This window comes from Paraburkholderia sp. (assembly GCF_049581445.1).
In the GTDB taxonomy this organism is placed as follows: Bacteria; Pseudomonadota; Gammaproteobacteria; order Burkholderiales; family Burkholderiaceae; genus Paraburkholderia.
Genome location: NZ_JBAURZ010000095.1, coordinates 1 through 41717 on the forward strand (window position 1 = coordinate 1; position 41717 = coordinate 41717).

Consider the following 41717-nt stretch of genomic DNA (forward strand, 5'->3'; position numbering starts at 1 on the left):
GTACGAGCACCGCTGTCGTCGCCGCGAGCGCCACCTTGCGCACGGTAATGCGGGCGCTGACGGCGCTCGCGAGAGAGGCCAGCCAGGCGCCGGCGGGAGAGATGGCAAACGAACGATTTTTCACGGTATGTCCTTCGCGGTTTCGGGCCACTTTGTACACTTCTGCGTGGCGACGAACGGAATATAGAAGGATCGTCGTTCTTAAACTATTGCAAAGATATGTCGCCCGGTTTCACCACGGAGGGGTACGCTGGAACGCCCGCTGGGCGCGCGTTATCCCGATCTGGCGGGATGCTCGTGACATCGCGCGACATATTTGCGCCATGTGCGCGACGAGGCCCGCAGTCCCTGGCAGGCCGAACGTATGCGACGGCAAAAATGGCGCCGGCACATGTGGCGTCGCGGTAGACAGCGACGCACTCACTCGTCTCGACGCAACCAGAATGCATAGCCCGGGGACGGCAGGTATGATGGCTAGCTCGCGCCCACGCAGCTTTGCTTTAGCGCGGGCGGGTCCAATCACGCGAATCCAACCACGGAGTCAACGATATATGGCATTGCACAAAGCAATTCTGGTAGCCGTAGCCCTCGCGTCATGTATCGACGCACACGCCCAGGTGGCCGGCACCCAGCCCCTCAGCGTCACCGTCGAGCAATCTCAGGCGCTGCTGGAAGGATGGAGCGTCAAGAAGAGCGTGCTCGGCAAGGCGGTCTACAACGACCAGAATGTGAAGGTCGGCACGATTCGCGACCTGATCGTGGCGCCGGATGGCTCGGTATCTGCCGCGATCCTCGCAGCGGGCGGCTTCCTCGGCGTGGCCACGCATGACGTGGCAGTGCCGATTGCAGCGCTGGATGTGCGCGGCGGCAATCTGTATCTCCCGGGTGCCACGAAGGAAGCCCTCAAGGCAACGCCGGAATTCCAGTATGCGAAGGTGCAGACGCCGCCGAAGCCGAAGAAAAACGAGTGATAGCGCAGGAGGCGCCGCTGCGGACGGCGCAGGGTACTGGCCGGTACCGTCTGTCCTGGCCAGTCCTCGCTGGTGTTAACCGGTAAGAGCCTGCGCGCCCTTCAGGCGGCCCCGGTCTGCGCAAGACGTTCGACGAACACCCGGCACAGCGCTTCCATGCCCTTCGCGTCTTCGTCGTCGAAACGCGCCACGTTGGGACTATCCACGTCCCACACACCGATCAGCGAACCATCGGCGGTAAAGAGCGGCACCACGATTTCGGACTGCGACGCGGAATCGCAGGCGATATGCCCCGGAAACTCGTGCACGTCACGCACCACCTGGGTGGTACCTGTCTGCGCCGCAGTGCCGCACACGCCCTTGCCGAGTGCAATGCGCACGCAGGCAGGCTTGCCCTGAAACGGCCCGACCACCAGTTCAACGCCGTCAAAAAAGTAGAAACCGGCCCAGTTGAGCCCGTCCAGCGAGTTGAACACCAGCGACGAAAAATTGGCCGCGTTCGCGATCAGGCTGGTTTCGTCTGCGATCAACGCGCGCGCCTGCGCGACCAGCTCCTCGTAGTGCTCCGTTTTGGAAAATGACGAAGAAGCGGGGGAAACCTGAAACATGATGCCGTCCGTAGCGGAAACGAAAAAAATGGAGTGAGTCCCGGCGCGTGACATGAAACGGCCCCAAGCTGCACGAAGCAGCCCGGTGCATTGCGACGCGAGACCCCGCGAAGACAAGATCGTACGCGAGATCCGCCTCGCCTGCCGGACCAGTCATTTCTTGCGTCATTCCCACGGCGAGTTCTGCGCCTTTTGCACCTTCTGCGTCGCGTGGGCAACGCGGGCCGCTTGCACCACCACCGCCGCCGCAATCGCCTTACTGCCCCGCAGCACACTCTCCGCAAGAACCACCCGCACTGCCCGCACCATCAACCGGCGCCGAACCGTACTCCAGCTTCGGATGCCAGTCCGCGCCGCGGCCGGCAGGTGTCATGTCGAGAATGTTCCAGATCGGCATGGGGTCCGGCGCGCCACGCGGGTCCTGGCCCGGGTCCGCGGTCTGCGGGCCCATTTCATCGCCCCAGAAGTGGTGCACTATCCCGCCGCTGCGCGTGAAGACGTTAAAGGCGGGCGTATCGTCACCCTCCGGGTCCTCACCCGCGTAATCGCGATTGAAGCTGTTGCCGCCCGACGAATACAGCCGCAGATAGCGCCAGCCCCGCTCCTTCTTGAACGCGACGAGCCGTCCGATCGGCGCCCTCGCGATCACCGCAAAGGCCACGCGTTGCAGGATGTCTACCATCTCGCCATCGTAGGCGCTGAGAAGCGAGGTACACATTGGACACGGTCGCTCACGCTGCGGCCCGAACATCCAGTTGTAGGTCACGAGGGTGTCGTGTTCGCCGAACATCTGCGCGAGCGTCACGGGTCCATGCTCACCTTCGAAGCGGTAGTCTTGCGGCACGACGCCACCCGGTGGGAGCGTGCGCCGCTGCGCAGCCACCCGCTCGATATGACGGCGCAGTTCGATCTCTTCGGCCAACAGCGCATTACGCGCCTTGCGGTATTGCGGACTTTCGCCCGGAAAACACCGGCTCGATTGCGCCAGTTTCTCCGCCGGTTGTAACGTCTGGCCTGATCTATCTGAGTCAATCATGCGTCGCTCCTCTTAGGTTGCGAAGAAGGGGGCTCAAATGCAGTTGCGTTCCAGAAGAACGCTTTGGCATGCTTGCTGGCTCGCCGCCCCCACTGACACGACGAACGACACGGCAAAGAATCGACCACGTCCCGACAAAAGCCGCCTATCCTCCGATGAATGCAGTGTAGTCGTACTGAATGTCGCATATCAACTGGCGGCGGTCCGCACTTTCAATCCGCTTTCACCTACCATCAAAGTACGCACGCAGTGTTTCGCATGCATCGTTTTCGGGTAACGCCAAACCGGCTCAGTCGTTGCGTCCCAAACTTCAAGTTTTTGGGCGGACTGCCGTAGATAAGGCAAGCGGATTGCCCGTCCGAGCAAGTCTCACCGACACTGAATCGGCGGATACGATTGCGATGGCATCACCGCCTTTCTCAACTCCAGGGTCAAATGGTGCGCCGCCCGCCAAAGCTGCTTTATCTCGTGCTGTTCGCCGTTGCCTTCGCGTCTTTGCACGCGATCTGCATGACGGCGTTTCAGCCAATGGCGTCGCTCGTCACCTATCCTTTTCTCCTGCTGGCTCCCGCGCTTGCGGTGGCGGCCTGCAGTTGGCGTGCCGCACGCGGCGAACGCGCGTTACGTTCGGCGTGGATGTTGCTCGCTGCCGGATTGATGCTGTGGACTGCCGGCATTTTCCTGAGCGCCTGGGAGGATCTGTTCCAGCACCTGCCACAGAGCGTCGCGTGGTTTTCCGACCTCGCGTTTTTCCTCTATGGCGTACCGGTTCTGCTGGCCGTTTCGTCTGTCTCGTCGGTTTCGAGCCGGCAGCGCATTCGCTTTTTCGTCTGGATGGACTCAGGCCAGGCGCTCATTACCGGCTATCTCGCTTACATCAGCATCTTTTCCGTGGTGCCGTTCGCGGGCGAGCCGCTTGCGCCGATCTCGGCTGCCACGCTGGTGCTCGTCTATAACGCGGAAAACCTCCTGCTTGCCGTAGCGGCGACCTTGCGACTGATCGTTCAGCCGCGCGGCGGCGAACGCCGTTTCTATGCGATCCTGACCGGCTTTCTGTGGGTGTACGGCATCGCAGCCCATGTGTATAACAACTGGGCAGCAACCTCCGACGGTCACGCGGTCTATGACGTGCTTGTGGACATCCCGTTCCTCGTCCTCGCCGTCGCGGCCCTCGCGCCCTGGCCGAAGCGGGTCGACATCGAAGCCGCGCAGCGCGAGCAGACGCTTGCGATGATCATCGAGAACGTCAGCCCGATTTTGTATACGGTGGCGCTTCTGGTGCTGAGCATCTCGCTGATGCATCACCACTTTCAGGTTGGCACGGTGGGGATATTTACCGCGCTGGTCGTCTACGCAACCCGCTCAACCATACTGCAAGGACGCTACATCCGGGTGCAAAACGAATTGCATGAGGCGCGCGATCGGCTCGAGCAGATGGCGCTCACGGATGCGCTGACTAACACCGCGAATCGTCGTCGCTTTGACCAGGCGCTCGCATTGGAATGCAATCGTGCGGTGCGTCACCAGTATCCGCTTGCGCTGCTACTGGTGGATATCGACTTCTTCAAGATGCTCAACGACCGCTATGGCCATCCAGCGGGCGACCGGTGTCTCGTATCCGTTGCGCTCGCGCTGCAATCCGCGTTGCCGGGCAGCGGCGATCTGCTGGCCCGTTACGGTGGCGAAGAGTTCGTAGCCATCCTGCCCGCCACAGATGAAGCCGGTGCACGCCAGGTAGCCCTAACCATGCAGCAAGCCGTGGCAACGCTGAAAATCCGCAATGAGACCACGACCGGCAGCTTCGTCACCGTCAGCATTGGCGTCGCCCTGTTCGAACCGGCGCAAGGCGGCGTGGCGGAGTTCATTGAGGTCGCTGACCAGGCGCTTTATCGCGCGAAACAGGGCGGCCGCAATTGCATCGCGGCGGTCGATCGAGGAGCATGTTCGCGGCACGTTGCACATTGATGCGATGGGGGCCCCGATGCAGGAATACGTGCGGAACTAGAGCGATTCCGCCCGCCCTTCCGCCTCTTCGAAGCGCTTCCAGCGGTAGATCGCTGCCGACAATAACCAGCTAACGATAAACACGCCAATGATCGCGTAGCCGATCACGCCGAAGTTGTCGTTCAGGCTGCCGACCAGGTCCCAGAACGCGCCGGCCAGATGCAGCTGGTCGGCGAGCAGTCCAAGCCCTTCGATGCTGCCAACCAGCAGCGCCACCAGCACTGAAATCGTCGTGATGGTGATGTTGTAGTAGAGCTTGCGGATCGGCTTGACGAACGCCCAGCCGTAGGCGCCCAGCATCAGGATGCTGTCAGTGGTATCGATCAGCGTCATGCCGGCAGTGAAGAGCGTCGGAAACACCAGGATCGACCAGATTGGCATGCCTTGCGCCGCGCTTGCCGCAGAAATGCCGAGCAACCCGATTTCCGTTGCGGTGTCGAAGCCGAGACCGAACAGGAAGCCCAGAAAATACATGTGCCAGCCTTTGGTGATCAGACTGAACAGCGGGCGGAAGATACGCGCGAGAAGGCCACGGTTGGCCAGCAACAGGTCGAGATCCTCTTCCTCGTAGGGCTCGCCGCGCCGCACACGGGCAAACGCGCGGATCACCGAACGCAGGATCACCAAATTCATCAGCGCGATCGCAAACAGGAAGAAGGTCGAGACCAAGGTGCCGATCAGGCCGCCGATTTCCTTCAAGCCATCCATCCGGCTTTGCAGCGCCAGCGCGGTCGCAGCAATGCCCGCCGAGGCCAGCACGACAATCGTGGAATGGCCGAGCGAAAACATCAGCCCGACTGTGATGGGCCGTTTGCCAGCCTGCATCAGCTTGCGGGTCACGTTGTCGATGGCGGCGATGTGGTCCGCGTCGACCGCGTGCCGCAGACCGAACGAGTAAGCCAGCAGGCTTGTGCCCATCAGCAGCGGATAGTGGTGAAACGCCACGAAGGCCCAGGCCCACGCGGCTACGTTAAACACCAGTAGCGCCGCATAAAGACTGCCGATCTTGTGCCGCATTGTTCCGCTACCACCGCCGAACAGCGCTTTCGCCAGATTTTTCATGTGTTTTTTTCTCCGCCCACGCATCACGCCAGAACCATAGCAGCCAGGGCATGCAGAACGCCACCCTCCGAGCCCGACATTCTGGCCAACTCTCCGCGCCAAGCATACGTTTTCAAAAAAGACCACTGACGGCGATGTGGCGGCATGCCACGAACCTCCGCATGCCTGAGCGTGCCTCGTGCGTACTCAATCTTGCCGTGACCGAGCATGACCGCTCCAAGTTGTATCAAAACGTAGGCCGCATTACGCGCCGGCTGCATGCCTTCGGTGGCAAACGGGCTGGCCGTCGCTTCCGGAAGCCCATCGCAGCCCGGACTTGTCAACGCCGCCATCCACAGCGCCACGGCGCGCCGCGTCATAGCGCGTAACACCTGTAAGTAAGGCCGAAACCCTTTGGCAGAAGCGCGAGCCCTACACTCCATTTGCCTTCTGGAGCGCACCGCCCGACGCCCTCAAGGGCGAGCAGTTACGCGCCGCAGAGGGCACGGGTTTCCTCTGTCTACACGATCATCCGCACTGCGAGAAAGAGCATGCTAAAACTTCTTATCACTGTGGCATTGGGCTTCGGCCTGACCGGCTGCATCGTCGCTCCGCCGTACGGTTATGCCCCCGCTCCGGCCTACGGCTACGCGCCAGCCTATTACGCCGCGCCGAGCGTCGCCGTCGGATTTGGCGGGTACTACGGGTGGCATGGCCGCTAATTGACTCTCTCCGGGCGCCTGAGTGCCATAATCTGGGCTGCAATTGCAGACTTAGCAGACTTAGGAGAGCACTTTGAGCGCTATTGACAATCCTTTACATGACCGGGAAGTGGGCATCGCCGACGCGACCCAGGACACGACCCGCATCGACGACACGCGGATCGGCGCGGTGCGTCCCCTCATCTCGCCCGCGCTGCTGCAGGACGAGCTACCCGTACCGCCCACTGTGCAGACGCTGGTGGAACAAAGCCGCACGGCTATCGCCAATATCCTGCACGGTCGCGACGACCGCCTCGTGATCGTCGTTGGACCCTGCTCGATCCACGACCACGATCAGGCGCTCGACTACGCGCAGCATCTGAAGCGCGCCGCCGATGCGCTGCAGGAAGACCTGCTGATCGTCATGCGCGTGTACTTCGAAAAGCCGCGCACCACCGTCGGCTGGAAGGGTTATATCAACGACCCGCGACTAGATGGCAGTTTCCGCATCAATGAAGGCTTGCGGCGCGCCCGCCAGTTGCTGCTGGAAATCAGCGAACTCGGTTTGCCCACCGCGACAGAATTCCTCGACCTGCTGAGCCCGCAATACATCGCGGACCTGGTGGCGTGGGGAGCGATCGGCGCGCGTACTACCGAGAGCCAGAGCCATCGTCAACTGGCTTCCGGCCTCAGTTGCCCGATCGGCTTCAAGAATGGCACTGACGGCGGCGTGCAGATCGCGGCGGACGCGATCGTCGCGGCCGCGGCCAGCCACGCGTTCATGGGCATGACCAAGATGGGCATGGCGGCAATCTTCGAAACGCGCGGCAACGACGATGCGCATGTGATTCTGCGCGGCGGCAAGACGGGGCCGAATTACGATAGCGCTTCGGTCGAGTCGAGTTGCGCTGTGTTGAGGGCCGCTGGGCTGCGCGAGCAGGTAATGGTGGACTGCTCGCACGCGAATTCGAACAAGTCACATCTGCGCCAGATCGATGTCGCGCAGAACCTGGCCCAGCAGCTTTCGCAGGGCGAGCGCCGCATCATGGGCGTGATGATCGAGAGTCATCTGGAGGAAGGGCGGCAGGATTTGAAGCCGGACGTGCCGCTGCGCCGGGGTGTGTCGATTACCGATGCGTGCATCAGTTGGGCGCAAACGGAGCCGGTGCTGGAGACGCTCGCGAAAGCCACGCGCGAGCGGCGTGCGCGTTGAGGCTGCGGCGTGGCTGTGTGTCTTGCGGCTGCATTGAGTCTTGGGAACGGCGCCTGCCTGAGTGGCGCCCACCCTTACATCGCTACTCGCCGCGCCTGCGACGGTTCGGCCGCTGAGTTGATCTCAGCCGGCACTGCGGGTGGCCGCGCTCCCAGTGCGTCGACCCGCGACGCATCCACTGAAAACGCAAACGTGTTGATCCCGTTCTCGCTTTCGACTGACACCGTGCCACGGTGCATCTCGGCAATCGCCTTGACGATTGCCAAACCAAGCCCGTGATTCTCACGACTGTTGGTACGCGACACCTCAGCGCGGTAAAAACGGTCGAACAGATGATCGAGCGTTGACGGGTCGATTGCCTCACCCGGGTTGGCCACCGCGATGCGCACCTGCTCCCCTTCACGCGAGATCGACACCATCACGGTGTCCCCATGCGCGCAGTGCTGGATCGCGTTCATCAGCAGATTGGTACACGCCCGGCCAAACAGCGAGCGGTTCACCAGCGCCGTCGCATCGCCACGCGAAACCGCACGCACGCGGGCCTCGTCAAACGGAATTTCGAGGAAATCCAGCGTCCGGGCCACTTCCGTTGCGAGCGACACTTCAACCAGGCCAGTTGCCCGCTCGCCCTGATCGGCACGCGCGAGGAATAGCATGTCGTTGATGATCGTACGCATGCGCTCGAATTCTTCCAGATTCGATTGCAGCGTATGACGCAGATCGTCGACCGAACGATTGCGCGTCAACGCCACCTCGGTCTGCCCAATCAGGATCGTTACCGGTGTACGCAGTTCGTGTGCAACGTCAGCGTTAAACGATTCCAGCCGGCCATACGCGCCGTCGAGCCGTTCAAGTGCACCGTTGAAGGAATGCGCAAGATCGTTCAGTTCAAGCGGCAACGACGCCGTATTCAGCCGTTGCGAGCGATTGTTCGGACTGACTTCGGACGCATCCTTGGTCAACCTGCGTAGCGGCGCCAGTCCAATACGCGTGACCGAATAGCTCAGCAGCAGCACGGCAAGACTGCCCAATGCCGACAGCGCGGCCAACGCCGCGCCAAAGGCCCGCATCGTACGCACGTTCGGCTGATAGCTGGCGGCCACCTGCAATTGCACGGGCGGGCGGGCACCGCTTGCCGGAATCGCCACGCTGCCAGTCAGCATGTCCGGGCCGCCGCCAGGCGGCTGAACACGGGTATAACCGCCCGGCCAGCTATCCTTGATCCTGCCCTGCACCGTCTGGCCGTAATGGAACGAAGGGTCGGTGCTCCACACCGAGTATGCGGTGGTGCCGTCGCGCGGCGTCATGTCGGTCAGCTTCTCGCGTGCCATGCGCCATTTTTCCGGCGTGACCGAGTGATACACGATGATCTTCGCGATCTCCATGCGGTCATCGAGCGACTCGCGCAAATGATGATCGAGTTGCGTGCGCAGGACAAAGAAAAGCCCCGAGCCGACCAGCGTAAATACCGACAACGCGACGAGCGCAAACATCATCGCGAGTCGGCGAGCAATTGAGGGGTTCATGACAGTTCCGCCTCCTCCCTGACTTCGAGCACATAGCCCATGCCGCGCACAGTGTGCAGCAGCTTGGTGCGAAACGGGCCGTCCAGCTTGGCGCGCAACCGCTTGATGGCGGTCTCGACCACGTTCGTATGGCTGTCGAAGTTGACGTCCCAGACCAGTTCGGTAATCGCCGTCTTCGACAGGATGTCGCCCTGGCGCCGCGCCAGCACGCTTAACAACTGGAATTCCTTGGCGGTCAGATCGAGACGTATGCCGTCGCGCGTCGCGCGCCGGCCGATCAGATCGACAAACAGATCACCAACCGAAATCAGCGTCGATTCCTGCGAACGCGTGCGGCGCGCCAGAGCATGCAAACGTTCAACCAGTTCGAGAAACGAAAACGGCTTGGTGAGGTAGTCGTCCGCGCCTTCGCGCAGGCCGCGCACGCGATCGTTCACGTGATCGCGCGCGGTGAGCATTATCACGGGCGTCGACTTGCGCATGCGCAACGCCTTCAGCACGCTGAAGCCATCGCGTTTGGGCAACATCACGTCGAGCACGATCACGTCATAGTCGAACTCCGTGGCCAGATGCATGCCCTCCTCGCCGTCGAGCGCGATGTCGACCACCCAGCCCTGCTCCGTGAGCCCCGAGCGCAGATAGTCTACGACCTTGTGTTCATCTTCGACGATGAGCAGTTTCATTCACGCCCCCTGATTCCTTACATTATACGAAACGCCCCATTTTTCAGCCGTCACGGCGGCACCCGGCAATGCACGTCGCTCCTCAGGATGAAGTCAGTTTGGGTGGTTCATTGCCTGCTGCCCAACTACAGCGGCTGCACCGCTTGCACCGCTTGCTGCGGCGGCTGGCGTGCTGACGTCCCAACCACCGCCCAGCGCCTTGACCAGCGACACTGACAAGGTCATCTGCTGCCCGTGAATCTGCACATCAGTGCGCTCGCTGGTCAGCAGCGACTGCTGTGCCGTGATCACATCGAGGTAAGCGACCAGACCACCGGAATAGCGATCGTTGGCGAGCGACAGCAGACGCTGCGCATCGTTGACGGCCTCATGCGACTGATTCGACGCACCATCCAGCACCGACAATCCGGTGACGCCGTCCTGGACCTGCTGGAAAGCGTTGAGCACGGTCTGCCGGTAGTTCGCCTCGGCCACCTGATAGCCTTCGCTCGCGAACTTGACGTTCGCCGAGCGGCGTCCGCCATCGAACACCACCTGACCCACCGCCGCACCAAGCGTCCACATCAGGCTCGGCGCGCTCAACAGATCCGCGAAATTCGTGCTCTGCCAGCCAATGCTCGGCGTGAGCGTGAGGGTCGGGAAGAACGCGGCTTTCGCCACACCAATCTGCGCATTCGCAGCGGCCATTGAGCGCTCGGCGGAGGCCACGTCGGGACGACGCTGCAGCACATCGCTCGGCACGCCAAGCGGAATAGTGGGCACCTTGGTGTCGATCACCTTCGGCTCAATCGAGAATTGCGGCGCCGGCACGCCAATCAGCGCGGCGATCGCATGCTCCTCGTTGGCCCGCTGCACCAGCAGAAGCTGCGCCTGGACCTTGGTCGAATCGAGTTCCGATTGCTGTTGCAGCACATCGAGCCCGGATACCGCACCCAGTTCGTGTTCCGAGTTTACGTAATCCAGCGCCTTCTTCTGCAGGATCACCGAGCGGTTCAACACGTCGATCTCGGCATCGAGTTCGCGCAGCGAATAATAGTCAGTGGCCAGATCCGTCGTCAGTACGAGACGGGCGTTGGCCAGATCGTCGCCGGACTGCTCCGCCGACGCCTTCGCCCCTTCCACTTCACGGCGAATCCTGCCGAACAGATCGGTGTCCCAGTTGATGCTAGGACCGACAATGATGCCGTTCTGCACCGTCGACGAGTTCGGCGTCGTATAGGTGGTGAGCGGCCGGTTCTTCGAAATTTTCAGACGCTCTGCAGTGCCACCCAGATCGACTTCAGGAATCTGTTGCGCCGACGTATTCGCCAGCGTCGCCCTGGCCTGCTCGTAGTGCGCGACCGCCGCAGCGAGCGTCTGGTTCTGGTCCAGCGCCTGCGTCTCTAGCGTATTGAGCGTCGGGTCTGTGAAGCTCGTCCACCAGTTCAGATCCATCGGCGCATGCGAAGGCTCGGCCACGTGCCAGTACGAATCGGTCTGCCACTCGGGCGGCGAATCGACATGAGGCTGCTGGTAATCCGGGCCCACCGTGCAGGCTGCGAGCAGCGCGGCGCCGACGGCCGCCGCCATGCAACCCGGCCTTGCAGCAAGAGGGCGCAAACGCTTCACGACGCCTCCTTGGTGTTCTTCGACGGCGGCGCAATCTTCACGTGATCGCCGTCCGCGACGGAATCGCTCGGGTTGATAATGATCTTGTCGTTCGGCTCGATACCGCTTTCGATTTCAAGCGTTTGACCCAGATCCTGCGCGATCACCACCTTGCGCAGATGCACCACGCCATTGGCATCGACCACCGCCATACGCGGTCCTTCCGCACGGAACAGCAGCGCGTTACCCGGCACCATGATGTCTGAATGCGCAGCGGCCGGCACGGCCACCTGCACATACGCGCCCGGACGCAGCACGCCATCTGGATTCGGCAGACGCACTTCAATCTGCAACGAACGCGTCGGCACATCGATCGCACCGGCGATATGCGTGATGGTGCCGTGGAACTGCTTGCCCGGCAGTTCAGCCTGGGTCACCACTACGTCCTTGCCGACCGAAACATTCTCCGCATACGCCTGCGGCAGTTGCACGTAAACGCGCAACGGATCGGCCTGCGCCAGCGCAAAGAGCGCGCGACTCGTCCCGCTGCCCGCGTCAATCAGATCGCCCACGTCGATGTTGCGCTGCGTAATCACACCCGTGAACGGCGCGACGATGCGTTTGAACGATTCGAGTTGACGCAGGCGCTGTACATTCGCATCGGCGGCGGCGAGATTTGCCACGTCCTGGTTGTACGTGCTCTGCCGTTCGTCGAGCTCCTGTTGCGAAACTGCATCACGTTGGCGCAATTGCTGCCAGCGTTCATACGAACTCTTTGCAAGCACGAGGCTCGATGTAGTCTGATCGCGTTGCGCGACGGCTTGCGCCAGTTCCTGATCGACTTCCGGCGTATCCAGATCGGCGAGCAATTGTCCCTGCTTCACCCGTGCGCCGATATCCACATACCAGTGCAGCAGATAACCGGTTGCACGCGCATAGACAGGCGATTCGACGTAGCCGCGCAACGTACCTGGCAGCAGCGTGTTGCCACTGCCGTCGGCCTGCTTGGGCGTCACGACGTTGACGTATTCCACTGCATTTTGCTGGGTGGTCTGCTCGACCGTGCGGTTTTGCAGAATGTTCGCCACCACCGTGCGTAAGGCACCGATCGCAAGGAGTGCCAGGACAATCCAGACGGCAATCTTGGCGCGTTTCCACTCGCGACCACGGGGTGGCAGCGCGTGTCCCTCCTCGGTTTGCCGTGCGGGAATCGCTAGCGAAGCATGAGTTTTTTCAGTCATTTCAGTCAGCCGTCATTTAACTTTACGCGTGCTTGCCATTACCATCACCGGCGCTGCCGCCGTGGTCCGGACCCTGATCTCCATGCGTGCCGTCGTGCGTGTTGCCGTTATGTCGGGCGAGGCGCGTATGGATCGCCGCAAATACCAGCGGCACAAAAAAGAGCGTTGAAACCGTTGCGAACAACAGGCCGCCGATCACCGCGCGGCCCAGTGGCGCGTTTTGCTCGGCGCCTTCGCCCAGACCCAGCGCCATCGGAACCATGCCGATAATCATCGCCAATGCGGTCATCAGCACCGGGCGAATCCGGCTTGCGCCCGCTTCGAGCGCTGCGGTCAGCGGCGGCATCCCGGCAGAGAGCCGCTGCCGCGCGAACGACACCATCAGAATACTGTTCGCCGTCGCCACACCCATCGTCATGATGGCGCCGGTCAGTGCCGGCACGCTCAGGTGAGTGCCCGTGAGGAACAGCATCCACACAATGCCCGCCAACGCCGCCGGCAACGCGCTAATGATGATGAGCGGATCAACCCATGACTGGAAATTGACCACGATGAGCAGATACACCAGCACGATGGCCATCGCCACGCCGACACCCAGACCGAAATAGGAACTCGCCATGGTTTGCACCTGGCCGCGCACCACGATCTGACTGCCGCGCGGTAACGACTTGCGCGCGTCATCCACCAACTTGTTCACCTGCCTCGCGACTGTCCCCAGATCGCTCCCCTCCACGCTCACAAACAGGTCGATCACGGGCCGGATGTTGTAGTGCGTCACGACGGCAAACTGGCTCGCGGGCGATACCTGCACGAGATTGCCCAGCAACTGCGTCGGCCCGTTGGCAGTGGCCGACACCGGCGTGCGCAACAGTTGATCCATCGACGATATTTCGTACTGCGGCGTTTGCACCGCCACGGTGTATTCAACCCCATTTTTATTGTTGAACCAGAAGCTTGGCGCCGTCTGAAAGCTGCCCGACAGCGATATGAGCACGTTCTGCGCCACATTGCTCGCCGTGAGGTTCAGTTGCTGCAAGCGGGTCCGATCCATCTGAAGATTGATCACGGGTTCGTCGAGCTTTTGCTGGATGTGGGTATCCACCGTGCCCGGGATGACCCGAATCTGCTTGTATAGCTTGCGCGCCACGTCGAAATTGCCTTGCTGATCGGCCCCGACAATCTGGACGTCGATGGCTGCGGGCAAGCCGAAGTTGAGAATCTGCGTGACGATGTCAGCCGGCTGGAAGAAAAACTCCACGCCCGGAAAGCGTTGCGGCAAGACCGCGCGCAGCTTGTCGATGTAACGTTGCGTGGGTTTGTGATCTTCGTTAAGCGCGACCTGAATTTCACCGTCCAGCGTGCCGATCGTGCCCGAGTTGCTATAGGAGAGGTTAATACCGCTATACGGCAAGCCAAGGTTGTCGAGGATCGTCTTTAGCTCCTTGGGCGGCACGACCTGTCGTATGACCTGTTCCACTTCGTCGGCAAGACGTGCGGTTTCTTCGATCCGTGTACCGGTGGGCGCGCGCATATGCAAGCGGATATCGCCCGCATCGACGGTCGGGAAAAAGTCTTCGCCAAGCACAAACACGAGGCCCATCGAGAGTACGCAGAAGCCAAGGAAGATGCCACCAAACCTGCCCCGGCGCACCAGCACGCTGCTCAGGATCACAATGTAAGCCGCCCGCATGCGCTCGAATCCCGCGTCGAAACGGTGATAGAGCCGCATGAACAGATTCGGCTTACTGCCGTCCTTCGGCTTGTGCGCGTGGCCCATCAGCAACATCGCGAGCGTCGGCACCAGCGTACGGGATAGCACATAAGACGCCAGCATCGCGAACACCACGGCCTCGGCGAGCGGCACGAACAGGAATTTCGCCACGCCGGTCAGGAAGAACATCGGCACGAACACAATACAGATACACAGCGTCGAAACGAGCGCCGGCACCGCGATTTCACCGGCACCCTCCAGAATCGCCTCGTGCAGATCGGTGCCCATATGCAAGTGTCGCTCGATGTTTTCGATCGTCACCGTTGCATCGTCCACCAGAATCCCCACCGCGAGCGCGAGGCCGCCCAGCGTCATGATGTTGATGGTCTGACCCAGGGCGTGCAACGCAATCAGCGAGGTCAGAATGGACAGCGGGATCGACACCGCGATAATGCAGGTGCTGCGCCAGTTGCCGAGAAACAGCAGGATCATCGCCGCCGTCAGCGCCGCCGCGATCAGTGCCTCGCGAATCACGCCCTGCACCGCCGCTTTCACGAAGATCGACTGATCGAAGAGCGCGGTTATGCTGATGTCCCGCGGCAACGATGCGCGCACCGTCGGCAACAGATCATGCAGCGCGGTGACGATTGCGAGCGTCGAGGAACTGCCGGTTTTGAGGACCGACATCAGCACGCCGCGGTGACCGTTCTCACGCACCACATTGGTCTGGGGCGAGAAGCCGTCGCGCACGTGCGCGACCTCCCGCAGGTAAGTGGTCGCCCCGTTAATTGTGCGCACCGGAATTTCATTGAGAGCCGCCACCGTCGCGGGCGAGCCATTCATGCTGACGGTGAATTCCTTCATGCCGATCTTGGCCGTGCCGGTCGGCAAAATCAGGTTCTGCGCGTCGAAGGCGTTAACCACGTCGCTTGGCGTAAGACCCTTGGCCAGCAAGGCGCGCGTGTCGAGGTCAACCGAGATCAGGCGCGTCTTGCCGCCGTATGGATAAGGCACAGCCGCACCCGGAATGGTCACCAGTTGCGGACGCAGGAAGTTGAGCGCCGTGTCGTTCAACTGCTGCTCGGACTCGCTGGCACTGGAGAGCCCCAACTGGATCACCGGAATACTGGAAGCGGAGTAGCTGATCACCAGCGGCGGTGTCGCACCGGGCGGCATCTGCTTGAGCTGCGCCTGTTCGATCGCGACAGTCTGCGCAATCGCAGTCTGGATGTTCGCGGTAGGCTGCAAAAACAGCTTGATGACCGTAATGCCAGGAAGCGACTGCGACTCGATATGCTCGATGTCGTTGACGGTGGTGGTCAGGCTGCGCTCATTGACCGAAGTGATCCGGTTGGCCATATCCTCGGCCGACAGACCCGTGTAACTCCAGATGATGCTGACCACCGGAATGTTGATTTCCGGCAACACGTCGACCGGCGTGGTGAGCAGTACAAACGGCGTCGCCAGCAGGATCAGGATGGCCATCACGATGAACGTGTATGGCCGCTTTAGCGCAACGTTGACAATCCACATTGAAACGCGCCCGAAAGAATGCAGGAAAGGAGAAGAAGCCGCCGTGGCTCAACATCAGCGCTACGTTCGCGCCCGATCCACGATGACGCGCCGGCGCCGGAAATAACGACGCGAGCCACGAAGCGGATAGTCGGCGTGCTGCGCAACGCTAGCGGACGCAATGCCAAAACCAGCGGCCGGGTGAATACGCCCGCTTGCGAAAGCGAAACGCGTCCCACGGTAATTCAGCGCCTATGCTAGAGCGTAGGCACCAACGGCTGCATGGCGCCAAAATGGCAAAGCTGTCAGGAAGCTCAATGTAAGCTCAGACGGGCCCACATGCAATGCTGGTGAGGCTTCCAGCCATCAAAACTGGTACCGAATCGGCCAGAAAAATGGCGGCGTAAGCATAGCCGGTTTGCCTCACAAAACGCACCGGGTTTCTACCCATTCCACAGCACAACGTATTACAACGGATGACACAAGGAACCGCCCGACATGAACGACAAGCCTACCGCTCCCTCCTCCGGCGACGCCCCTACCGGTTTGCGTAAGGGATTGACCCATTACGGCGACAGTGGCTTCTCACTGTTCCTGCGCAAGGCGTTCATCAAGGGCGCCGGCTACACGGACGCGGCGCTAGACCGCCCGGTGATCGGCATCGTCAATACTGGCAGCGCGTACAACCCGTGTCATGGCAACGCGCCGCAACTGATCGAGGCGCTACGGCGCGGCATCATGCTGGCGGGCGGATTGCCGATGGACTTCCCCACCATCTCGATCCACGAGTCGTTCTCGCAACCCACTAGCATGTATCTGCGCAATCTGATGTCGATCGACACCGAGGAGATGATTCGCGCCCAACCCATGGATGCGGTCGTGCTGATCGGCGGCTGCGACAAGACTGTGCCGGCCCAATTAATGGGCGCAGCGTCGGCCGGCATCCCGGCCATCCAGTTGATTACCGGCTCGATGCTGACCGGTTCGCATCGTGCGGAACGGGTGGGCGCATGCACCGATTGCCGCCGCTACTGGGCACGTTTTCGCGCGGATGACATCGACGAACACGAAGTCGCCGCCGTCAACGATCAACTGGTAGCGAGCGTCGGCACCTGCTCGGTGATGGGCACTGCGAGCACGATGGCGTGCATCGCCGAAGCACTCGGCATGACCGTGCCCGGCGGAGCGTCACCACCGGCCGTCACTGCGCAGCGCATGCGCATTGCCGAACTGACCGGCACGCAAGCCGTGCAGATGGCGCGCAGCCGTCTCACCATCGATCAGGTGCTCACCGCCAAGGCATTCGAGAATGCGATGCGTGTGCTGCTCGCGATTGGCGGCTCGACCAACGGCATCGTGCATTTGACTGCGATCGCGGGACGCCTTGGCTACGAAGTCGATTTGCAGGCGCTCGACCGCATGGGCCGCGAGACGCCTGTCCTGCTCGATCTGAAGCCATCGGGCCAGCACTACATGGAGGATTTCAACAAGGCAGGCGGCATGGCGACGCTGTTGCGTGAGTTGAAGCCATTGCTGCACCTCGATGCATTGACCGTCACCGGGCGCACGCTCGGCGAGGAACTCGAACAGGCGCCGCCGGCTTTTGATCAGGATGTCGTGCGCCCGTTTGCCAATCCGATCTATCCGCAAGGGGGTATCGCCGTGCTGCGCGGCAATCTCGCACCGCGAGGCGCGATTATCAAGCAGTCCGCAGCGGATGCAAAGCTGATGGAACATACTGGACGTGCCGTGGTGTTCGAGAACGCAGAAGACCTCGCGCGTCGCATCGATGCCGACGAACTGGACGTCAACGCCGACGACATACTCGTGCTGAAGAACATCGGCCCCAAGGGTGCCCCTGGCATGCCGGAAGCGGGCTATATCCCGATTCCGAAGAAGCTCGCCCGCAATGGCGTCAAGGACATGGTGCGCATTTCGGATGGCCGCATGAGCGGCACTGCATTCGGCACGATTGTGCTGCACGTTACCCCGGAATCTGCCATGGGTGGACCGCTTGCGCATGTGCGCAACGGCGATCAGATTCGCTTGAGCGTCTCGCAGCGTGAAATCACTTTGCTCGTGCCGGACGAAGTGCTGGCCCAGCGTGCCAAGGAAACGCCGGTCAGCGAACCGCACGCTGAACGGGGCTATCTGAAGCTGTTCCTGCAGAGCGTGACGCAAGCGGATCAGGGTGTCGATTTCGACTTCCTGCGTGCTGTGCAGATGCGTGGCACGACTCCGCAGGGCTAGACATTTGCAGGCACGACACGCGAAACGACGGGAGGCCAATTGTTCTGTTTCGTTCCGTGCCAACTGTATCTGTGAGAACGCTTTCTCGATCCGGCACAATGGATAAGCGGCCATCGTGCCAACGTGTCATTGACACCTCAGCCCCGAACCCCGAACGCCCTTTATCGAACCCACTGTCCTATGACTGCCAGCGCTTTTCTGTCGGCCAACGTCCTGCTTGCGTATACCGCCTATTTTGTCGGCAGCGCGAGCCCAGGTCCGAGCAATCTCGCCATCATGTCCCTCGCAATGGGTTCAGGCCGCAAGGCCGCTTTCGGCTTTGCGCTCGGCGTCATGTCCGGTTCTTTCTCGTGGGCGCTGCTAGCCACACTCGGTTTGTCCGCCCTGCTTGCCACGTATTCGCAACTACTGGTGGCCATCCGCATCGCCGGTGGACTTTATCTGCTGTGGCTCGCATGGAAATCCGCCCGCTCGGCCCTCACACCGTATAAACCGGAAACCGACATCGCGCGCACGCCGGAACCGTTCGGACGCCTCTACGTGCGTGGCCTGCTCTTGCATCTCACCAACCCCAAGGCGATTCTGGTCTGGCTGTCCATCGTCTCGCTCGCAGTACCTGCGTCAGGCGGCACCGCTACACACACGCTAACTGTCGTACTCGGCTGCATGGGGATCGGCGTGTTCGTGTTCAGCAGCTATGCCGTGCTGTTTTCCACCGCGACTGCGCGCCGCGTGTACGGCTCTATCCGCCGCTGGCTGGACGGCTCACTGGCGGTCGTGTTCAGCGTGGCTGGCCTCAAGCTGCTGACCTCGCGAACCTGATGAGCGCTAAAGACAGGCCCGTCATGCCGGTACGGCGTGGTTCGTTGCAGGCTCGCCTGTATCTGGCGAGCGCTTTCTTTTTGATCGCGGGCCTGATCAGTGCCGTGATTATTTACGCCACGGCGCCCGCGCCGGACAGCGCCGCGCAGTTCTACGGCATAGCCAACAGCCCGCAGTACCAGCAACAACTGGAGATGATCGGCGGCACCGGCGAGGTCGTGCTCGCCGAGTTTCATCAATGGTTCGATAGCCTCTGGCACGGCAAACCTCTCGCGTATACCGTAGCGGTTCTTTGCACGGCGGTCGCGGCTGCATGCTTCCTGGCGGGCCATTTCCTGTTCTTCGAAACGCGGCAGGATCAGACCGACGATCAGAAGTCCTAGGCGAGCAGGTCAGCGCGAAGCGCAAACGCGTGAACGTTACATCACGCCCTGCGCCCGCGAATCTCCGGCGACGCCCACTGCTGCCAGCGCCTCGTGCATCGTGCTAAAAATGCATGACGCCTTGACGATTTCGGTAATGCAATGACGATCCATGTCAGCACGCAGATAGCGATTCACGCGCGCAAATATCACCTCGACATTCTGCTGTCTCAGGGACTCGAACAAATCGGCCAGCGAGCGTGCCGCGGAATAATCCAGGTCCGTAATCGCGCTTGCATCTACGACGAACCAGCGCACCTTGTCTGGCGCTTTGTCGATCACCATACGTACTTCTTCGACGAAGAAATGGTCGTTGGCATAGAACAGATCCGCACCGAAGCGATAGACGATCAGCCCTGGCGCGGTCTGTGTGCCTGGCTGCGACGGGGCCGGCTGCCAGCGTCCATCGGAACCGGGTCTGAGCAACATGGTGTGCGGCCGGTAGCTATGGCGGACATGACGTAGCAGCGACAGCGCGACAGCGATCAGGATCCCATGCTCGACCCCGAGCACCACGACCGCGATCGCGGTGAACACAGCCAGCGTGAATTCGCCCGGGCTTTCGCCTCGAATCTCAAGCAGGCTTTGCACATTGATCAGGCCGATCGCGATCGTAAACACGATCCCCGCCAGCACGCAGTGCGGCAGGTATTGCAAAAACTTGCTGAAAAACAGCAGCACCACCACGACCACCGCCGCAAACACCACTTGTGCGAACTGACTGCGCGAGCCGGCGCGATCAGCCATCGCGGTCTGGGTCGGGCTGCCATTGACGACGAATGCTCCCGTAAACGCCGACGCCGTGTTGGCCGCAGCCAGACCCAGAATGTCCGCGTTCAGGTCGACGTCCTCGTGATAGCGTTGCGCAAAGACCCGCCCCGCCGCCGCGCTCTGCGCGACGATCATCACGAAGCAGGAAGCGGCGACCGGTATCAGATCCAGCAGTTGCCGCCAGCTCGCAGCAGGCAGCCGAAACGGCGGCAGACCCCCGGCAACCGGTCCGAGAATCGCAATGCCGTGCTCGGCGAAGTGATAGACGTTGCTGGCCGCGATGCCGCCCACCACCGCCAGCAGCGGCACCGGCAAGCGCGGCGAAAAGCGCTTGGCCAGCAGAATCGCCGCCACCACCACGAACGAAATCGCGAACGTCGGCACGTTCGCGTGCCCAAGGTGAGCGGCAACCTGCGCTAACTGGTCGAGACTGCGCGGTGAGGTCGTCGCGATCCCCAGCATGTCGCCCAGCATCGCAATGCCCACCTGCACGCCAACGCCCGCGAGAAAACCCACCAGCACGGTGCGCGACAGGAAGTCCGCGAGAAACCCCAGCTTGAATATACGCGCGGTCAGCAGCAGTACGGCGGTGAGCAGCGCGACCATGCCCGCGAGCGCGATATATTCGCCGCTCCCGATCGGAGCCATCGTAGAGAGCTTGCTGGCAAAAATCGTGGCCGTTGCCGAATCGGCAGCAACCACCAGATGGCGCGATGCGCCGAAGAAGGCAAACGCCACCAACGGCAGGAATACCGTATAAAGTCCGGTCACGGCAGGCATGCCGGCAATGCGCGCGTAACCGAGCACCTGCGGGATGTCCATCGACGCCAGCATGACGCCGGCGATACCGTCGCGCAGTGCAGCGGCGCGACTCAGTGGAAGAACAGCTTTCAACAAGCTAAAACGTGAGGCTAATTTTTCTAGTCGTGCTTGCATGCGCGGTTGCGGTGCCATCAGATGTTGGGGAATTCCGCATCCTGCCGCGAGTGGGCACTTAAGCGCAAGGCTCAATTGCTAATGGGCTGAGATGGCGATACACGCCAGGCAGACAAGCAGAGCGGCGAAAAACCCCGTGTGAGCGGGCGTGGCCCGTAAGGACTGAAACGCCGAACAAACAGTCAGCAACCACTGAAACTTCTGCACAGCCCTGAAAAATGCCGTCGACGGATGCGATGGTCTGCACGAACGCGCTGAAAGCAGATGGAAAGCCCGCTTGAGCTTCATTCGGTCTGCGGCGTCGGCATCGATGAAACGCCTTCAAACCCTGATCGTGCCGGCCCCCCAACCATCGAGGCGACGGCTTTACCGCTTGAGTTGCCCCGTGCGCGGATCGACAAGGCGGGCAAAGCCGAACAGCGCGGCTATAGCAAGCGGGCACGCAATAAAGAAAGCGGTTAGCATCCTTCACCCCGTAACAAAATGTTTCAAAGAGTCTAAAGGATCGACCGTGCTTTTAAATCTAGGGAAAGCCCGCAAACCTAGATGTGGAGCCGCTCTCGCCTCAAAATGGCAATCGTTTGCGCGAAGTTTTCTGCTTATATTTGCGAGCAAACGCACCAAGCCGCCGCTGAGTTGAACGCGAAGCGGCCGCGAATTCTGCCAATTGTCGTGGACCCCTTATAATCCGGCATGACTCAATTTCTGCCCCACGCTGCCCATTCGCAGCCCGCCGCCCTTGCGCGATTCGCTATCCAACCGCCTGCTACGCTCCGCCGCCTGTGCCCGCACCCGGTGGTGGCCGCATGAAAACACCTAAACGTTTGCTCCCGCTTGTCGAAGAGGGCCTGATCGACGAAGTCATCAGCCAGTTGATGAGCGGCAAGGAAGCCACCGTCTACGTGGTGCGCAGCGGCGACTCGACGCGGTGCGCGAAGGTCTACAAGGACGCCAAACAACGCAGCTTCCGTCAGGCAGCGTCGTATCGTGAAGGACGCAAGGTCAAGAACAGCCGCGAAGCACGCGCCCTTGAAAAAGGCAGCCGCTATGGCCGCGAAGTCCAGGAACAGTTGTGGCAGAACGCCGAAGTCGATGCGCTGTTTCGCCTCGCGAATGCCGGCGTGCGCGTGCCGCAACCGTATATCTGCACGGACGGTGTGCTGTTGATGGAACTGGTCGCGGACGCGGACGGCAATGTCGCGCCGCGCCTGAACGATGTCGACATGAGCGAGGCTCGTGCTGTTGAACTGCACGCGCTGCTGCTCAACCAGGTGGTGCGGATGCTCTGCGCCGGGGTGATTCACGGCGATCTTTCGGAGTACAACATTCTTCTGGCTGCGGACGGTCCCGTAATCATCGATCTGCCGCAGGCCGTCGACGCCGCCGGCAATCTCGAAGCCCCCGCCATGCTCGAGCGTGACGTGGACAATCTCGCGTCGTACTTCGGCCGCTTCGCGCCGCATCTGCTCGACGCGAGCTATGGCAAAGAGATCTGGGCACTCTTCGAAGGCGGCGCGTTACACGTGGATGTGCAATTGACCGGCCGTGTCGAACAGGACACGACTCCGATCGATCTTGACGCCGTGCTGCAGGAACTCGAAGACACGCGTCTCGATGAAGAAGCGCGCGTGCGACACGAACAGAGCCTGCGCAGCAACGCCTGAACGGCCATGCGTCAATTTCCCGTTGACGTACTGCGGCGTGTTTTCATCGTCATGGATCGCGGCTTTGCCGCAGCTACCGAGGCGCGCATCGTCACCGTCACCGGAAACTCGCGAAAGATTTCCCATGCGGTGCCGTAGCATTGATTCACCAGCCAGCGCACCGCGTTCTGCGTCAGCTCGGCCGTCGGGATATGAACGGACGTGAGCGCGGGCGCCGCATAGGCTGCGGAATAGTCGTCGTCGTAGCCGATCACCGACACGTCTCCCGGCACCGAGATACCTGCCTGCTGCAGGCATGCAAGCGCACTCACAGCCATCGTGTCGTTCGCGCAAAAGAGCCCCGTAAAGTACGGCGCGGATTCGAGTAGCGTCTGCGCGGCGGCATAGCCCCCTTCGGGCGAGAAGTCCGATTCGATCAGTGTGATCGCCGCACGTTCGATGCCGCAGCGAGCCAGCTCAGCGAAAAACCCCTCAAGACGCGCCACATTGTCCGACGCGGTAGACGGCCCCGCTATCACGGCAATGTCCCGATGGCCATGCTCGAACAAGGTACGCGCCGCCAGTTCGCCGCCGCGATAATGATCCGCGCAAAACGACGCATCCGGCAATTGATCAAACGCTCGATTGAGAAACACCATCTTGGGATGCATGCGATGCAGCAGATTCAGGTCCTCGTCATGCAGATCATGGCTGATCACTACCACCCCGTCGCAATCGCGGGCAATCAGAAAGCGCACCGCTTCCATGGCTTGTTCACGCGGCGACGACTCGCCACAACCGGTCGCCACCACCACGTGACGATGTATGGCCCGCAATTCGATATCGGTCTGCTTGAGGATGGTGCCGTAGTACGAGCCGAAAAAGGTCGGCACGAAGAGCCCGATCATGCCGAGCGATTGCGTCGCCATGGCGCGGCCAATTGACGAGGGGCGGAAGTTTAGCGCCTCAATGGCGGCCTGCACGCGACGAGCAGCATCGGCCGACACCGGCCCTTTGCCGGATATCGCCCGCGATGCTGTCGACATTCCGACACCCGCCAGTTCAGCCACGTCTTTCAAGGTTGCCACACACGCTCCGTCAAACCAGGCTGTTCACAGACGGGCGCCACTGGCCTCGTCAAACAGGGAAATATGCGCACTGTCGAGCGAAAAAGCACACGCCTCTCCTTCCGCGACAGGTGTTTTGTGCTGATCGATCGACGCGATCTGCGCGTCATGATAATCGAGCCAAATCACACGGTGGTTGCCCATCGGCTCGACCAGCGAAACCTTGCCGCTTTGCGCAAGGCCGCCATCCGATGCTGCGGTCCGCACATCTTCGGGACGTATACCGAGTACACAGGGCAGCGTCGTATCGGGCAACGTCTTGAACGGGTAGCGCGACACGTCCAGATCGAGATGCGGCGTACGAAAACGCATGCCCTCTTCGCGCCGCTCCAGCCGACCTTTCAGTAGATTCATCGCCGGGGAGCCGAGAAACGTCGCGACGAACAGGTTATTCGGCCGTGCATACACCTCGGCGGGCGTGCCAATCTGCTGGATCACGCCGCCACGCATCACGGCCATCCGCGTGGCGAGCGTCATCGCCTCCACCTGATCGTGCGTCACGTAAATCATCGTGGCGCCCAGGCGCTGATGCAGTTGCTTCAACTCACGCCGCAACTCAGTGCGCAGCTTCGCGTCGAGGTTGGATAGCGGTTCGTCGAACAGAAACACGTCGGCCTCGCGCACGATTGCGCGGCCAATCGCCACCCGCTGGCGCTGACCGCCCGACAGTTGCGCCGGCTTGCGCTTGAGCAGCGGCCCGAGTTGCAGCATCTCCGAAGCCCGCGTGACACGGCGGTCGATTTCCGCCTTCGGTGTGCCATTGATACGCAATGCAAACGAAAGGTTTCGCTCTACGCTCATGGTGGGATAAAGCGCGTAGGACTGAAACACCAGCGCAATGCGGCGGTCTTTCGGATCGGCCCACGTCATGTCCTGGCCGCCGATTTCGATGCTGCCATCCGCAACGTCGATCAACCCCGCAATGCTGTGCAGCAAGGTGGATTTTCCACAACCGGACGGCCCGAGCAGCACGACAAATTCGCCGGCGTTCACATCGAGATCGAGTTCCTCGATGATCGTATTCGCGCCTAGCTCGATGCGCAGATTGCGGATCGACACGTTCGATACGTTGGTCATGCACTATCCCTTGACTGCGCCAGAAGCAATGCCGCGCACAAACCAGCGGCCCGAGACGAAATAGATGGCGAGCGGCACCATCGACGTCAGGATCGTCGCCGCCATGTTCACGTTGTACAGACGCTCGCCGGTCGTGGTGTTGATGATGTTGTTCAACTGCACCGTCATAGGAAGGTTTTTGGTGCCTGCGAACACCAGGCCCAGAATGAAGTCATTCCAGATGCCGGTGACTTGCATGATGACGGCGACGACGATGATCGGCGTCGACATCGGCAGCATTAGCTGCAAAAAGATGCGCCAGAAACCACCGCCGTCGATGCGCGCGGCCTTGAACAGCTCAAGCGGAATCGACGCATAGTAGTTGCGAAACAGCAGCGTCATGATCGGCATGCCGAAGATCGTGTGAATCACCACGATGCCCGGCAACGAACTGAACAGATGCACGCTCGCCAGCACGCGCACCAGCGGATAGACCATCACCTGGACCGGAATAAACGCGCCCATCAGCAGAATCGCGAACAGCAGACCCGCGCCACGAGGCCGCCAGAACGATAGCGCATAGCCGTTCACCGCGCCGATCGCGATGGACAGGATCGTGCTGGGCACCACAATACGCACCGAGTTCCAGAAGCCGACTTGAATACCATTGCAGTCAAGCCCCGTGCACGCGGATTCCCACGCATCGCGCCACGGCGCCAACGTGAAATGCGCAGGCAACGCCATCATGTTGCCGAGTCGAATCTCCGTCATGGGTTTGACCGAGGTCACCAGCATCACATACAGCGGCAACAGGAAGAACAACGCTGCAGTCAGAAGAAACGCATATACGCCAAGGCGCGCCGGTGTGAAGCGCGCGCGCCCCTTTTTGGGGGATCTGGCGGCGGCCTTCGCAGTGGGTCTTACTGAATCAGCAGGACGGGCGGTATTCATCAAACGTCCCTTCGCAAGGCGGCGCGGCTGCGCATATAGAAGAACGGCGCGAGTATCGCCAGCACGGTAGTCAGCAGTACGATCGATGCCGCCGATGCGAGACCGATGTTGGCGCGGCCGAACAGATAATCCATGATGAATTTTGCCGGCACTTCGCTTGCCGTCCCTGGACCGCCCTGGGTCATTGCCACGACCGCGTCGTAGAGTTTCACGACCATTACGAATAGCAGCACAAAGGCCGTAGACATCGACGATTTCAGCATCGGCACCACGATGCTGGCATAGACTCGCCAGCGGGGGATACCGTCAATGCGAGAAGCCTTCCAGATCTCGTCGTCGATCCCACGCAAGCCGGCCAGCAACAACGCCATCACCAGCCCCGACGCTTGCCAGACGGTGGCGATCACTAGCGTGTAGATCACCCAGTCCTGATCGACGATCCAGTCAAAGCGCGCGTGCGTAAAGCCGATCCGATGCAACACCTGCTGCACACCCAGTTCCGGATTGAGAATCCATTGCCAAACGAGGCCGGTGGCGACAAACGACATCGCATACGGATAGAGGAATACCGTGCGCAGGGCGCCCTCCGCCACCACCCGCTGATCGATGAAGATTGCCAGCAGCAAACCGATCACCATGCACGCGATGATGAAACAGATGGCGTAGACAACGATGTTCTGCAGCGACACCATCCAGCGATCGTTGTGGAACAGGCGCACGTACTGCGAGACCCCGGCGAAGCCACCCGACGGGAACGTGCGCGAGTAGCTCAGCGACACCCGCGCGGTCCACAGCATCGTACCGAGATAAGCAAAGACGACGGTCAAGACCATCGGCAACAAGGCCAGCCAGGCAGCCAGCGGCCAACGCCGGCCAAGCGGCTTGTTCCGCTTGACCCGGTTGGCCGCTGCCGAAGTCAACCCGAGTGCGCGCATTGCGACGCTCAGCTCTTCAGCGCGCTGGCAAAGGCCTTTTGCGCATCGTCGACCGACTCGTTCTTGTTCCAGAAGTTAGTAATGACATCGGTCAACGCGCCTTGCACGTCAGGCGGAATCAGCATCTCCGGATTGGGTAACTGACGGGACTTGTCCTTCATGATCGCAATGCCCTCTTTCGCGCAGATATCCAGGCTCGACGTATCCACGTCCGGGCGAATCGGAATCGAGCCTTTCTTCGCGCTAAAAGCGACCTGCGCCGATGGCGAGGTCATTACCGTGGCCAGCAGATTTTGCGACTTCACCGCCTCCGGGTTATCCGTCTTCGGGAACACAAACACGTCGCCTGCCACCATATACGGCGAATGCGGACCAAAACCCGGGAAGCAGCCGAAGTCTTTACCCGGCACCTGATTGGCTGCCGAGAACTCGCCCTTCGCCCAGTCACCCATGATCTGCATGCCTGCCTTGCCGGAAATCACCAGCGCGGTGGCGTCATTCCAGTTACGGCCCGGCGAGCCTGGATCGACGTAGTTATGCAAACGCTTGAAGGTGGTCAGCACGTTCTTGAACGCCGCTGAATTCACCGCGTTCTGGTCACGGTCACGATAGACCTTCATATAGAGGTCGGTGCCGCCCACATCGGCGAACACTGCATCGAACGTGATCTTCTCCTGCCACGCCTGGCCACCGAGCGCGAGCGGAATCATGCCGGCCGCTTTCAGCTTGTCCAGATCCGTGAAGAGGTCGTTAAAGGTCTGCGGCTCTCCTGTGATGCCGGCCTTCGCGAAGGCCGGCTTCGAATAGAAGAACCAGTCCTGCATGTGAATATCGACGGGCGCCGCGTAGAAGTGCCCGTTGACCTTGATGGAGTCGAGAATCGATTGCGGGAAAATGGCGTTCCAGTTTTCCTTCGCAGCCACCGCATCCACGTTATTGAGCATGCCCTGATCGATCAGGTCATGAAACTGCTTAGACGTATTGAACTGGGCCGCTGTGGGTGGATCACCGCCGACGATCCGGTTGATTGCGGTAGAGCGCGCCTGGTCGGCACCAGCCACCGCATTGTCGACCCATAGACCACCCGCCTTGTCGTAAGCGTCTGCAAATTGACGAATGGCGGCTGATTCACCGCCCGAAGTCCACCAGTGAATCACATTGGCTTTCAACGGATCGGCGTGAGCCACGATGCTGTTGAGTGCCAGTGCCAGGGCGATACCGCTCAAGAGTTTTTTCTTGCAGTTCATTCCGTCTCCTCCGGGCTTTGCGCCCTTGTTTCAGGTCGACATACAAACCAGCTTACGCCATCAGATGCGGGTCTCAGTTACGTGCTCAGTTACGTGACTCCCGTTCCGCGAGAAACTTTGCAATCAGTTCCGCACTGCGTTTGACGGTGCGCTTTTGCGTTTCATAATCGACGTGCACCACACCGAAACGCCGCTCGTAACCGAAGGCCCATTCGAAGTTATCCATCAGCGACCAGACGAAGTAGCCGCGAATGTCCACGCCTGCCTTGATCGCGCTATCCACCGCGGCGAGGTGGCGCTTGAGAAACGAAATACGCTGCGGATCGTCGACGCGTCCATCGATTACTTCGTCATCCGAAGCCATGCCGTTCTCGGTGATGTAGATGGGCGGCAGGTTCGAATAGTTGCGGTTAAAGCCGATCAGCAGATCGCGCAAGCCATCCGGATAGACTTCCCAGCCCATCTGCGTGCGTTCGACATTCTCCAGCGGTACTTCGGTGAAACCGTGCGCACCGTCGCTCTTTACGTTGGTGCGGAAGTAATAGTTGATACCCAGGAAGTCGATCGGTGCGGCAATCGTTTTCAGGTCGCCATCCAGCACAAGCGGTTCGGTACCCGGCCAGAGTTCGAACAGATCCTCAGGGTACGCGCCTTTGAGCAACGGGTCGAGAATCCACGCGTTATGCTGAACCTCGAACCGATGCGCCGCGCGACGGTCCTCGGCACTCTCCGAGTTCGCGGTGCCGCGGCCGATGTTCGCGACAATCCCCTTCATCGAGGTGGGATCGTTGGCGCGCAAAATGGGCACCGCGAGGCCATGCGCGAGCAACAGGTGGTGCATCGCCTGCGTAGCAAAGCGGCCATTCGAGAGGCCCGGCGCATGATGGCCATTGCCATACCCGAGGTATGCGGAGCACCACGGCTCGTTGAGCGTCGCCCAGGCGTCGACCTGGCCCGCGAGTTCGCGGCTCATCAGATCGGCATAGTCGGCAAAGCGGTACGCAGTATCGCGATTGAGCCAGCCGCCACGATCTTCCAGATGCTGCGGCAAGTCCCAGTGGTACAGCGTCACGAAGGTCTTGAGACCCTTTTCCTTGAGGCGCGCGAGGAGCCGTTTATAGAAATCGATGCCCTTCTGGTTGGGGCGGCCGGCTTCGTCCATCACGCGCGGCCATGCAATCGACAGACGGTACGCTTCGAAGTTGAGCCCCGACAGCATGTCGAAGTCGGTTTCCCAACGGTGATAATGATCGCAGGCTACTTCGCCGGTGTCGCCGGCAAGCACTTTGCCGGGTGTCGCCGAGAAGGTGTCCCAGATGGAGGGCAGTCGGCCGTCTTCTTTGACCGCGCCTTCGATCTGATACGACGCGGTTGCCGCGCCGAGCAGGAAATCCTTGCGCCAAAGCGCGGAGTCGGCCGGTGGCGAGAACGGATCACCGTTCGAGCCAGAGGACAGAGCGGATGCTTCGATTGCCATGGATTCTCCTATGTCGACCGGAGTTAGCGCTTTAGCTGGCGGCCGGAGGTCGCGCTTTAGCTCGTTACTCCGGTCCCATGCAAAGCTCGACGTGATTGAACCGGGTTGTGTGGAAGCTCGGAAGATCCTCTGCAAAAATCGCAGTGGAAGCGCTTCCACAAGACCTGCGCACGATAGCAGTCGCGAATTCCTCGCAGCAATCAGGGTTTGTCTGGATAGGGTCGGTGGGTTGCAACGCCCCGTTTCGCTTAGTCAGAGCCGTACTTCGGCGAGTGCGGACCATACAACAGTCCATTCGGTTGCCCCGCAGACAGCAGTCGGCGGCTAGTCAGCCCAGCCACGTCATAGCCATTGTGTTTGTAGATGGGCGTGCCGGCGAAGAGGTCATAGGCGAATCCGCCGAAGCGAGTACCGCATCCATCCGGCTGGTCGTGAGCGAAGTATTTACGGTCACGCCTGTCTTGTGACAAGCCAAATTCCGACCAGGATAACGAACGAACCAACGGCTTGCATCGGCTTCAACGTTTGCTCATACAACGCGGTAAACGTTAACACCACGAGGATCGAGATTGCGACCATAAGCGGATATGCCGTACTGAGACTGATCCTGCGCAGTGCAATTGCGTACAGTACAAATCCGATTCCATAGGAGCCTATCGCGGCGCCCCGGAGCGCGATGGGCAACAAGGATGTCGCCGTTGCAGCGATGCTTTCAAGCGCTGCCAGACGCAAAAGGACGCCTGCCATGCCCCCGAACGCGCCACTGACCAAAATCAGCATCCAGACAACTGTCATGCCACCACCTCGCTGTCAGCCGCGATCAAAACATTTCGATCTGCGTCGATCTGCCGGTCATACATGCCACCGCCAAAAATCTGGTTGAAACGGACGGCGCCATACAGCGCAATCAGGACGATTGAGGGGAATACTGTGGAGAAGTTACGTGTCTCGTCGCAATACCCGAACAGCACGAAGAGCACTAGTACCGGTAGAAAAGCAGCGAAGAAGTATTGCCGATATAGCGCAGGCGATGCTCGCCATGCTGCGCGGAAGAACACCGCACCAGGCACAAGCATCAGCGGATTTTGCAGGCTCGGTGTGAAGATGCCCTTACCGATCAGGTTGTAGAACGCAAAGTAGGAGCGTGGATCGGCCCAAAACTTCAGGTTGTCCCACAGGTGGAATTCGACGAATCCACCAGCATTCGCGTCATAGCCGCTCATAATGAAATGCCGGGTGAGCGCGCATATCGCGAGCTGACCGACTGCCCACGCGATCCGGTGGCCGAGGGACACGTATGAACCCTGCAGAAAGAACAGCGCGAGCGGGACCAGAAAGAACGTTTCCTTGTTGCACGAAAACAAGGCTACGACGGCCGTGCAGATATCCATCCTGCCCTTAAGCACGCTGTAGCATGCGGCAAGCACCCCGAACATCTCGATGAAGTCATAGTAGTAACCGCCGCGCTGGAACGTGAGCGGATAGACGAAGCTGAATGCGGTAACAAATCCAGTGGCTTGACCGAATGTCAGGCCATGTAGACGCGCCAGCTTGTACACGATCAACAACGCGAACACCGTTGAAAGAACGACCACGAGATACACCAGATGGTACGTGATGGCGACTGTAGGAGTCCAGAATTCGTCGGGCACACCATGGAAGTAGCCGTTGCGCATCGAGTCGTAGCGCGTGATTGATTTGAACAGCTTGTTCTGTACATCCGTGCCTAGTTGTTCTGTCACCCACTTCGCCGCCTTCGGTAACGAGGAACGGTACACATAGGGCTTCGGCGCCGCGCCGTTCATCATGCCGACGAGACTATAGCTCGATGCATAATCATGTTTCTGATCATCCCGGAAACCCCATTTCAGAAGCACGCTGTTGGTGATGTTTCCCGCACAGACGAGCAGCAAGACAAACACAATTGCGAATCGGCTGAACGCCAGTACCCCGTTTCTGTTTTTCAAACTCATTTTCGGCTGCTGTCAAAACTGGATAAAGTGGGCTGTCATCATGGCGGTGGGCATGATGACTATGGTGAGACGGCTGCGACGATCTCCGGCCATATAAAGGATCGGACCGTCGCGCATCGTGCCGCGAACCGTCTTGTATGGTCCATCCATGATCGTTACTTCACCCTCGAATTTAGTACTATTCATTTCGGTTCATCCTGTTTGTTGGGTCTCCCAGGCTATTTTTTGGTCGTATTGCAAAGTCAGAACTGCGCGGTGGCCTGCACCGCGACCGTCGCTCGCGCAGTCGCGAATCCCGCCGGTTTGTAAATCGGCGTGCCGGCGAACAGGTCATAGGCGAATCCGCCGATCGGCGTCCCGATGCTGCCGCGAATGCCTATTACGGCACCCGCGAGTTGCGTCCCCGGCAGAAATGCCGTGTTCGGTCCGAATACGCGCCCGTAGTCAATCCCCGCATAGACCGCCTGACCCGTCTGTCCGATGGGCATCTGCAATTCGTTGCGCCAGTAAAATCCCCTTTCCGCCGCGAGCATTGTTTCGCCGTCGAAGCCGCGCACCGTGTAGCGGCTGCCGATGGTCAGATCGTCCAGATAGAACAGTGTGTCGTTCGTAAACTGGCCGTGTACCGTCGTCACGTAGCGAAACGGTTGTGTCGCGATCAAGAACGGAACCGAGAGGTTCGCATCGAGTACGGCCATGTGAAACCGGTAGGTCGGACCGTTCGGGTAAGGGTCCGGTCTCGCGCCAAACCCACCAATACCCTGACGGTACGCGAGCGTGCCATCGAGCTGCGCAGCGCCAAGGTAATGCCGGTCCGTCATGCCCGCTTCGATGAACGTGTTGTTGCGCTTCTGCTGCACAATGTCCGTGTCGTCGATAAAGCTGTCGCCGAAGCGCTTCGATAGCTGGAACTCCGCACCAAGCACGTCGCTCTGGCTGCGGCTGATAACACGTTGCAGTTTCAACGCGGCCGTCTGTGAATTGCCGCTTGAGACAAACGCCTGGTTCACGCCCGCTATCTGCTGGTAGTAGGTGTTCGTGTTACCCGACAGTGTCGCGGTCCAGTATCCCCACGGCAGCGAATACAAACCATTGAAGCCGTGCGAGCCCAAACCCTTGTCGTCGAATTCCAGATCCTGACTGGCGCCGGCCGTGAACACGTCATTTAGCCCGAGCGGGTTGTCGATGCCGATGCTGAGATTGCCCTGTAGCTTGCCGGTTGCGCGCGAGCCTGAATTGTCTACCGACGCAACGACGCTCCACGGTTTTGCACGCGTCACCGTCAGCACGATATCGCTTTCGCCTGGCGTGTCGGTCGGCTCGATCTTCATTTCCACGTCCTGACTGCTAACGCGTTTCATCTGTTCCAGGCCCTGCTCAAGCGCGCGAAGATTCAGCATGTCGCCATTGCGTGAAGGAAAGGCAGACTTCCACGTGCCGCGTGTGTTCTTGTCGGCAAAGCGTAGATGCCGCACGACACCCGGCACGAGGGCGAATTTCAGTTCGCCCGTTGACAGATCCTGTTCGGGTAACAGCACGCGAGTGGTGATATAGCCCTGACTCAGGATGGCCTGCTGCAATCCTTTTGTGAGCGTGTCGAGTCCGGCCTTGCCGACGCACTGCCCGCGGTAGTGGTCGAGCCATTCGCGTGCGAATGCGAAGCGGTCGAGCGGCAATTCTGATGCTCCCTGACTGCGTACCGCATCCGGCAGGTTAAGTGGCACATCGAGAGCGAACGAGTCGATACGAAAGCACGGTTTCTCTGCCGGTAGTCCGGGCCGGGCTTCCACGCCTCGGACTTCCCAGCGGACGGTTGGCGCCTGTACGGTTGCCTCGCGCTGCTGCGCGTCGCGCTGCTGCTGGATCTGCTGGTTCTGTTCGGCATTGGCCCGCGCCGCCGCTGCTGTGTCTGGCGGAGTCCTCGTGTTCTGCGCCTGACCCGCGAGCGATACCAGGGCTGTGAGCGGCAGAGCCGCCAGCCTCGTTCTGATTTTCATGGGTGTTTCGTTCCGTGATTCGATACGACGTGTAGCAGCGGACAGCGTTAGCCCGCTGCTACCTCGGCGGCTGTCGTCGAACGGTTTTAACCCAAAAGCTTTTGCGCGGCACGAATAGCCGCCGACTGTTGCTACGGGGAGCCCTAGAAGAGACATCGCCATTGCGACCGCTAGGGGCAACCGATTCAAAGATAGACCGAAATAAGTCATTGCAAAACCCAGCGCAATGAGAGATAGGCGCACCCAACCAGCGAGGTTTCCATCAACGACCATTTGCAATTTCGTATTCTCGTCAAACCTACTTTTCGTCTTCTGAGGTCTCTTCGCGTTCCTCATTCTTCAAGGCGCGACGCTCCCTCATAAATTGATAGGTCACGGTTACGAGAAAAGTTAGATAAACAGGAACTCCAATAAGAACTGGTTTCCAACCGGCTCCTTGCGCAGTAGAGAAGCCTAAAGCAACCAGGACCATACCCAATATCCCCAGATAGCCGATGGCAAACCGCCTATAGATCGACTTGTGTTTCAAGTGATAGTCCATCATTTTTTGGCCGCGGAATTTTTCGAATTTTCAATGGCTGCTTGCATAGGTCCCGGGACGATTTGGAATAAATATCCCAGAGTTGCGCCCATTGAGCCTGGAACCAGACTTTGAGCGAAGCTACCGGTTATTCCTGTTCCAATACCAATCCCTGCCGACAAACCTGCACTGCTGGACGGGTTGGTCATGGCGGTGGTACCGAAAGCACCTACGCCCGCGGCCAAAGAGTTGTAGACGCCCACAACCGCTTTGCCTGCCTTTGACGTCCCCAATGTGTTTAGCGGCAATGCAAACGGCGCAAGGGCCGCCGCGACTGTTCCCGCAAGCGCTGCATTCTGATAGCTCGGCTGATCCCCCGACAGCTTGTTTTGGTAGCTAATCGCATCTCCAGCATAGGTAAAGGCCGTGCCCGTCGACCATGCTGTTGCGAGATCGGCCAGTATGGTTCCTGCTGCAGCGCCTCCCGTCACTGATCCCGCAAGCAGCGTCGCTCCGGTGCGCGCAAGAGTGTTGCCAACCGGGTCTTTGTCGTAGTTGGCTGCAACAAGTTGATCGAAAGTCTTTCCCTTGTCAATCTGACTCTGTCCGGCGTTATACGCGTCCTGGTTGCTGGCAATATACTGGCTGTTGTAGTCGTGATTTGCGTATTGCGGATCGTTCCTGTAGCCGTCGCAGTTCAGGTTCTGGCATCCGATGATCGAGCGAACTTCATAGTCGTGCACGCCGCCCGATGCATTCGATGTCTGCTTGTCCGAGTTGCGTAGAATTTCAGCGACGATCCGGCCCTCGGCTTCCTGTTCACTGATTCCAAGCTGCTTGGCGACAAGCGGAGCTTCTTTCTTCGCCTGCGCGTATTCGTCAGGGTGGAGTTGTCTATTGAACCGGTCAGCGTTATAGGCGGACGATGCGCCCGCGTCGCCACCGATAGCACCGCCCGCGCCGGTAGCAATCACGTTTGCGACAATATTGCCAAGCACCTGGTTCAAGTCCGCGTTACCGATCGGGTTCGAGCCCGCAATCGCGCCGCTCAGTTCGTTGAGCTTGCCCCCTGCAATTGAGGCGATACCTGCGCCTGCCGCGCCGCCAATCGCGTTGCCGCCAGCGAGCCCGGTCACGAGCGCCGCGCCAGAAGCCTGCATGATTGCTCGCGAGGTGCCGCCTTCTTTCCACTCGTCCATTTCCGCCTGGTCGCCTGCGGCCTGCGCTTCCGTGAATTTCGAATCAGCGAAGTCCCCAACGCGTCGCGACACGGCTTCGCCAGCCGCACCCGCAGCGGTCATCATGTCCGATTGCCGGTCGAGCAGGTTGTTCATGTCCGGCAGTTTTGCGACCGTACCGTTGGTGTTCGACGTGTCGCGGTTCAGGCTCGCAATGTCCTGCGTCTGATGGTCCGCATCGGTCACGCTGATGGTGCCCGCGCTGATGCCGCTTTTCGTCGTTGCGCTATCGCTGCCGCTATCGTTCTGGTTCACCATTGGCGCACCGCCGCCTGCGTTCTTGCCGGACGTGCTGCCGTGCGTGGGGTAGTTGTTGCCCCCGTCGCCAGTCGTCACGCCCGCGCTAATTCCGAACGAATTCGCCTTGTAGGTGGACGAGTTCTCTATGTCGGAGAACGTCAGCGTGCCCGTCGAGAGCATGTTCTTCGATGCATCCGCATCGCTCGCGATAACCGCACCATGCAGGTCCGTATTGCCCTTGACGCTGATGTTGAATCCCCCGTCGCCGGCCTGGATGCCTGCCTGCTCGTTCACGCCCGCATAGCTGCCGTTCGCATTGCCATGCTGCGTGCTGAAGTTGCCGCTCGCGCCGCCCATGCTGGCACTGAAACCGCCGCCCGCACTTTCCTGATGCGCCGCGCTCGACATCGTGTCCTGCACGCTCGCGATGTTCAGGTTGCCCCCGATGTCCGCATTCACCTGACGGCCATTGACGTTCGCGCCGATGACGTTGGTATCGCCGCCCGAGATAATCGTCGCGGTGTTGGCGGCCGTCACATGCGTGTTGTTCTGCATGGTCGCATCGCTGTTGCCATTGCCGTGCGCCTTCGATGCGGACGCATCGACGCCCCAACCGCCGGTGCCATAGGACACGCCCACGCTCGCGCTGCTCGACTGGTTCGTGCTGCGGGTGGAATCCGTATCTGTCGTGTTGACGAGATTCACCTGGTTGTTTGCCGCGAGAATCACGTTGTTCGCGTTCACGTTCGAGCCGGCAATGGTCACGTTGCCACTACTGCCGGGCGTCCCGTTGCCGGTCGCGACAAACGCAGCCGTGCCGCCCGCCGTCACATTCGAACCGCGATTCGTGGCCGAATCTTCCGAATAGGTGTTCTCGCTGTGGCTGCTGCCGTAGCTCAGTTCTACCTTGACTTCGGGTTTCGCGCCGCTCGCCAGGCCGCCCTCGAGGCCGGGCGCTGCGCCTGCCGCATCCACTGCGCCGCTGGCTGCCGCAATGCCATGCAATGCCGCCGCGCGGTCGTCCTGGCTGTGACTTGCCGCATGGGCCTGGTCTACCGTGTTCGATACTGTGTCGATAACCGGCGACTTGATCGCGAGGGTAAAGCCGCTCTTGCTGACCGTCTGCTTTTCGTCGTGGTGGTACGTGTCGGTCGCTGAGTCGATGGTGACGTTCGCGCCCGTACCCGTGACGTTCTTCGCTGCAATCAGGTCGCTACCCGTGACGTGCAGATCGTTACCCGCGACGATATTCAGGCTGCCGTTCAGCGAACCAATCGTGCTGCCCGTGTTCGTCACCTGCGACGTGTTGGCCGTATTGGTCTGCGTCTGGCTGCCGACCGATATCCCGATGCCGCCGCCCGTGCCGAAGCCCGATTCGTGCTTCTGGTAGTAGCTCGACGTGGTCTGCGTGTGCTGCGAGGTGGTGATAGTCACGTTGCCGCCGGCCGCGAGATTCACGTCGTTCGTACCGGCGATGGTCGCACCTTTCACGGACAGGTCTTTACCGGCGCTGATGTTGACCGAGTCGCCCGATACAGTACTCGCGACGCCGATATTGGCCTGCGTGGTCTGGCTGGTGTTCGTGGTGGAACCGTGGAAAGCACTGCCGCGCTTCGATTCGGTGGCGGAATATGAATCATGTTCCTCGCGCGCCTCGTTGATGCTCACGTTGCCAGTTGCCACGATGTTCGCAGCGCCTGTGCCTGTCGAGAGGGACGAACCGGTCAACGTAACGTTGCCTTTCGTCGCGTCTGCATTAAGTGCACCAAGCGTACCGCCGCCGCCCGCGGTGAAAGTCGTACCGACTGCCTGCTCGTCGTAACTGCGGTCTGACTGCTTGCGCGTCCTGTCGTCAGTGGCGACGTTGTTGTACGTCGCCGTGTTGGTAACGTTGGTCGCCGTCAGGTTGCCGCCCGCGACTATTGCCACGTCGCCGCCCGCCGCGACAGTCGCGCCCTTGAACGTCATGTCGTTACCGCTCTGCATCGCGAGGCTACCGCCTGCACTGATGCCGCTCGTCTGGTTGAGCGTGCTGCTCGCTTCCCAATGGTGCTGGTCATTCTTCGTCACCGACTGCGACGTGTCCGACTGCACCGTATCAACGTTGATATCATGGCCGGCCGCGATCTGCGCGTTACCGCCGGCCTCGATGCTGGCGCCGTGAACCATCAGGTCGTTGCCTGCCGCGATGACCATGTCGCCGGTCGATGCAATCGTGCCCTGCGCACCGACGAGGCTCTGGCTGACCTTGCTGTTGCCGGCGCTCGAACTGACGCCCACCGTATCCACCAGTGTCGTGTTGACGATGTCATGGCCCGCCAGCACGGCCACACGGTTGCCAGTGATCCGGCCCGACGCGTTGACCACATCATTCGTCGCGGCAATCACGGTCGTGCCGCTGTCGGTACTGCTGCCGATCGAGCCGCCGCGGTTCACGATATTGGTCGCGCTGATAACGGTCTGCGTGCCGCCCTTGATGACGCCCGAATTGGTCGCGCTGCCGGTTGCATGAATCTCGACATCGTCGGCCGCAATCAGTGCGCCGGTCGGTTGCAGGTCGTTAGCATTCGCGTGCGCGAGATAGACCACGGGCGCCAGTACCTGCTGCGTGCTGCCGTCCGGCAGGGTCACGGTCTGGCTGACCATCCATACGATATCGCTCGTCAGTGCATCCATCTGCGCGGCGGTCAGCGCCATGCCCGGTTCGAGGCTAAATTCCTTTGCGACGTTCACGCCGTTGTCCATCAGCGCGCGGTACTCGTCCTCGTTGCTCGTATAGCCTTGCAGGTACACGCGGCCGGTCAGCTGGGTAATCTGGTTGCGCACAAGCTGTTCTTCATATGCTCCATCGCCGAGCCGCTTGATGGTTTTCGACGGATCGAGCTCGAGCGCGCCGAGCATGTAGTCGCTGGAAATGAAGCTCGAATAGCTCGTCAGACGCGGGTCGGTCACGACGAGATACGCTGCACCTGCGGCCGTGTTGAAGGTGTACAGACCGCTCGACGGCAATGTGATATTCAGCGCGCCAGTCGGTCCCGCGATGGACTGCGGCGCGTTAATGGTCTGCGTTTGGCCGGTGGCGAGGTTGACGGTCTGCGCACCGCTGCGTGTGATGCCGCCCACTGTGCCGTTCGTGCCGAGCGTGCCGCCGGTCGCCCCCGTGGCCGAGTTAGCCGCCGCGACGTTCGTGTTGTTGATATCGGTGGCACGGATCTGCACCGCGTTGTTCGCGATGATCGTGCCGCCTGTGCCACCGATCGCAACGGGAGACAGCACAATCGACGGCTCAACCACCGTTCCCACGTCGCGCGAAATATTCTCGTTCCATGCGTAGGTCGAAACGATGTCCTGCTTCTGGTACTCGTATAGCGTCTGGCCGGTGTTGTTGACGAGCGCACCGCCATAGGCATCGCTGCCGATCGCGATGGCGCTGCCCGCGCCAATCGCGCTGTATGCATTGTTCAGTGTGCCGACGTTCGCCAGCACCATGTTGCCGCCCGCCACGAGTTGCGCCTGCTGTGCCTGCGGCCCGACTACCTCGTCTTGCTGCGTGGTGGTGGTCGTGTCGCGCGCAATCTCGACGCGCTGATAGCCCTTGTGCGCATCGTTGCGCGACGCGTATTCAGTGGCCGGGTCGTAGTTGACGTTCGGATCGTAGCCGTCCCAATAGCTGACGGTAATCGTGCCGTCGCTGTTGGCCGTCATCGTGTTGTAGTAAATCGTCTGGTTCTGGCCGTTGACGTTCACCACCAGCACGTTGCCGGTGGCGTTCGGCCCCGACGCTTCCGACACAACCTGCACGCCTGAATAGGTCGCGTTGATCGGCGCGATGTAGCCGTTATTCCACATGTCCTGCGTGCAGTAACCTTTATCGCCGCCCGTCGTCGTGCAGGCCATGTATTCGGCGCGCTTGGTCTGATGAACTGTGTCGACATCGGTTGTCACCGTCTCAACCGTAGGCGCCGGGCGCGTGTTGGTCAGCGTCTGCGTAGCGACTTCGAGATTACCCTGTGCCTCTACCGTTGACTGGGCGTTGGTGAAGGAATTGCCGCGGTTCGCGAGCAGGCCGTTTTCATCGCGTGTGGCGTCTGCGGCACTGTTGATATCGCCGAGACTGAACATGGTCGCGCCGCCCGTGTTCGAAATGTCGCCGGGCGAATAAAGGTTCAGTTGCGAAGCCGCAGCCATCACGGCCGCCGCGCCCGTGTTCGCAATCGAACCGGCGTTCAGCGTGACCGTGTTGCCGATGATCGTTGCCGTGTTGACCAGTGACCCGCTGTGCGTCGTCACCTTATCGCCTTCAATGCGGCCCTCGTTGGTGAGCACGTTCGCAGCGTTGACCGTCGTACTGGACGAATTCAGGTCTGCGCCGGCCTGGTTATCGACACTGGCCGCGTTGACCGTCAGAGCATTAACCGCGCCGAGTGTGCCCTGATTCGTGAAGTTACCTGACGTGGTAAAGGTCAGGTCGTGATTTGCCTGGATCTGGTTTGTACCGTCGAGCGTGTAATCACCGTTGACGGTCACCGCCCCATCGTTACCGGCAATGATCCGGCCATCACCGGTAAGCTGGTTCGTCGTGACGGCCAGGTCTCGGTCGCTGCCGATTGCGCCGCCCTGGTTGGCAAGCGAGCCCGCAGCAATCGCGATGCTGCCGCCGCTGCCCGTGTCGTTGCCGATCCTGCCCGACGTGTTATCGAGTGCGAGCGCATTTAATGCGATTGCACCGTTGCCGTGGATCGAGCCGCCCGCGTTCAGGACCGAAGCATTCGGGCCGTTAAGCGTGACGTTATTCGAGCCTGACAGCTTCGCGTTCGTGTTGTCGGCAAGCTGCGCGATGTTCAGCGTCAGGTCGTGGCCTGACACGATCTGCGCGCCGTTCGTATTCGACAGCGTCTGCGTGTTGAGCGTCAGGTCGCCATTGCCGCCCATCGTGCCAGCGCCTGCCACACCACCCGTGTTGCTGTTCGTGATTCCGGCCGCGCTGATTGTCGTCGCGCCGTTGCCCGTGTTCGCGATGCGGCCGTTCGTGTTGTCGAGCGAGGCGCCTGCCACCTGCATGGTGGCGTCCGTACCGTCCGCTTCGATCTGGCCGCCCGTGTTATCAAGCGTCCCCTGTGCAGTCGCTGTAGCGTTGCCGGTGCCCTGGATCATGCCGGCGCGGTTTGCCAGCACGCTGCCGGACTGCACGGTCGTAGCACCGGCTGCCGTGATCGCGCCGCCTGAGTTGTCGACGCTCGCACCCGATACCGACACGTCGCCATTGCCGCCAATCAGGCCGTTATTCGTGTTCGTCAGTGCGCCGGCCGCATTGACCGTCGTCGCACCCGTGCCACCGTTGGCAATCGAACCGCCGTCATTCGCCACCGACTGCGCGGATACCCCGAGTGCATCATTGGCCTGGATCGTTCCGCCTGCGTTGTTGAGTGCGCCCGCGTCGGTCACGCTCACGTTCTGCGCGCCGATATAACCGCCTGCGCTGTTGTCCAGCGATGCGAGTCTGAGCGTGGCCGACGACTGGGCCGCGAACGTGCCGCCGCGGTTCGACACCGCGCCGCCGTCGATGGTCAATGCGCCGTTGGTCGCGATCGTTCCGCCATTGTTCGAGAGCGTTCCGGTTTTGACTGACAGCGTGCCATTGCCGGAACTGGCGATCGTGCCGTTGTCGTTGAGCAGGGTGGCGGGGCCGAGCACGAGATTCGCGCTGTTCGTCTGGAGCGTACCGCCGGTATTGTCGAGCGTGCCGGATACGTTGACGGTCGTCGCGCCGCTGCCGGTCTGCGTGATTGCACCACTGTGGTTGACGAGGCTCGTCGCGGCAAGCGTGAGCTGGTCCGCGCTCGTCGAGCCGCCACTGTTATCGAACGTCGCGGCGCTGATAACCGCCTGATGGCCGGCCGCGATCGTGCTCGCGTTGGTCAGCGTCGTGCCGGCGGATGCGTTCACGTTGCCATTGGCTGCGAGCGTACCGCCGTTGAATAGCGTTTGAACCGCTGCCACCATCAGGTTCTGCACGGTCGAAATCGAACCCGCGTTTGCAATCTGTCCGGCCTGCACCATGACGTTGCCGTTCCCGCCAATCGTGCCGCCTGCGCCGTTGTTCAGCAGCCCAGTGGTCGAGAAGTTCAGGCCGTCAGCGTTGAGCGACGCAACACGTCCGGCCGTGTTGTCGAATGACCCGGCGCTCGCCGTGAGTGCGCCCGCCGCCTGCATCGTGCCGCCTGCGTTCGAGACTGCGCCCGTGACGTTTTCCATCAGCGTGCCGCCCGCTACCATCT

General features: G+C 60.7%; 31 protein-coding genes. 9 read left to right on the forward strand and 22 right to left on the reverse strand.

The window, feature by feature from the left end; all coding sequences use genetic code 11:
* Positions 1-551: 551 nt before the first annotated feature.
* A complete protein-coding gene (locus WCA85_RS08480; protein WP_424062834.1) occupies positions 552-971 on the forward strand; it encodes a PRC-barrel domain-containing protein in 420 nt (139 codons plus the stop codon).
* A gap of 101 nt (positions 972-1072) precedes the next feature.
* Here WCA85_RS08480 and WCA85_RS08485 read toward each other — a convergent pair whose 3' ends face one another.
* Both WCA85_RS08485 and WCA85_RS08490 read right to left on the reverse strand, forming a co-directional pair.
* Positions 1073-1579: a GAF domain-containing protein gene (locus WCA85_RS08485; RefSeq protein ID WP_424062836.1), complete on the reverse strand. Its 507-nt coding sequence runs from the start codon at positions 1577-1579 to the stop codon at positions 1073-1075.
* Positions 1580-1835: 256 nt separating this feature from the next.
* Positions 1836-2615 (reverse strand): DUF899 family protein, encoded by a 780-nt coding sequence (locus WCA85_RS08490; RefSeq protein WP_424062838.1) that lies wholly within the window; start codon positions 2613-2615, stop codon positions 1836-1838.
* 510 nt (positions 2616-3125) lie between these two features.
* On the opposite strand from WCA85_RS08490, the gene WCA85_RS08495 reads away from it, so the two are divergent.
* Entirely contained in the window at positions 3126-4580 is a 1455-nt protein-coding gene (locus WCA85_RS08495; RefSeq protein WP_424062840.1) for a GGDEF domain-containing protein, read from the forward strand.
* A gap of 36 nt (positions 4581-4616) precedes the next feature.
* On the opposite strand, the gene WCA85_RS08500 is transcribed toward WCA85_RS08495, so the two are convergent.
* The gene (locus WCA85_RS08500; RefSeq protein ID WP_424062842.1) at positions 4617-5681 is read right to left on the reverse strand and encodes a HoxN/HupN/NixA family nickel/cobalt transporter; all 1065 of its coding nucleotides are present in this window, start codon (positions 5679-5681) and stop codon (positions 4617-4619) included.
* Between the two features lie 530 nt (positions 5682-6211).
* Here WCA85_RS08500 and WCA85_RS08505 point away from each other — a divergent pair.
* Positions 6212-6382, forward strand: a complete 171-nt coding sequence (locus WCA85_RS08505) for a hypothetical protein (RefSeq protein WP_424062844.1) — start codon at positions 6212-6214, stop codon at positions 6380-6382.
* Positions 6383-6455: 73 nt separating this feature from the next.
* Complete coding sequence (locus WCA85_RS08510; protein ID WP_424062846.1) at positions 6456-7574, forward strand: 3-deoxy-7-phosphoheptulonate synthase; 1119 nt, start codon at positions 6456-6458, stop codon at positions 7572-7574.
* A 74-nt stretch (positions 7575-7648) separates the two neighbouring features.
* Here the strand turns inward: WCA85_RS08510 and WCA85_RS08515 are convergent, their stop codons facing one another.
* The 5 genes from WCA85_RS08515 to WCA85_RS08535 all read right to left on the reverse strand — a co-directional run bounded on the left by WCA85_RS08515 (position 7649) and on the right by WCA85_RS08535 (position 15855).
* Complete coding sequence (locus WCA85_RS08515) at positions 7649-9100, reverse strand: heavy metal sensor histidine kinase (protein ID WP_424062848.1); 1452 nt, start codon at positions 9098-9100, stop codon at positions 7649-7651.
* Complete coding sequence (locus WCA85_RS08520) at positions 9097-9783, reverse strand: heavy metal response regulator transcription factor (protein ID WP_424062850.1); 687 nt, start codon at positions 9781-9783, stop codon at positions 9097-9099. The genes WCA85_RS08515 and WCA85_RS08520 overlap by 4 nt, the downstream gene beginning before the upstream one ends.
* A gap of 93 nt (positions 9784-9876) precedes the next feature.
* On the reverse strand, positions 9877-11352 hold the full coding sequence (locus WCA85_RS08525) for an efflux transporter outer membrane subunit (protein ID WP_424062886.1): 1476 nt from the start codon (positions 11350-11352) through the stop codon (positions 9877-9879).
* A 35-nt stretch (positions 11353-11387) separates the two neighbouring features.
* The gene (locus WCA85_RS08530) at positions 11388-12611 is read right to left on the reverse strand and encodes an efflux RND transporter periplasmic adaptor subunit (RefSeq protein ID WP_424062851.1); all 1224 of its coding nucleotides are present in this window, start codon (positions 12609-12611) and stop codon (positions 11388-11390) included.
* Positions 12612-12633: 22 nt separating this feature from the next.
* On the reverse strand, positions 12634-15855 hold the full coding sequence (locus WCA85_RS08535) for an efflux RND transporter permease subunit (RefSeq protein ID WP_424062852.1): 3222 nt from the start codon (positions 15853-15855) through the stop codon (positions 12634-12636).
* 477 nt (positions 15856-16332) lie between these two features.
* On the opposite strand from WCA85_RS08535, the gene WCA85_RS08540 reads away from it, so the two are divergent.
* From WCA85_RS08540 to WCA85_RS08550, 3 genes are all read left to right on the forward strand, one after another.
* Positions 16333-18084, forward strand: coding sequence for an IlvD/Edd family dehydratase (locus tag WCA85_RS08540; protein WP_424062854.1), 1752 nt, complete (start codon positions 16333-16335; stop codon positions 18082-18084).
* 180 nt (positions 18085-18264) lie between these two features.
* Positions 18265-18906 carry a LysE family translocator gene (locus tag WCA85_RS08545; RefSeq protein WP_424062856.1) on the forward strand — a complete coding sequence of 214 codons (642 nt, stop codon included), beginning with the start codon at positions 18265-18267 and terminating at the stop codon, positions 18904-18906.
* The gene (locus WCA85_RS08550) at positions 18906-19289 is read left to right on the forward strand and encodes a hypothetical protein (RefSeq protein ID WP_424062858.1); all 384 of its coding nucleotides are present in this window, start codon (positions 18906-18908) and stop codon (positions 19287-19289) included. Before WCA85_RS08545 ends, WCA85_RS08550 begins: the two co-directional genes overlap by 1 nt.
* A 36-nt stretch (positions 19290-19325) precedes the next feature.
* Here the strand turns inward: WCA85_RS08550 and WCA85_RS08555 are convergent, their stop codons facing one another.
* Entirely contained in the window at positions 19326-21035 is a 1710-nt protein-coding gene (locus WCA85_RS08555; protein WP_424062860.1) for a SulP family inorganic anion transporter, read from the reverse strand.
* A gap of 264 nt (positions 21036-21299) precedes the next feature.
* Between WCA85_RS08555 and WCA85_RS08560 the strand changes: the two genes are divergently transcribed.
* Both WCA85_RS08560 and WCA85_RS08565 read left to right on the forward strand, forming a co-directional pair.
* Positions 21300-21497 (forward strand): hypothetical protein, encoded by a 198-nt coding sequence (locus WCA85_RS08560; protein WP_424062862.1) that lies wholly within the window; start codon positions 21300-21302, stop codon positions 21495-21497.
* A 344-nt stretch (positions 21498-21841) separates the two neighbouring features.
* Complete coding sequence (locus tag WCA85_RS08565; RefSeq protein WP_424062864.1) at positions 21842-22699, forward strand: PA4780 family RIO1-like protein kinase; 858 nt, start codon at positions 21842-21844, stop codon at positions 22697-22699.
* A gap of 11 nt (positions 22700-22710) precedes the next feature.
* Here WCA85_RS08565 and WCA85_RS08570 read toward each other — a convergent pair whose 3' ends face one another.
* From WCA85_RS08570 to WCA85_RS08630, 13 genes are all read right to left on the reverse strand, one after another.
* Positions 22711-23766: a LacI family DNA-binding transcriptional regulator gene (locus tag WCA85_RS08570; RefSeq protein ID WP_424062866.1), complete on the reverse strand. Its 1056-nt coding sequence runs from the start codon at positions 23764-23766 to the stop codon at positions 22711-22713.
* Positions 23767-23790: 24 nt separating this feature from the next.
* The gene (locus WCA85_RS08575) at positions 23791-24882 is read right to left on the reverse strand and encodes an ABC transporter ATP-binding protein (protein WP_424062868.1); all 1092 of its coding nucleotides are present in this window, start codon (positions 24880-24882) and stop codon (positions 23791-23793) included.
* 3 nt (positions 24883-24885) lie between these two features.
* Complete coding sequence (locus WCA85_RS08580) at positions 24886-25812, reverse strand: carbohydrate ABC transporter permease (RefSeq protein WP_424062869.1); 927 nt, start codon at positions 25810-25812, stop codon at positions 24886-24888.
* Positions 25812-26747 carry a carbohydrate ABC transporter permease gene (locus tag WCA85_RS08585; RefSeq protein ID WP_424062871.1) on the reverse strand — a complete coding sequence of 312 codons (936 nt, stop codon included), beginning with the start codon at positions 26745-26747 and terminating at the stop codon, positions 25812-25814. The genes WCA85_RS08580 and WCA85_RS08585 overlap by 1 nt, the downstream gene beginning before the upstream one ends.
* 8 nt (positions 26748-26755) lie before the next feature.
* Positions 26756-27994: an ABC transporter substrate-binding protein gene (locus WCA85_RS08590; RefSeq protein ID WP_424062873.1), complete on the reverse strand. Its 1239-nt coding sequence runs from the start codon at positions 27992-27994 to the stop codon at positions 26756-26758.
* Positions 27995-28079: 85 nt separating this feature from the next.
* The gene (locus WCA85_RS08595; RefSeq protein ID WP_424062874.1) at positions 28080-29471 is read right to left on the reverse strand and encodes a GH1 family beta-glucosidase; all 1392 of its coding nucleotides are present in this window, start codon (positions 29469-29471) and stop codon (positions 28080-28082) included.
* A gap of 248 nt (positions 29472-29719) precedes the next feature.
* Positions 29720-29941 (reverse strand): hypothetical protein, encoded by a 222-nt coding sequence (locus WCA85_RS08600; protein ID WP_424062888.1) that lies wholly within the window; start codon positions 29939-29941, stop codon positions 29720-29722.
* Positions 29922-30266, reverse strand: coding sequence for an EamA family transporter (locus WCA85_RS08605; RefSeq protein WP_424062876.1), 345 nt, complete (start codon positions 30264-30266; stop codon positions 29922-29924). The genes WCA85_RS08600 and WCA85_RS08605 overlap by 20 nt, the downstream gene beginning before the upstream one ends.
* Positions 30263-31444, reverse strand: coding sequence for a hypothetical protein (locus WCA85_RS08610; protein ID WP_424062877.1), 1182 nt, complete (start codon positions 31442-31444; stop codon positions 30263-30265). The genes WCA85_RS08605 and WCA85_RS08610 overlap by 4 nt, the downstream gene beginning before the upstream one ends.
* A 12-nt stretch (positions 31445-31456) precedes the next feature.
* Positions 31457-31630 carry a hypothetical protein gene (locus tag WCA85_RS08615; RefSeq protein WP_424062879.1) on the reverse strand — a complete coding sequence of 58 codons (174 nt, stop codon included), beginning with the start codon at positions 31628-31630 and terminating at the stop codon, positions 31457-31459.
* A gap of 56 nt (positions 31631-31686) precedes the next feature.
* Complete coding sequence (locus WCA85_RS08620) at positions 31687-33441, reverse strand: ShlB/FhaC/HecB family hemolysin secretion/activation protein (RefSeq protein WP_424062881.1); 1755 nt, start codon at positions 33439-33441, stop codon at positions 31687-31689.
* Positions 33442-33739: 298 nt separating this feature from the next.
* Positions 33740-33985, reverse strand: coding sequence for a hypothetical protein (locus tag WCA85_RS08625; RefSeq protein ID WP_424062883.1), 246 nt, complete (start codon positions 33983-33985; stop codon positions 33740-33742).
* Complete coding sequence (locus tag WCA85_RS08630) at positions 33982-41694, reverse strand: hemagglutinin repeat-containing protein (RefSeq protein ID WP_424062884.1); 7713 nt, start codon at positions 41692-41694, stop codon at positions 33982-33984. The genes WCA85_RS08625 and WCA85_RS08630 overlap by 4 nt, the downstream gene beginning before the upstream one ends.
* Between the last annotated feature and the right edge of the window lie 23 nt (positions 41695-41717).

Excerpts from the sequence above, each read along its gene's own strand:
- WCA85_RS08480 (WP_424062834.1), top strand. The coding sequence starts at position 552 with ATGGCATTGCACAAAGCAATTCTGGTAGCCGTAGCCCTCGCGTCATGT.
- WCA85_RS08485 (WP_424062836.1), bottom strand. The coding sequence starts at position 1,579 with ATGTTTCAGGTTTCCCCCGCTTCTTCGTCATTTTCCAAAACGGAGCAC.
- WCA85_RS08490 (WP_424062838.1), bottom strand. The coding sequence starts at position 2,615 with ATGATTGACTCAGATAGATCAGGCCAGACGTTACAACCGGCGGAGAAA.
- WCA85_RS08495 (WP_424062840.1), top strand. The coding sequence starts at position 3,126 with ATGACGGCGTTTCAGCCAATGGCGTCGCTCGTCACCTATCCTTTTCTC.
- WCA85_RS08500 (WP_424062842.1), bottom strand. The coding sequence starts at position 5,681 with ATGAAAAATCTGGCGAAAGCGCTGTTCGGCGGTGGTAGCGGAACAATG.
- WCA85_RS08505 (WP_424062844.1), top strand. The coding sequence starts at position 6,212 with ATGCTAAAACTTCTTATCACTGTGGCATTGGGCTTCGGCCTGACCGGC.
- WCA85_RS08515 (WP_424062848.1), bottom strand. The coding sequence starts at position 9,100 with ATGAACCCCTCAATTGCTCGCCGACTCGCGATGATGTTTGCGCTCGTC.
- WCA85_RS08520 (WP_424062850.1), bottom strand. The coding sequence starts at position 9,783 with ATGAAACTGCTCATCGTCGAAGATGAACACAAGGTCGTAGACTATCTG.
- WCA85_RS08525 (WP_424062886.1), bottom strand. The coding sequence starts at position 11,352 with ATGGCGGCGGCCGTCGGCGCCGCGCTGCTCGCAGCCTGCACGGTGGGC.
- WCA85_RS08530 (WP_424062851.1), bottom strand. The coding sequence starts at position 12,611 with ATGACTGAAAAAACTCATGCTTCGCTAGCGATTCCCGCACGGCAAACC.
- WCA85_RS08535 (WP_424062852.1), bottom strand. The coding sequence starts at position 15,855 with ATGTGGATTGTCAACGTTGCGCTAAAGCGGCCATACACGTTCATCGTG.
- WCA85_RS08540 (WP_424062854.1), top strand. The coding sequence starts at position 16,333 with ATGAACGACAAGCCTACCGCTCCCTCCTCCGGCGACGCCCCTACCGGT.
- WCA85_RS08545 (WP_424062856.1), top strand. The coding sequence starts at position 18,265 with ATGACTGCCAGCGCTTTTCTGTCGGCCAACGTCCTGCTTGCGTATACC.
- WCA85_RS08550 (WP_424062858.1), top strand. The coding sequence starts at position 18,906 with ATGAGCGCTAAAGACAGGCCCGTCATGCCGGTACGGCGTGGTTCGTTG.
- WCA85_RS08555 (WP_424062860.1), bottom strand. The coding sequence starts at position 21,035 with ATGCAAGCACGACTAGAAAAATTAGCCTCACGTTTTAGCTTGTTGAAA.
- WCA85_RS08560 (WP_424062862.1), top strand. The coding sequence starts at position 21,300 with ATGGAAAGCCCGCTTGAGCTTCATTCGGTCTGCGGCGTCGGCATCGAT.
- WCA85_RS08565 (WP_424062864.1), top strand. The coding sequence starts at position 21,842 with ATGAAAACACCTAAACGTTTGCTCCCGCTTGTCGAAGAGGGCCTGATC.
- WCA85_RS08575 (WP_424062868.1), bottom strand. The coding sequence starts at position 24,882 with ATGACCAACGTATCGAACGTGTCGATCCGCAATCTGCGCATCGAGCTA.
- WCA85_RS08580 (WP_424062869.1), bottom strand. The coding sequence starts at position 25,812 with ATGAATACCGCCCGTCCTGCTGATTCAGTAAGACCCACTGCGAAGGCC.
- WCA85_RS08585 (WP_424062871.1), bottom strand. The coding sequence starts at position 26,747 with ATGCGCGCACTCGGGTTGACTTCGGCAGCGGCCAACCGGGTCAAGCGG.
- WCA85_RS08590 (WP_424062873.1), bottom strand. The coding sequence starts at position 27,994 with ATGAACTGCAAGAAAAAACTCTTGAGCGGTATCGCCCTGGCACTGGCA.
- WCA85_RS08595 (WP_424062874.1), bottom strand. The coding sequence starts at position 29,471 with ATGGCAATCGAAGCATCCGCTCTGTCCTCTGGCTCGAACGGTGATCCG.
- WCA85_RS08605 (WP_424062876.1), bottom strand. The coding sequence starts at position 30,266 with ATGACAGTTGTCTGGATGCTGATTTTGGTCAGTGGCGCGTTCGGGGGC.
- WCA85_RS08610 (WP_424062877.1), bottom strand. The coding sequence starts at position 31,444 with ATGAGTTTGAAAAACAGAAACGGGGTACTGGCGTTCAGCCGATTCGCA.
- WCA85_RS08615 (WP_424062879.1), bottom strand. The coding sequence starts at position 31,630 with ATGAATAGTACTAAATTCGAGGGTGAAGTAACGATCATGGATGGACCA.
- WCA85_RS08620 (WP_424062881.1), bottom strand. The coding sequence starts at position 33,441 with ATGAAAATCAGAACGAGGCTGGCGGCTCTGCCGCTCACAGCCCTGGTA.
- WCA85_RS08625 (WP_424062883.1), bottom strand. The coding sequence starts at position 33,985 with ATGATGGACTATCACTTGAAACACAAGTCGATCTATAGGCGGTTTGCC.
- WCA85_RS08630 (WP_424062884.1), bottom strand. The coding sequence starts at position 41,694 with ATGGAAAACGTCACGGGCGCAGTCTCGAACGCAGGCGGCACGATGCAG.